Origin of the sequence: Rhodococcus sp. NPDC080181, from assembly GCF_040702225.1 — a bacterium.
Classification (GTDB): Bacteria; Actinomycetota; Actinomycetes; order Mycobacteriales; family Mycobacteriaceae; genus Rhodococcoides; species Rhodococcoides fascians.
On record NZ_JBFBKN010000023.1, the window covers coordinates 1 to 56258 of the forward strand.

Consider the following 56258-nt stretch of genomic DNA (forward strand, 5'->3'; position numbering starts at 1 on the left):
AGCGGATGGCTGATACATCGAATGCTTTCACCAAATAAAATTCGGCACTGACATTCATCGACACACTGTTGAGTTCTCAAAGAACACGCACACACTCGAAACCCACGAACACACAGTCCGTAAGCCTCCAGGGCAACTGTTCCAGTCTATCCCAGCTTGGTCTCGGACACAAGGCCCGACTCTTGGGGGATAAAACCTCGCCGAGCCACACGTCCAACCTCGTTCACCCAGTCCGTGAAGACCGGGTCGGTGTCCGTCGCTCTGACTCGACAAAAGTTACGCCACCAACCACACCAACGCAAATCGGCAGGTGGATCGACTTACCGCCGGCATCCGCGCAGGTCGGAGAACCTGTGCGCAAGAAGGCCTCGCATTCGGCCGGCACATCCCCGCATGTGACGCCAGCCATATCTTGCGAACAGTCGACAGAAACGGGTTTCATGAGCGGGACAACGCCAGAACGTGGTCGGGCACATCGAGGTTCGGTTTTACATCTTCCCCACGCTCTGCAGTGCCGACGTATTGACCGATCGGAATCACACCCGCCCACACTTCACCTGCTGCAATGTCGGCCTCGTCGTCGATCGGTCCGCCGGTCCGCGCTTTCACCGATGCTTCGTACAGCGGTAGCGCCAACACACTGGTCGCCGCCAGCTCTTTCCTCGTATGCGCCCGCAGATATGTGCTTCTACCCGGAACGACCTGATCGACTATGGCGTCCAATGCCCGTGCCCGTTCGTCCTCGTCCTCCACTCGACGTGGCCGTCCCACGATGACGGCGCTTCGATAGTTCATCGAGTGATGGAACTCGGACCGGGCCAGAACCAACCCGTCGACGACCGTGACCGTCACGCAGATGTCCTGATCAGGCGCCTCCACCAGGCTTCGAGAGGCGACCGAACCATGGAGGTACAGGGTTCCCGCCCTGTCCGGCCCGTCCGGATCCAGGCCGAACACGGTCGGGAGCACACGTGGCACGTTCCCCACCAGCACCCCCATATGACAGAGGCGAGCCGATCGGAGCACGTCGAGCAACGCCGTCCGCTCCGACTGCGCACGCTGCCGACCTCGGACCACGGTGGTCCTGGATGTTGGGGACAGAAGTGTTTCGTCGGCCGTCATGCCACCAGAGTGCCGCCCCGTTGGCTCACTGTCATGGTCCAATAGGGAGCAATGATGCTAGGCCACTTTCTGCCATGGACAGGTGACGCACGATGACCTTGCCGCCGAATGCCCTGTCGATCGCGATCGATCGAGCCGACCGCCGCACGTTGCCCGTTCAGGTGGCCGACGGTATCCGGGCGGCCATCGATCGCGGCGAGCTCGAGCCGGGCGTCCGATTGCCAAGCACCAGAGCACTTTCCGTCGAAATGGGTCTGGCTCGTGCGGTGGTGGAGAAGGCGTACGAGCAGCTCGTCGCCGAAGGATGGCTCGAGGCACGTCGCGGATCCGGCAACTACGTCCGAGATGTTCCGCATGCCGTTCGGTCGGACCACAGGCTGCACCGAGCACAGGAAGGCCCACCCACTACTCAGCGCATTTCGCTGCGCCCCGGAATACCGTGGACTCCGCCTCGCGCATCCGTTGCGTGGAAGCGGGCATGGCGAGACGTCGGTGGCTCTCCCCCACCGGGCGACTATCCCGATCCGGCCGGCTCACTCGACTTGCGCAAGCGCATTGCCGACTTGCTCGGCCGCGTACGCGGGCTGCACACCACCGCGGATTCGATCGTCGTCACCACGGGCAGCATTCACGGTCTGGACCTGGCACTGGGTGCCCTCTCAGCAAACGTCGGCGTCGAACATGTTCTCGCACTGGAGAATCCGGGATACCGAGCTGCTGCTGCCCTCGCTACACACCGCGGGTGGTCCGTTCACGACATCCCCGTCGACCGCGAGGGCCTCGTCGTCGACGAGCTCGAATCGGTTCCTCACGGCACCCCGGCCGTTTACGTCACTCCCTCACACCAGTACCCCACCGGCGGACTCATGCCCATCGGTCGTCGGCGCGCCCTGGCGGACTGGGCACGAAGTACCGGAACCACCATCTTCGAGGACGACTACGATTCCGAATTCCGTTACGGCATAGCACCTTTGACGACGGTCACCGAGCTCGTTCCGGACCGTGCCGTCTACCTGGGAACGGTATCGAAGACGCTGGGTGCCGGCGTACGCCTCGGATGGATGGTGGCTCCCCCGTCGATGGTCGAGCGCATCACCGACACACGTCGCGCCATCGGCGACTTCCCGTCGGTTCCCGTCCAGCAGGCCATGACCTCGCTGTTGCGCGACGGCGAATGGGACCGGTCCGTACGCACGGCACGTCGGATCTATCGGGCACGTGACCGCGTCGTCGCCGCTGCGCTGGCGCCATTCGGCGAACTTCGGGGCGTCGGTGCCGGGCTGCACACGGTGCTCGTACTCGACGCAGACGTTGCACGCGATATTGCAGCCGACTGCGCGGACAACGGAGTCGATTTGCCGACACTCGCACATTCGACGCGATCGCCGACCACCGATGGTGGCATCGTCGTCGGCTACGGGTCGGTGGCGGACGATCGATTCGAGCGCGCGCTCCGGGTGCTGGTCGACGCTCTCGAGAAGAGGTCGGTCAGCTGACCCGCTCGATGCTCCCGCCGAGAGCGGTCAGGTTTTCCACGAATCGCGGATAGCCCCTGTCGATGTGGAACACGTCGTGCACTTCGGTCGTACCGTCCGCCACCAGCCCGGCCAGGACCAGCCCGGCCCCAGCTCGAATGTCCGAAGACCACACCGGCGCGCTGGAGAGTTGGGGAACACCGCGAACCACAGCATGGTGGCCATCGGTACGCGCATCAGCGCCCAGTCGGATCATCTCCTCGACGAACCGGAAGCGTGCCTCGAACACGTTCTCGGTGATCATCGACGTCCCGTCGGCGACGGTCGCGAGCCCGATAGCCATCGGTTGCAGATCCGTCGGAAACCCGGGGTACGGCAACGTCGCAAAGTTCACTGCTCGCGGCCGTTCGTGCTGAACGACGCGGAAGCCGTCCGGTTCGCTGGTCACCTCGGCACCCGCAGACCGCAGCTTGTCCAGTACGAGCGAGAGATGCTTCGGGTTAACCCCCCGCACGCGAACGTCCCCGCGCGTCATCGCGGCCGCGATTCCCCATGTAGCAGCCACGATTCGGTCGCCGATGACGCGATGAGTCGTCGGCTTCAACGCGCTGACACCCCGGATGGTGAGGGTCGAGGTACCTGCACCTTGGACGTCGGCACCCATCTCGTTGAGCATGTTGCACACATCGACGATGTCCGGTTCGCGGGCCGCGTTGTCGATCACGGTCTCACCGGTGGCAAGCACTGCCGCCATCAGGATGTTTTCCGTCGCTCCCACAGAAGGGAAAGCCAACCTGATGTTCGCGCCGCGCAACTCGTCGGCTTCCGCCACGACGCATCCGTGTTGAATTTCGCTGCGCGCCCCCAGCAACTGCAGGCCGGACTGGTGCATGTCCAGGGGACGAGACCCGATGGCGTCCCCGCCCGGCAATGCCACCACCGCGCGCTTGCACCGCGCGACGAGAGGGCCGAGGACACAGACCGATGCCCTGAACTCGCGTACCGCCGCGAAATCGGCGTGGTATTTCGGCATGGCCGGGGTCGTGATGTGGACGACCGAGCCGTCGAGCTCCACCTCACACCCGAGCCCGCGCAACACCTCCGCCATCAGCGGGACGTCCAGGATGTCGGGACAGTTGGTGATCGTGCTGGTTCCCTCGGCGAGCAGGGCCGCGGCCATCAGCTTGAGGACGCTGTTCTTCGCACCACCGACCGCCACCTCACCCACGAGGCGATTACCACCGTTGACCAAAAAGCGTTCACTCACTTCGACAGCGTAGCCAGCGGTACCGACCGGCACCCGCGCGGTACCGTAGCCGCATGGCCGTTCACCTCACTCGCATCTACACCCGGACCGGCGACGACGGGACCACGGGATTGAGCGATTTCTCGAGGGTCTCCAAGAACGACGAGCGGCTGATCGCCTACGCAGATTGCGACGAGACCAATGCCAGCCTCGGAGTCGCACTGGCACTGGGAAATCCGAGCGAATCCGTGCGGACCGTCATCCGGACCGTTCAGAGCGATCTGTTCGACGCCGGTGCCGACCTGTCGACTCCTGTCGTCGAGAATCCGGAGTATCCACCGCTGAGGATCGATCAGAGTTACATCGACCGTCTCGAAGGCTGGTGCGACGAATTCAATGACGAGCTACCGGCGTTGACGTCGTTCATCCTGCCCGGCGGCACACCTCTGGGAGCGTTGCTGCACGTCGCGCGCACCGTCGCTCGGCGCGCGGAGCGGTCGGCCTGGGCAGCAGTTCATGCCGGCCCGGAAACGACGAGCGATCTGCCGGCCAAGTATCTCAACAGGCTCTCGGACCTGCTGTTCATCCTGAGCAGGTATGCAAACCCGGAGGGCGACGTGCAATGGGTACCGGGAGCGAGCCGCTCGACGGGTACCGATTCCGACTGATTTCCGGCGAGCGACTCGTCAGGCCGCCGGTCGACGGCGCCGCGAGCGCCCCGATGGGCGTGACTCCACCCAGGACAGGAAAGCGGTCAACGCACTTCTGTCCAATGCCATTTCGTAATTCTTGCCGTTGTCCGACAACTCCAGCACAGCGATGTCCGGAGTCATGATGTCGAACTCGGTGTCGCGTGGGGCCCGTCGGTCCCCCACCTGAACGTCCTGTCTGCCCAGCCGATGGTCGGGCCCGGGTCGCAAACTGGACAGTTTGAAGAACACCAGCGTGTTGTCGCCGTACCGAATGATGCCGTGCCGCCAACCGGCACCGCCCTCGGACGGGAGCACACGCATGATCGCCGCCGTACCGCCTCGTCGCAGCACCGCGAGACGATACGCAAAAGCCGCGACGAGCCCTGCGAGCAGCACAACCAGAATGATCAGAGCAATCAATCCGGAGTGCATCGCAGGTCTCGTCGCGGCTTCTCGTGAACCTAGGACCGCTCGACAGCGCGGATACGTCCCTTGGCCACCGCAATGGCCTCGAGGTCGTCGCCGTTCTCTGCCACTACAGCCCGTGCCGATTCGACATCGATGTCATCGGCGAAATCGGCGGACTCCGCCAGCACTGTGACGGTCTTACCCGTCACCGACAGGAAGCCACCGTGCACCGCAGCGATGATCTTCTCGCCGTCGGTCGTCGTGATCGACACCGTGCCCGCCTCGACCAGCTGGCCGAGGACAGGCTCGTGGCCGGCCATGATGCCGATCTCACCTTCGGTGGTCTGAGCACTGACGATGGTCGCAGTACCGGACCAAAGCTTCTGCTCCACAGCGACCAGGGAGACCTCCATGCCGCTCTTCTCGGAAGAAGTCACGTCGGTCTACTTTCCGGCCATCTTCTTCGCGGCTGCCTCGACGTCGTCGAGACCACCACAGCTGTTGAAGGCCTGCTCGGGAAGGTGGTCGTACTCACCCTTGGTGACCTTGTCGAACGCCTCGATGGTGTCCGAGAGGGACACGACCGAACCGGCCTCGCCGGTGAACTTCTCGGCAACGATGAAGTTCTGGCCGAGGAACTTCTGGAGACGGCGTGCGCGGCCGACCAGAACCTTGTCCTCTTCCTGAAGCTCGTCCATACCGAGGATGGCGATGATGTCCTGCAGCTCCTTGTACTTCTGCAGGATGCGCTTGACCTCGTTGGCGACGCGGAAGTGCTCGGCACCGACGATGCCGGGCTCGAGGATGCGCGAGGTCGAGCTCAGCGGGTCCACAGCGGGGTAGATACCCATCTGCGAAATCGGACGCGACAGTTCGGTCGTCGCATCGAGGTGCGCGAACGTCGTGGCCGGAGCCGGGTCGGTGTAGTCGTCGGCGGGGACGTAGATCGCCTGCAGCGAGGTGATCGAGCGGCCACGGGTCGAGGTGATGCGCTCCTGGAGCTCACCCATCTCGTCCGCCAGCGTGGGCTGGTAACCGACGGCAGACGGCATACGACCGAGAAGGGTCGACACCTCCGAACCTGCCTGCGTGAAGCGGAAGATGTTGTCGATGAACAGCAGCACGTCCTGGCCCTGCACATCGCGGAAGTACTCCGCCATGGTCAGTGCCGACAACGCCACGCGCATACGCGTGCCGGGCGGCTCGTCCATCTGTCCGAAGACGAGGGCGGTGTCCTGGAGGACGCCCATCTCTTCCATCTCGAGGTGAAGGTCGGTGCCCTCACGAGTACGCTCGCCGACTCCTGCGAACACCGAGGTGCCCGAGAACTCGCGTGCGATACGGGTGATCATTTCCTGGATCAGCACGGTCTTGCCGACACCGGCACCACCGAACAGACCGATCTTTCCGCCCTTGACGTACGGCGTCAGCAGGTCGATGACCTTGATGCCGGTCTCGAGGATCTCGGTCTTGCCCTCGAGCTGATCGAAGGCTGGTGGCTTGCGGTGGATGCCCCACTGCTCGCCGTCGCGGCCGAGTCCGGGGGTGTCCAGGCAGTCACCGAGGGCGTTGAACACGTGGCCCTTGACGACGTCACCGACGGGAACCGAGATCGGCTTGCCGGAGTCGACGACAGCCGTGCCACGGACGAGGCCGTCGGTGGGCTGCATCGAGATGGTGCGAACCAAGTTGTCACCGAGGTGCTGTGCAACCTCGAGCGTCAGGGTCTTGGCCACGGTCGGCAGAGTGATCTCTGCGTTGAGGGCGTTGAACAGTGCGGGAATCGAGCCGCGCGGGAACTCGACGTCCACAACGGGGCCGATGACCCGAACGACACGGCCGGACTGTGTGTCCGCTCCGCTCGCGTTCTCTTGGGCTACTGCTGCGGTCATTGCTTAGTCACTTCCTGCGCTGTCGGCCAACGCGTTGGCGCCACCGACGATTTCGCTGATTTCCTGGGTGATCTGGGCCTGCCGAGCCTGGTTGGCCTGACGGCTCAAGGTCTCGACCAATTCGTTCGCGTTGTCCGTCGCTGCCTTCATGGCGGTACGACGCGCCGCGGACTCCGACGCTGCTGCATCGAGCAACGACGCGTAGATCCTGGTGCTGATGTACTTGGGCAGCAGCGCCGAGAGCAGAGTGCCTGCCTCCGGCTCGAACTCGTACTGTGCCTGCACATCCGCGGTCGGTGAGTCGGTCAACGCGTCCGCACCCATCTCGAATTCCTCGTCGGTGTACGAGATTTCGAGTGGTGCCATCCGGCGGACTTCGGGCTTCTGCGTGAGCATCGACACGAAGCGGGTGTAGACGATGTGCAACTCGTCCACGCCCTCGACGGTGCCTTCACCGTTGGGAGCGTCGACCTCGGTGCCCGAACCCGCCATGAACAGCTCGACCAGATGCTTGCTGGCCTTCGCTGCATCGGCGTATCCGGGTTCCTGCGAGAAGCCCGTCCAGGCACCCTTCACGTCCCGCTCACGGAACGTGTAGTAGCCCAAGCCTTTTGCGCCCAGCACGTAGATGACCGGGTCCTTGCCCTCGGAACGAAGAAGCTGGAAGAGCTCCTCCGATTCCTTGAGGACGTTGGAGTTGTAGCCACCGCACATACCGCGGTCACTGGTCACGACCAGGACTGCGGCACGCTTGGGCTCGGGTCGCTCGTTGAGCAACGGGTGATCGAGCGAGCTCGATGCACTCGCCAGCGCGGAGAGCACCTTCGTGATCTCTTCCGCGTACGGCTTCGATGCGGCAACGCGGGCCTGCGCCTTGGTGATTCGCGAAGTTGCGATCAACTCTTGCGCTTTGGTGATCTTCTTCGTCGAGTTGACCGACTTGATACGGGAGCGAAGCTCGAGAATGCTTGCCATCTAGCTGTTCACGCTCCCTTCTGTGCTCGTCATGTCACCTGTCATCGCCGGCCTACTTGCTGACTGTCTTGCGGGTGACGTTGACCTGCTCCTGGCTGACCTCGTCGGCGTTCAGAGTGTCTGCCTCGGCCTCGTTGACGACGCGGTTGCCGTCCGAGTCCACGAAGCCGGCCTTGAACTTCTCGGTCGCTTCGGTCAGTGCCTTCTGGTTGTCGTCGTCGAGAGCCTTGCCACCGGCAATGCTGTCGTAGACGCCGCTGGCGTTGCGGTGCAGGTCTTCGAGCAGCTCGGTCTCGAAGCGGCGAACATCGCCGACCGGAACGGAGTCGTACGTGCCCTGGCCTGCGAGCCAGATCGAGACGATCTGGTCTTCCACGGCCACCGGTGCGTACTGATCCTGCTTGAGCAGCTCGACCAGGCGAGCGCCGCGCTCGAGCTGCGCCTTGGACGCCGCATCGAGGTCGGACGCGAACGCCGAGAAGGCTTCGAGCTCGCGGAACTGAGCAAGCTCGAGACGAAGGGATCCGGAGACCTTCTTCATGCCCTTGGTCTGCGCAGCGCCACCGACTCGAGAAACCGAGATGCCGACGTTGATGGCGGGACGGACGCCCTTGTTGAAGAGGTCCGACTCCAGGAAGACCTGACCGTCGGTGATGGAGATGACGTTGGTCGGGATGTATGCCGAGACGTCGTTGGCCTTGGTCTCGATGATCGGCAGTGCCGTCAACGATCCGCCACCGAGCTCGTCGGACAGCTTCGCCGAACGCTCCAGCAGACGGGAGTGCAAGTAGAAGACGTCACCGGGGTATGCCTCACGGCCCGGCGGGCGACGCAGCAGCAGCGAAATCGCGCGGTAGGCCTCGGCCTGCTTGGTCAGGTCGTCGAACACGATGAGGACGTGCTTGCCCTGGTACATCCAGTGCTGGCCGATGGCCGAGCCGGTGTACGGAGCGAGCCACTTGAAGCCGGCCGAGTCGGACGCGGGTGCGGCGACGATGGTGGTGTATTCGAGCGCGCCCTGCTCTTCGAGTGCAGCCTTGACGCCTGCGATCGTGGAGCCCTTCTGACCGATGGCGACGTAGATGCAGCGAACCTGCTTCTTGTCGTCGCCGCTCTCCCAGTTGGCCTTCTGGTTCAGGATCGCGTCGATGCAGACCGCAGTCTTGCCGGTCTTGCGGTCGCCGATGATGAGCTGACGCTGGCCGCGTCCGATCGGGGTCATCGCGTCGATCGCCTTGATGCCGGTCTGCAGCGGCTCCTCGACGGGCTGGCGCTCGAGTACCGAGGCAGCCTGCAGTTCGAGGGCGCGGGTCTCGGAGGACTCGATGTCGCCGAGGCCGTCGATGGGCTTGCCCAGCGGGTCCACGACGCGACCGAGGTAGCCGTCGCCCACGGGGACCGAGAGCACGTCTCCGGTGCGCTTGACTTCCTGGCCTTCTTCGATGTGCTCGTAGTCACCGAGGATGACGGCACCGATTTCGGTGGCATCCAGGTTCAACGCGACACCGAGGACTCCGCCCGGGAACTCCAGGAGTTCGTTGGACATCGCCGACGGCAATCCGGACACGTGAGCGATTCCGTCGCTCGTGTCCGTAACCGTGCCGACCTCCTCGCGGGAAGACTCCGGTGAGTAGCTCGCGGTGAAGTTATCGATCGCGCTACGGATCTCGTCGGAGGAGATCGTCAGCTCCGCCATAGTGTTTCCTGCTCTTCCTTCGAATGATCGCGGTATGAAAAGCCTCGAATGCCGAGGCGATTCTTCTCGTTACTGTGTCCGTGTCGGACTATTTGAGCGTCTTTCGCAATGCAGCGAGGCGGCCTGCCCCGCTACCGTCGATGACCTCGTCGCCGATACGAACGACAAGTCCGCTGAGCAGTTCGGTATCGACCTCTACGTGCACCGTGACCTGCTTGCCGTACGTGCGGGTCAAGGTTGCGGTCAGCTTTTCGAGCTGACTGTCGCTCAGTGGGGCTGCGCTGCGTACGTGTGCAACTGCGCGGTCGCGCTGTTCGGCGGCCAGATCTGCCAATCCGTTCAGCACGTCGGCGGGTGCCGCCTTCCGTGGACGCGTGACGGCCTGCACCGCGAGCGCCTCGGTGACCGCGGTGACCTTGCCGTAGAGCAGTCGACCCAGCAGTTCACGCTTGGCCTGTGCCGGCTTCGAGCGATCCGACAATGCCTGCTCGAGCTGCGGGTTGGCAGCCACGATGCGGCCGAGCCGGAACAACTCGTCCTCGACCGTGTCCAGCTGGTCCTGATCGGCTGCGGCGCGGAGCAGAGCTTCGCGTCCCAGCTCGACCAGCGAGTTCAGCAGGTCACGGGCTGTGGACCAGCTTTCGCCGGCCGCAGCCTTGACGATGGTCGCCGTTGCGCTCGACACCTGGCCGGAGAAGACCTCTCCGGCCAGAGCGCTTCGTCGATCGCCCTCGACCGAGGAGTCGGCGAGAGCGGTACGCAACGTGCGCTGCGCGTCGAGAGTCTCGACGACGGCGAACAACTCGGCACCGGTCTGAGCGGCGACGGCCGTTGCCTCGCCGCTCGACGCGGACCCCAGAGCTTCGTGGGCGACCGACCGTGTGCGGGCGAGCGCCTCACGAGAAGTTGCGTACATGGTTCGACTCACTTTCCTGATGCGGAGTCCGCGGTGACGGAATCCAGCTCGTTGAGGAAGCGATCGATCGAACTGGAACGCTTCGCGTCATCGGAGAGCTGCTCTCCGATGACCTTCTCGGCGAGTTCGACGGCCGTACGTCCGAGGTCGCCACGAAGTTCGGTGACGATCTGCTGACGCTGAGCAACGAGCTGACTGTGGCCTGCGGCCACGATCCGATCGCTCTCTTCCTGCGCCTTTTCCTTCATCTCGGCGAGAATCGCCTGTCCCTGGGTGCGCGCTTCCTCGCGGATCTGCGCAGCCTCGGAACGGGCGTCGGCGAGCTGAGCGTGGTACTGCTCGAGAGCAGCCTTCGCCTCTGCCTGTGCCTGCTCGGCCTTCTTGATTCCGCCTTCGATGAGCTCGGAACGCTCGGAGAGGACCGTCTGGAAACGCGGTACGACGTACTTCCAGAACAGGAAGCCGATGATCACGACACAGACGATCGACCAAACGATGTCGTATGTTGCGGGCAGCAGCGGGTTCTGGGATTCCTCCCCCTCCGCCCCGGCTGCGAGCAGCGTTATCGCGTTTGTCATCGCGCTCTCAGAGAATGAAGCCGGCGACGAGGCCGATCAGGGCGAGGGACTCGGTGAATGCAATGCCGAGGAACATGGTCGTACGGAGCTGACCGGCCAGCTCGGGCTGGCGAGCGGTTGCTTCCATGTTCTTGGCGACGACGAGGCCGAGGCCGATGCCACCACCGATCGCTGCGAGGCCGTAGCCGATGGCGCCGTATCCGCTGGCGGTGATTTCCTGCGCCTGGGCCAGAACTTCAAGGCTCATTCGGTTTTCCGTTCCCTTTCTTCGGTCCACATCCGGGTGTCGGAGGTGGCGGTGTAGCTAGTTCGGTCTGTTGGTCGGTCAGTGCGAGTCGGCGTGCAGCGACAGATCGATGTAGATCGCCGTCAGCAGCGCGAAGATGTATGCCTGCAGGAAGATCACGAGCATCTCGAACATCGTGAACAGGAAGCCCATGATGAGCGAGGGTGCGGCGAAGATCTTCAGGCCGGCGGAGGCCTCGAAGAGGAAGAACTGCGTGGCGCTGAAGAACAGCACGAGCATGATGTGGCCGGCGAGCATGTTGGCCAGCAGTCGCACCGTCAACGTGAACGGGCGAAGCACGAAGTTCGAGATGAACTCGAGCGGGATCAGCAGCACGTGCATGGCCTTCGGAATGCCCGGGATCACGATCGTGCCCTTGACGAACTTGGCTGCACCGAACTTCTTCACACCGGCGTAGACGAACGCGATGTACGCGACTGCGGCCAACACGATCGGCAGACCGATGCGGGCGTTGGCCGAGATGTTCAGGAACGGTATGACCGCGCTGAGATTCACCGCGAAGACCGTGAAGAAGATCGTCATGATGACGGGCAGGAAGCGGCGTCCCTGTTCCTTGCCGAGGACATCCTCGGCCACGTGGATCCGGACGAAGTCGAGAGCGATCTCGGCGACGTTCTGGATTCCGCGAGGAACGATCTTGGGGCTGCGCAGAGCGATCAGCATGAAGACGATCAGCAGAGCCGACATCAGGATGCGGATGAGCATCAGCCGGTCGAGCTCGAACGGGGTTCCCTCGAACAGCACCGCGGGAGGAAAGAAATCGGATAGTGACGGCGGATGGAACTCCGCAGCCAGAGTGGTGACGCTCAGCGGTCTCTCCCGTGTTCGGGCCGCAACCGAGTAACGGCTGCGGTTCGATCGGACAATGACGATCTATCAAGTCGACGAAAATCGGCTCGCAATCGTCAGAGGCTGAGGCCCGGTCTTCATCGGCCAAGCGTCTGTCGGGTGTCGGCGACTCACGTCGACTCGGCAACTCTCAGGGCGAAACCCTACGTTGCCGAAGTCTGTGACTCCGGGCCTACTGTAAGGAAGCTCACGCTGATGGTTACCTGCGGGGGTCCAGTCCGGGGAAAAAGTCTCTTTCGTCCCGGTCTTGCCCATCGCTTGATGCAAACTTTATCAACAGAACTACGACGTTGTGTAGGCGGCCCTCAGCTTAACCGATTACGACAGCTTGTCGTACTACGACTTGTCGGGGTTCCCGTCGGCAGGAACGCTGTCGACGTAGCCCACCTTCGTCTTGACGACACCGAACACCTCCGCGCCCAGGACCACCACCAGAGCCCCCAGAATGGTCAGCCCGAGCGAATACCGGTTGTAGAAGTCCGCATCCTTGAGTGCCACGAGCACGATCAGCGCGATGACCATCTTGACCAACCACCCACCGAGCAACAGCGCTCCGACCGCCGACGCGGGAAAACGCGTGGTCAGAGCCACTGACAGCGCGGTCGTGATGACGAATCCGCCCCCGATGGCCACTCCGATGATCGACCCCCACAATCCTGGAGTTTCCGCAGCAGCAACCGAAATCCCCACGCTCACCACCGTCAGTACCACCAGGCCGATGAGGCCGTAGCGGACCGCGGCACGAAGCGGTGCGAATTGGTCGGGCATGGGCTGCGGGGTGAAGGTCACAGTTGTCGAGAGTACCCAGTCGCACCCGGTGGCCGGCACCAGCCGGGACACGACCGAAGAACCACGGAGCACATCAGCGGCGTCGTAGACCCCGACGTTCGGATCCGGGTGATCGATCCACCCGCAGAGTGGGCACAGCCGTGACGACGAGCGCGAACACCAGACCGGCAGCGACGAGGAGCACCACGATGCGACGGTCGAGAAGCGAGGATCCGACCGCACCGAACGCCAGCACACCGACCCAGAGGTAGATCACCAGAACCACCCGTCGATGCGAGTGGCCGATCTGCAGGAGTCGGTGATGGAGATGCATCTTGTCGGGGCTGAACGGACTTCGCCCGGCCCGAGTGCGGCGAACGACGGCGAGCAACAGATCGAGTATCGGAATGAGCATCACGGCACCGACCAACAGGAGCGGCGACAACAGACCCAGCAGATCGCGTGGACCGTAGGCCGTCAACGGAATGCGCCCCGAGGCACTCGTCGAGATCGTGGCCAGCGTCAGCCCGATCAACATGGACCCCGAATCGCCCATGAAGATGCGCGCCGGTTGGAAATTGTGCGGCAGAAATCCCAGGCAGGCACCGGCCAGCGCCGCCGCGATCAAGGCAGGTGGGTAGACGCCGACGTCGCCCCCCTGTTCCTGCAGCAGGCCCACCGAAAAGATGCAGATCGCGACCGACGAAATGAGGCCGAGTCCGGCTGCGAGCCCGTCGAGGCCGTCGACGAAGTTCATCGCGTTGACGATGACGACGGTGATCAGAACGGTCACCAGTCCGGCCTGAAGCTGGTCGAGCACCAAGGTGCTGCCCGGTTGGCCGGGCTCGCCGCCCCAGGGCTGGTAGAGCACGACCCAGCTCACACCCATGATGACCAGGACGCCGGCCGCCGTCACCTGGCCGACGAACTTCGTCAGTGCGTCGAGACCCCAACGGTCGTCGATGACGCCGACCAGCACGATCACGAAGCCTGCGACCAGCGCAGCCGGAATGTCGCGGTTGTAGGCGACATCGAATCCGCGGGCCAACGCGGGCAGCTGCGAGGCGAACAGCAGCGCGGCGAGCATGCCGGCGTAGATGCCCACTCCCCCGAGTCGCGGGGTGGCCTGCACGTGGACGTCACGATCACGAGGAATGGCGACTGCGCCGAACTTGATCGCGGCCACTCGAACGCCACCGGTCGCGAAGAACGTGACGACAGCGGCCGTCAGGAAAACAAGCAGCAGCTCGCGGATCGGAACGCCTGCGCCCAGATTCGACTGGGCAAGCACCTCGACGCTCATGCGGAACGGACGGGCATGTCAGGACGCTCCTGGGACCAGGCTTTCGGCGGTGACACCGAGAACCTCGGCAATCTGCTCCGTGGGAATGGCACCGACCCGCAGGATTCGTGCGTGCTCACCGGTCAGGTCCACGATGGTGGAGGCCACCGCGTGGTCGGCCGGCCCCCCGTCGAGATAAACCGCTGCAGATCCACCGAGTTGTTCTCGCGCCTGCGTCACCGTGGTGGCGGGCGGACTTCCCGAAATATTTGCACTGGACACCGCCAGCGGACCTACTTCACGAAGGAGCTCGAGCGCGACCGGGTGCAGCGGCATCCGCAGCATGACGGTTCCCTGAGCATCACCCAGATCCCACGCCAGCGACGGTGCCTGCTGGACGACGATGCTCAATGCACCGGGCCAGAAGGCTCGAATCAGATCTCGGGTCCGCGGCCGGACGCTCTGCACCAGGCCGTCGATCGTGTTCCACGAACCGACGAGGACCGGGACCGGCATATCGCGTCCCCGCCCCTTGGCGCGCAGCAGGTCGGTGACCGCGCTGCCGTCGAACGCGTCGGCGGCGATCCCGTAGAGCGTGTCGGTGGGCATCACGACGAGTCGACCGGATTTGAGGGCACCGCGCGCTGCGGTCAATCCGGCAGCCCGCGCATCGGCTTCACGGCAGTCGTAGACGGTACTCACTCCGCCTATCCTTCCACCTTCGGTAACGAAGTGATGTCAGGTGCTGCTTTGCCGCTCAGACAGTGGGCGGCGTCGCCCGTGCCGCCACGACGAAGCGGGGTCGGCCGGCCAGGTCCGGATGCTCGGTGACCTGGGTGAAGACTCGTCGCCGAGACAACAGGGCAGCGACTCCCTCCCCGTTCGAGTCGTCGTGTTCGATGGCGACTCCGCCGCCGACACGTAGCCACCGCGCGATGTTGCCGATCATCGGCTCGATGACCGACAACCCGTCCTCGCCGCCGAACAGCGCGATGTGTGGGTCGTGGTCGAGTACTTCCGGATCGAGCTCCGCCCCGTCCGGAATGTACGGCGGGTTCGCGACGATCATGTCCACCGAGCCGTCGAGGTCGGTCAACAGCTCCCGAGAAGTGACGTCTCCGTGATGCAACGTGATTGGCGAATCACCCTGCTCGGCACGCAGATCCGCGTTGCGCCGGGCCCACGCCAACGCCGACGGATCGAGCTCGACGGCGTGCACGACGGCATCCGGGCGTGCGTTCGCGATGGCGAGCGCCAGCGCGCCCGACCCCGTGCACAGGTCCAGCACCACGGGCGGGTGATGGCCGACGTTCTCGAGAAAAGCGAGCGCCCACGCCAACAGCAATTCGGTTTCGGGACGCGGAACGAACACCCCGGGACCCACCTCGACATCGATGTTTCCCAATGACGTCGTTCCCGTGATGTATTGCAGAGGAATACGTTTCGCGCGCTGCTCGACTGTTCGGAAGTACGCCTCGACGAGCTCGGGCTCCACCAACGGCACCAACCCCAGCCGACCGCGATCGACTCCGACGAGGTGCGCGGCGAGTAGCTCCGCATCCACCCGAGGGCTCGGCACACCGGCGGCCTCGAGCATCGACGTCGCTTCGAGGATGGCTAGGCGTAACGGCTTGCGGCTCACTTCTACAGACTGCCACGGCGGTCCGACACCGGACTCACAGCCGCCCCAGCAACTCCGACTTCTTTGCGAAGAACTCGTCGTCGGTCAGAAATCCCTTCGCATGCAGACCGGCGAGCGCCTCGATCGCAGCGGTGATGTCCGAGATGTCGACACCGGTGTGAGCAGGTGAACCCGACTGCGCAGACGCGAAGTTCTGTGCGGCCGGCTGCGGCTGCTGCGAGGAGGGCATGTTCTGCGGTGGCGCGTCGGCGGACCGTTGGTCGACGCGCGGCAGACTTGCCGCGGTGAACGTGCCGTACTGGCTGGTGAACTCCACCGAACCCGGACCCCCACCCTGCTGCTGTTGCACTCCGCCGATGGAGTGATCGAGGGTGTCGTACACCGCCAATTCCCCTCCCACGAGGACAGCGAGGCGACGAGATCCTGGAAACACCGCGTACTGCGATCCGTTCTGGCCACCGCTCGAACTCGGCGAACCCAGATCCGACGGCCACCACGATCCCCCGCCGAACGAAGTGCCACCGAACGATCCCGTACCGGCATCTCTCGGTGGATAGACCTGATGCTGCGCCAACACGGCGGACAGATCGCGGCACAAACCGTCGACCCGACTCTTCAGGCCGTGATCGAACATGTTGCCCACCATCGTCATACCGCCGCGCATCCACTGCCCACTGCCGCCGAGCTCGGGAATGTTGAACTGCGCCATGGTGCCGCGGCCGTTGTTGACGGCGTCGAGCATGGTGCGGACGGCGTCGGTGGACACCCCGTAGCGGGAGGCGAGTTCGGTGACGGCGTTCTCGCCTGCGGGGGTCAAGGCCTGATTCATCTCGGGTGTGCCTTTCGTGGCGCGGGCGGGTCGAATCCGATCGCCAGGGTAGCTCGAGATTCGTTCGATCAGCAGCGTGAGAACCGAAAACGGTTGTCGCGCAATTACTCTGCTTGCATACGTGCGTCGCGGTCTGCCTTGGCGAGCGCGTCGAGCAGTGCGTCCATGTCACCGTCGAGCAGAGCGTCGAGGTTGTGCGCTTTGAATCCGATGCGGTGATCGGTGATGCGATTCTCGGGGTAGTTGTACGTCCTGATCCGCTCCGAGCGGTCGACGGTACGCACCTGGCTGGCCCGGCCGGCCGAGGCCTCTTCGTTGGCTGCTTCCTCAGCGGCCGCCTGCAGACGCGCCGCGAGCACCTGCATCGCACGCGCCTTGTTCTGCAACTGCGATCGCTCGTTCTGACAGGTGACGACGATGCCGGTGGGCAAATGGGTGATGCGGACAGCGGAGTCGGTGGTGTTGACACCCTGACCGCCCTTGCCGGACGAGCGATAGACGTCGATGCGGAGATCGGTTTCGTCGATCTGCACTTCCTCGACCTCGTCGGGCTCCGGATACACGAGAATGCCGGCCGCGGAGGTATGCACGCGTCCCTGCGATTCGGTGACCGGCACCCGCTGCACGCGATGGACGCCACCCTCGAACTTCAGCCGCGCCCAGACGCCGTCGAGCGGATCCTTGGTCTTGATCGACAACGTCGCGTCCTTGTAGCCACCCAGGTCCGACACGTTCGCGTCGAGAACCTCGACTCGCCAGCCCCGGCGTTCGGCGTAGCGGACGTACATCCGCGCCAGGTCGGCCGCGAAGAGCGCCGACTCCTCGCCGCCCTCACCCGACTTGACCTCCATCACGATGTCGTCGCCGTCGTGCGGGTCGCGCGGTGCCAGAAGATCGGTCAGCGTCTGTTCCAGGTGCAGAACTGTTGCCTCGAGCTCGGGAATCTCTGCGGCGAACGACGAATCGTCGGCGGCGAGTTCACGTGCGGCTTCGAGGTCGTCCTGAGCGGCGGTCAACTTGGTGTGCGCCGACATGATCGGTGCCAGCTCGGCGAACCTCTTGCCTGCCCTACGCGCCGCGGACGGGTCGTTGTGCAGGGCGGGGTCGGCCAGTTGCTGCTCGAGGCCGGAGTGTTCGGCGAGGATGTCGTCGATGGCCGAAGGCTTGTCTGTTCTCGCCATGGTGACGACTCACTCTCCGAACGGATGAAACCGGGTGTGGACACAAAAAAGCCGACGCCCGCCCTGTAGTTCACAGGACGGGCGTCGGCGAAACAGCTAGCTGTCTGCGTCGGCCTTCTTGCCGGCGCGCTTGCCGTAGCGAGCCTCGAAGCGAGCGACGCGACCGCCGGTGTCGAGAATCTTCTGCTTGCCGGTGTAGAAGGGGTGGCACTGCGAGCAGACCTCGACGCTGATGCGCTCTTTGTCGGTGGTGCTTCGGGTCTCGAAAGTATTGCCGCAACCACAGACGACTGTCGTCAGTGTGTAGTCGGGGTGAATTCCTGCCTTCATGGTGTCCTTACCGTTCTTTGTAATGGTCGCCGGGTCGCCTTCGCTGATCGAAGACGTGAACCGGAACCGGACTCGGCCGTTGATTATGCCAGAGCGTGTATCTGCCCTGCTAATCGTCGGTACTTCTGTGCCGACAGATGCTTACAACGCGGGCACCTGCCCTCTTGTTCCCCGGACCCTCGGACCCGGGGAACACGGGATCAATCGTTGATGCCGCCGGGAGCTGTCTTCGACACTTCCATCAGGAATTCGAGGTTGTTCTTGCTCTTCTTCAGGCGATCGACCAGCAGGTCGATGGCCTGATGCGAGTCGAGACCGGACAACACGCGACGCAGCTTGTGCACCACGGCCGCCTCGTCCGGAGCGAGAAGAAGCTCGTCGTGACGGGTGCTGGACGGGTTGATGTCCACCGCCGGGAACACCCGGCGCTCGGCGATCTTGCGATCGAGCTTGAGCTCGGCGTTACCGGTGCCCTTGAACTCCTCGAAGATCACGGTGTCGCCGGTGGATCCGGTCTCGACCATGGCCGTGGCGATGATCGTCAGCGAACCACCGTGCTCGATGTTTCGTGCCGCGCCGAGGAATCGCTTGGGCGGGTACAGCGCGGTCGAGTCGACACCACCGGAGAGGATGCGGCCCGAAGCAGGCGAGCTGTTGTTGTACGCGCGGCCCAGACGGGTGATCGAGTCGAGCAGGACAACCACGTCCTGGCCGGCCTCGACCAGACGCTTGGCACGCTCGATCGCCAGCTCGGCGACCGCCGTGTGGTCACCCGGCGGACGGTCGAACGTCGAGGCGATGACCTCGCCCTTGACCGAGCGCTGCATGTCGGTCACTTCCTCGGGACGCTCGTCGACGAGGATGACCATCAGGTAGCACTCGGGGTTGTTGATGGCGATCGCGTTGGCGATGGCCTGCAGAACGCTCGTCTTACCGGCCTTCGGGGGGCTGACGATCAACGCGCGCTGACCCTTACCGATGGGCATCACCAGGTCGATGATGCGCGTGGTCAGGATGTTCTGCTGGGTCTCGAGGCGCAGCCGCTGGTTGGGGTACAGCGGGGTGAGCTTGCCGAACTCCGGACGCTTGCGCGCGGCCTCGACCTCTCCCCCGTTGACGGTATCCAGACGCACCAGCGGGTTGAACTTCTGACGCTGACCCGACTGCTCACCTTCACGCGCCACCCGAACGGCACCGGTGACGGCGTCGCCGCGGCGAAGGCCGTTCTTGCGCACCAGGTTCATCGACACGTAGACGTCGTTCGGTCCGGCCAGGTAACCCGAGGTCCGAACGAACGCGTAGTTGTCGAGAACGTCGAGAATGCCGGCTACCGGCTGGAGAACATCGTCCTCGCGGATCTCGGTGTCGCGCTCGCGACCGCCGCCGCCCTCGTTGCCCTCGCCGCGGTCGCGTCCACGACGACGCTCACGGAACCGTCGACCCCTGCGACCGCGGCCTTCGCCGTCGTCGTCCTGGTTGTTGTCACGGTTGTCGCGCGGGCCGTTGTTGCGGTCCTCGTTGCGATTGTCGTTTCGGTTTTCGTTGCGGCCGTCGCCTTGATTGCGATTGCGTCCGCCGCGGTCGTTCTGATTGCGGTTGCCGTTCTCACGGTTGGAGTCGCGGTTCGAGTTGTCCCGGTCGCCCTGGTTGCGACCCGCATTGTCGCGATTGCCGCCGTCCCGGTCCCCCTGGTTGCGATCGCCCTGGTTGCGGTCGCCCTGGTTGCGGTCGCCCTGGTTGCGGTCGTTCTGGTTGCGGTCGTTCTGGTTGCGGTTGCCGTTGTCGGTGTCACGCGGTTCGCGCTCGGCACCGTCCTGGCGGTTGCGCTCGCCGCGGCTACGACGTGGGCGCTCCGCTGCGGCGTTCTCGCCGGAATCGTCCTGCTTGTCGGTGGTCTCCGCTGCAGCGGTCGACTCCGCGGTAGCGGGGGCCGATGCGGCCGTGTCGCCGCTGCCGTCCAGTGGCAACTGGTCGGGCGCACCTGCGCGGCGACCCGCGGCGCGGCGGCCCCGGGTGCGACGTCCGGCCTCGGGTGCTGCGTCCGACGTGTCGGCAGCCGTCGCAGGCTCGGGAGCAGTGTCGATTGCGGGTCGTTCGTCGGCAACCGGTGCCGACGCAGCAGCGCGTCGAGCCTTGGGAGCGTCGGCCTTCGGTGCATCGCTCTTCGGCGCATCGGACTTCGGCGCAGCGGACTTGGCCGGCGCGGTGCCCGATTGACGCTCGGTGATGGCCGCGATCAGATCGCCCTTGCGCATGCCGGAGATGCTCTTGATGCCGAGTTCGCCAGCGAGGCTGCGTAGCTCGGTGAGAACCATTCCGGACAGGCCGGCGCGACGGCGTGACGTTTCGGGCGCAGAGATGAGTTCCGTATCGGTCACGGAGGTCCTTTCCTTCCCTCGCTCGCTCGATGCGCAGCCGAGGGTTCGTTCCGCAGCTCGGCTTTCTGCCGAACTCGGATATTGCCGTTCATGTTCGACGCACTCCGCCGACGACACCATCGGTCCGGGACCGCAGCGAACTACGGGAAGGACCGAGCCAGGAGCGTCACATCACTCGGACGTTCTGAACTCCCCCGAATACAGTGACCTGATTGCCCTGACGAAACCGGCGTCTGAAGCGCACGATGTACGGACAGGGTTCACCATAGCGTCGTTGTCCTCGCTCGGCAAGAACCCTATTCGGTGTCGGTCATGCGACCGTGACTCCGTCGGCCACCTCGAGGTCGAGAACTCGCCATCCCTCGGCCAGCGCAGCGTCGCGCAGATCGGCCGGGAATTCTTCGGTGCACAGGGCCATGACGGTAGGGCCTGCTCCCGACACCACCGCGGCGATCGAGCGGGCGCGCAACGTCGCGATCCACCGGGTGGTGTCGGGCAGCGCCTGTGCCCGCTGGCCCTGATGCAGTAGATCCTCGGTGGCAGCCATCAGCAGATCCGGACGCTCGGTCAATGCGACGACGGCGAGCGCACTGCGACTGACGTTGAAGGCGGCGTCGCGGTGCGGCACCAACTCCGGCAGCAATCCCCGTGTGTGCGAGGTCGAGGAGCGCTCGGAGGGCACGAGCACGACGACCTTGATGCTGGGATGTACGTCCAGGCGCACGGCGGCGTACTTGCGTGCCGTCACACTGGCATTGGGCGGTTCGCTCCACGACACGACGGCACCGCCGAGGCAACTCGCCGACGCGTTGTCGGGGTGCCCCTCGAACTCGGACGACAACTGCACCAACTGACTGTCCGACAACGACAGCGCGGGGTCCACCTTCGACGCGAGTGCATTGGCCGCGGCGAGCCCGCCGACCACGGCCGAGGCCGAGGATCCGAGACCTCTCGAATGCGGAATGACGTTGCGGCAGTGGACATTCAATCCATCCGCCCACACTCCGGCCGCTTCCAGACCCCGCTCGATGGCCCGCACGACGAGGTGCGTCGGTCCCCACGGAACGTCCGCCGACCCCTCACCGTCGACGTGGATCGACAGGCCCGACGCCGTGGTCGTGACCTCGATCTCGTCGTACAGGCCCAAAGCCATTCCGAGACTGTCGAATCCGGGGCCGATGTTGGCACTGGAGGCCGGCACACGCGCGGTCACCGTGAGCCCGATGGGAAGCGTCTTCGTCATTGCCGGAGATTCCGTCAACTCAGGCCAGCTCGAGCGCAGCCGCAACAGCGACGGGATCGACCGAAATCGGTTCCACGACAGGCATTCCCGACAGTGCAGTGTCGGGATCCTTGAGACCGTTGCCGGTCACCGTGCAGACAACGGTCAGGCCCGGCTCCAGCCACCCTTCCTTTCGAGCCGCCAACAGTCCGGCGACGCTGGCCGCGGAGGCCGGTTCGACGAACACGCCCTCGGTCTTCGCAATCAACCGGTACGCCTCGAGGATCTCCTCGTCGGTCGCGGCCCGGAATGCTCCGTTCGATTCTTCCTTGGCATTGACGGCACCGTTCCAGGATGCGGGTGAGCCGATCCGGATTGCGGTCGCGATCGTTTCCGGGTCCTTCACGGGCGCACCGTGAACCAGAGGAGCGGCACCCGCGGCCTGCACGCCGAGCATCCGCGGCTTGCGGGTGGTGAGGCCGTCGCGGAAGTACTCGGAGTACCCGCGCCAGTACGCGGTGATGTTGCCCGCGTTGCCGACCGGTAGAGCATGGATGTCGGGTGCATCGCCGAGGGCGTCGCAGATCTCGAACGCCGCGGTCTTCTGCCCCTCGATACGCACGGGGTTGACGGAGTTGACCAGACCGATCGTCGGGAACTCGGCCGTGGTCTTGCGCGCCAGTTCGAGGCAGTCGTCGAAGTTGCCCTGGACCTGAATGATCTTCGCGCCGTGCATGACTGCCTGAGCCAGCTTGCCCATCGCGATCTTGCCCTGCGGAACCAGTACGGCACAGGACATGCCGGCCTTGGCCGCGTAGGCCGCAGCGGACGCCGAGGTGTTGCCGGTGGACGCGCACAGCACTGCTTCTTGCCCACGGGCGAGCGCGTCGGTGACGGCCATGGTCATGCCGCGGTCCTTGAACGAGCCGGTGGGGTTGAGTCCCTCGACCTTCAGGTGCACTGTGCAGCCGGTCAATTCGGACAGGTGCCCGGCGGGCAGCAGCGGGGTGCCGCCCTCGCGCAGGGTGACGGTCTTCCAGTCGGGACCGATCGCCAGACGCGAGCGGTACGCCTCGATCAGACCGGGCCAGGGGGTGTGGACGCTCATACTGTGGTGCCTTCCAATCTGAGAACGCTGGCGACGTGGACGACCACGTCCAACTGCTCGAGGGATGCAACGGTGTCGGACAGTGCGGAATCGGCCGCGAGGTGCGTGACCACGACGAGCCTGGCCCCGTCACCCGCGCCGTGCTGGCGCACGGTGGAGATGCTGACGTCGCGCTTGGAGAATTCGGCGGCCACGGTAGCGAGAACGCCGGGCTTGTCGGCCACCTGCATGCTGACGTAGTACCGGGTGAGGATGTCACCCATCGGGGCCACCTTGAGCTTGGCGTACTTGGACTCGAGTGGGCCGCGGCCTCCGTAGAACTTGTTGCGCGCGGCCATCACCAGGTCGCCGAGCACAGCGGACGCCGTCGGCGCGCCGCCCGCACCCTGGCCGTAGAACATCAACCGGCCTGCGGCCTCGGCCTCGACGACGACGGCGTTGAACGCGCCGTTCACCGACGCCAACGGGTGATCGAGCGGAACGAGTGCCGGGTAGACCCGGGCCGAGATGCGCTCCTTGCCCTTGGGCGTGGTGATGCGCTCGCAGATGGCCAGCAATTTGATGGTGCAGTCGAGAGACTTCGCGGTCTCGAGGTCGTCTGCAGTGATCTTGCTGATGCCCTCGCGGTAGACGTCGCCGGCCGTGACCCGAGTGTGGAACGCGATCGAGGCGAGGATGGCCGCCTTGGACGCGGCGTCGTAGCCCTCGACATCGGCGGTCGGATCGGCCTCGGCGTATCCCAGTCGCCCTGCCTCGGCGAGGGTTTCGGCGTAGTCCGCACCGGTCTCGTCCATGGCCGACAGGATGAAGTTGGTGGTGCCGTTGACGATGCCCGCGACCTTGTTCACGCGGTCGCCTGCCAAGGACTGCATCAACGGCCGCACCACCGGAATGGCTCCGGCGACAGCTGCCTCGAAATACAGGTCGGCGCGCGATTTCTCGGCCGCGTCGGCCAACTCTCCGGTGTATTCGGCGAGCAGGGCCTTGTTCGCAGTGATGACGGACTTGCCGTTCTCGAGCGCCGACAACACCAGCTTGCGTGGGATGTCGATACCGCCGAGCACCTCGACGACGATGTCGACGTCGTCGCGACCGACCAATTCGGCCGGGTCGTCGGTGAGCAGTTCGGCCGGTACTCCGCGATCGCCGTCGATCCGACGTACCGCGATTCCCCGAATCTCCAGTGGCGCACCGATTCTGGCCTCGAAGTCCGCTGCATTCTCGGTGATGATCCGGACGACCTCGCTACCGACGTTTCCGAGTCCGAGTACGGCGACGCCTATCGGCTTCGATGTCATGGCTGAACCTCCAAGCTGAGCAGATCTTCGATGGTTTCCCGCCGCAGGATCAGGCGCGCACGCCCGTCCTTGACCGCGACCACAGCGGGCCGCGTCAGCAGGTTGTAGCGGCTGGACATGGAGTAGCAGTAAGCACCGGTGGCTGCGACGGCGAGCAGATCACCGGGCCCGACGTCGGCCGGCATCCACGTGTTCTTGATGACGATATCGCCACTCTCACAGTGCTTTCCGACCACGCGAGCCATCACGGCGTCGGCGTCGCTGGTACGCGAGACCAAGCGGCAGTCGTACTCGGCCTGATACAGCGACGTACGAATGTTGTCGCTCATACCGCCGTCGACACTGATGTACCGCCTGCGGGTGGCGTTGTCGACGGTGACGTCCTTGACGGTGCCCACCTCGTAGACCGTCACGGTGCCCGGCCCGGCGATGGCTCGACCCGGCTCGACGGCAATGGTCGGAACCGGCAAACCGGCCGCGGCCGACTCCGTCTCGACGATGCTCGCCAGCTTGGCCGCCAATTGGTCGACGGGCGGCGGATCGTCACTCGGTACGTACGAAATACCCATGCCGCCACCGAGATCGAGCGTCGAGATCTGCGAGGTCTTGTCCACGCCGAACTCGGCAACGATGTCGCGCAGCAGCCCGATGACCTTGTGCGCAGCCAGCTCGAAACCGTCGACCTCGAAGATCTGCGAGCCGATGTGACTGTGCAGCCCCACGAGACGAAGGTTGTCTGCGGCGAACACCCGACGGACGGCTTCGATCGCCGAGCCGTCGGCGAGCGAGAAGCCGAACTTCTGATCCTCGTGGGCGGTCGCGATGAACTCGTGCGTGTGTGCCTCGACGCCGACGGTGATACGAATCAGCACGTCCTGCACCACACCGGCCGAACCGGCCACGGCGTCGAGACGGTCGATCTCGATATTGGAGTCGAGAACGACGTGCTCGACTCCGGCACTCACTCCGGCCTCGAGCTCGGCCACGGATTTGTTGTTGCCGTGCATCGCAATTCGATCCGCCGGGAATCCGGCAGCCAGGGCGATGGCCAGCTCACCGCCCGAGCAGATGTCGAGCGAGAGACCCTCGTCGGCCACCCAACGAGCGATCTCGCCACACAGAAATGCCTTGGAGGCGTAGTGAACTCGTTCGGGTGCCCCGAACGCAGCGGCCATCTCGCGGCAGCGTGCGCGGAAGTCGTCCTCGTCCACGACGAACAGTGGGGTGCCGTACTGCGCCGCGAGGTCGGTGACCGACACCCCCGCGAGCCGAACCGTGCCGTCGTCGCCGCGTGCCGCGTTGCGTGGCCACACCTGTTCGGGAAGCGTCGTCATGTCCGACGCGGCGCTCGGACGCTCGGACATCGACTGCTTGGCTGGGGCATCGGCGTGCTTGGGCCCTGCCGGATGTGCGCTCACATGCGCTCCGGTGCGCTGACACCGAGCAGTTCGAGGCCGTTGGCCAGAACCTGTCGGGTTGCGTTGCCCAATGCCAGTCGTGCGGTGTTCACAGGTCCGGGCTCCTCGTCTCCTTGGGGAAGTACTCGACACGCGCCGTAGAACCGGTGGTAGGCCCCCGCCAGTTCTTCGAGGTAGCGGGCGATCCGATGTGGTTCGCGTAGTTCGGCGGCACTGGCCACCACCCGCGGGTACTCGCCGATCGTCCTGATCAACTCGCCCTCCTGCTCGTGCGTCAGCAGGCTCAGATCGGGATCGTCGCCCGAGATCCCCAGTTCGGCGGCATTGCGCGCGAGCGATGCCAACCGGGCGTGGGCGTACTGGACGTAGTACACCGGGTTCTCGTTGCTGGCGCTGGCCCACAGGGCGAGGTCGATGTCGATGCTCGAGTCGACGGACGACCGGATCATGACGTAGCGCGACGCGTCGACGCCGATGGCTTCGACCAGATCGTCGAGCGTGATGACGGTGCCTGCCCGCTTGCTCATCTTCACCGCGACGCCGTCGCGAACGAGGTTGACCATCTGCCCGATCAGCACCTCGACGGTCTCGGGGTCGTCGCCGAATGCAGCGGCGGCGGCCTTGAGTCGACCGATGTAACCGTGGTGGTCTGCTCCGAGCATGTAGATGCACAGGTCGAATCCGCGCTGACGCTTGTTCTGGAAGTACGCGATGTCGCCTGCAATGTAGGCAGCATTACCGTCGCTCTTGATGACGACGCGATCCTTGTCGTCGCCGTACTCGGTGGACCGAAGCCACCATGCACCGTCTTCCTCGTACAGGCTCCCCGAGCTCTTGAGGTAGTCGACCGATTTTTCGACGGCACCGGACTCGAAGAGTGAGTTCTCGTGGAAGTAGACGTCGAAATCGACACCGAATTCGTGCAGGTTGGCCTTGATGCGGTCGAACATCAGCTGGGTACCGATCGACCGGAAGGTCTCGTCCTGCGCCTCGGGTGCCAGCGCCAGCGCTTCTGGCTCCTTCGCCAGCACCTGCTGTGCGATCTCGGCGATGTACTCGCCCGCATACCCGTTCTCCGGTGCCGGCTCTCCCTTGGCCGCGGCGATGAGCGACCGGCTGAAGCGATCGATCTGAGCGCCGTGATCGTTGAAGTAGTACTCGCGAGTGACCTCGGCTCCGTGCGCGGTCAGGATGCGTCCGAGGGCATCGCCGACCGCAGCCCATCGGGTTCCACCGAGGTGCACCGGTCCGGTGGGGTTGGCCGAGACGAACTCGAGGTTGACCTTCTTGCCTGCCATCGAGGATCCGTTGCCGAACTCGGCACCGGCGGCCAGCACGCGGGCAACGATCTCGCCCTGCGCTGCGGCAGCCAGCCTGATGTTCAGAAAGCCGGGGCCTGCGACGTCGGCACTGGCGATCGCGGCGTCGGCCGCGAGCGCCTCGGCGAGCCAGCCGGCGAAATCACGGGGATTGGCTCCGGCCTTCTTCGCCACCTGCAGCGCCACATTGGTGGCATAGTCACCGTGCTCGGGATTGCGGGGACGCTCGACCGTGAGCTTCGCAGGGAGAACGGATGCGTCCAGGCCGCGGTCGGCAAGCACCTTGGCGGCGGTCGCGTGAAGCAATTCGGCAAGATCGGCGGGAGTCACAGGTAGCCATCCTATTGGCTGGTGTGCGGCATACTCGCATCCACTGCCCGTCCGAGCGCGGGGCCACCTGGCCGATGCGGTCCACACGGGCTCTGAGCACGCTCTCAGACAGAGAACGTACAGTAGGGGCGCTCTGCGCGGACGACCGTCGAGTACGGCCGTCACCAGCAGATACGTACCACCAGCGCTACCGACCACCCACTTTTCCTCGACTGAGAGAGCAACCACAGCGATGCCAACGGGTCCCGACAAAGGCAGTCAGAACAAGTCGGCTGCGAAGGCAGACAAAGCCATCAGTGCAGCCAACAAGAAGTCAGCTCGCAAGAAGCAGGGCGGTGTCCCCGCCGCCAAGGGCAGACAGATTCCCTGGCTGACGGTTGCCGGTGTCGTTGTGGTCGTCGGACTCGTCGTGGGCCTCGGGGTCAACCTCTACCCCAAGTACCAGGACCGCGCCGAGGCGCAGAAATTCGCGCCCAGCGAGAGCAATCAGGATCCGTCGACGGGAATCGACGGCGTCACCATCAAGGAATACCCGGCAGCCCTGCACGTCGGGCGCGCGCAACGCGTCGCCTACGACCAGACGCCGCCGTTCGGTGGACCGCACGATGCGGTGTGGGCCACCTGCACCGGCATCGTCTACCCCGAGGCCATCCGCACCGAGAACGCTGTGCACTCCCTCGAACACGGAGCGGTCTGGGTGACGTACAACCCCGACGACCTCAACGAGGACCAGATTCAGTCCCTCGCCGACCGCGTCGACGGGGAAACGCAGATGATGATGTCGCCGTACCCGGGCCTCGACACTCCCGTCTCGCTGCAGTCCTGGGGTCACCAGCTCAAGCTCGACAGCGTCGACGACGAGCGCATCGGTCAGTTCATCTCGGCTCTGCGCCTCAACCGATTCGCCTACCCGGAGGTCGGTGCAAGCTGCGCATCCGTGCCCGGAGTCGGTGACAACGCGTTCGATCCCGACAACCCGCCGCTGTTCGACGCTTCGGCCCCGGGTGCGGACGCCGTTCCGATGGACGGCGCAGGCATCACTCCCGACGCCAGCGAGACCAGCGGCGCAGGCGGAATGCCGAGCGGCCTGCCCGGCGGAGCACAGTTGCCCGGCGGAGCACAGCTGCCCAGCGATCTCCAGGTGCCCGCGAGCTGATGACCGAATCGACAGTCGACTCGGTCGACGGCGTCCCCGAGACCAAGCGGAGCCAGCGCACTGCGCTGGTCGCCTTGGCCGTGATCGCCGTACTGGCGATCGGATTCGCGCTGGGCTTCCTGGCGCAGAATCCGTTCCGCAGCGGTGACAACTCCCCCGCAGCAGATTCGGTCGACGTCGGATTTGCCCAGGACATGACGGTGCACCACAACCAGGCCATCGAAATGGCCGCGGTCGCGTTGACCAACGCGCCCGATCAGGCCGTCAAGAGCCTGGCGTTCGACATGCTCACCTCGCAACAGAATCAGGTGGGCCAGATGCAGGGCTGGCTCGCATTGTGGGACCGCGCGCCGATCTCGACCGACGGCTACATGACCTGGATGACGGCCGACGACTCTCACGGCCATTCGATGGGCGGCATGTCGATGGAACCGGGATCCTCCGATCCCACCAGAGCCATGCCCGGCATGGCCAGCTCCACCGAGCTCGCCGCACTACGCCAAGCGACCGGAACCGACGTCGACGTCATGTTCTTGCAGCTGATGCTGCGTCACCACGAGGGCGGCCTGGCGATGATGGAGTACGCCCAGACACACGCGCAGTCTCCTGCGGTGATCAACCTGGCAAAGTCCATGGTGGCAACGCAGACGAGTGAGTCGACTCTGATGAAGCAGATGCTCGCGGCGAAGGGTGCGCAGCCGCTGCCCGAGGGGTGATTTCGGCTCGCGTTGCACATGCGCTAGTCTTTCGTACAGCCCAACAGGCACGCCGGCTGAAGCCGGTGCGCCCCCGTAGCTCAGGGGATAGAGCGTTCGCCTCCGGAGCGAAAGGCCGCAGGTTCGAATCCTGCCGGGGGCACACATCTTTCACGCATGTCACTTCTCCGAGGTGACTGCTCGAACGAGACGGACTGTTCACATGTCCGAGGATCTCCCCGATATCGACACCGTCATCGACGAGCTGTATTCACTGGCACCCGCCGACTTCGTGTCGCACCGATCGGCGTATGTGACCCGGTTCAAGAAGGCCGGAGACAAGTCCGGTGCCACTCGTATCGGCGGACTCCGTAAACCCACTGTCGTGGCCTGGTTGGTGAACACACTCGCTCGTCAGGACGAATCCGCGGTCGCCGAGTTGTTCGACCTCGGTGCCGAACTCGAACGGGCTCAGCAACGCGGCGACGGTCATCGACTGCGTGAGTTGTCCACCGCTCGAAGCGCTTCGATACGCGCGCTCACCGATCGAGCCGTGGTATTGGGTCGCGAACGTGGCGTGACCGTCGGCGACAACGCGGCGCGCGAGGTTTCCAACACCCTCAATGCCGCAATGGCCGATCCGGAGATCCGCGACCGGGTTCGTGCGGGCCGAACGGTGGTGGCCGAGACATACAGCGGCTTCGGCCCCGCGCTGCTCTCGCTCGTTCCGGATCCTCCTGAGACCGAGACCGAGACCGAGGACGACGGCGAACCGGACATTGCCGATGACGCGCCCGAGTCCGCAGCGGAATCCGATGCCGAGAACGAAGCCGAGTTGCTGCGCCAGGCGGAACACGATCGCCTGGTTGCCGAACTCGACTCTGCCGAAACCGCATTCGATGCCGCACGTGATGCGGCCGACGCTGCCGACCAGGGCACGGAGCGCGCTGCGTCCGAACGACGCAGCGCGACAGCAGAAGTCGAGAGACTCGAAGCCGAGCTGGAGGCCGCGAGAGCCACAGCGAAGGCAGCGCGGGCCGCGGAGAGAAAAAGCGTCGAACAGGCAGAGTCGACGGCGGAGGCGCTCGAGGCGGCCCGGGCACGCGTGGCCGAAGCCCGGTCGGCCCTCGACGAACCGAGCTGACCTACCCTGGCGGTATGACCACGCGCTGGCAAGCCGAGAACTCCGCCGACGACTCCGCCCGGTACATCGAGCGATTCGATCGTCTGGCCGAACGCGGCGTGGATCTGCACGGTGAAGCCCGCATGGTCGACGCGGTGGTCTCCCCCGCGTCGGACATTCTCGACGCCGGCTGCGGTACGGGCAGACTCGGTGCCGAACTGGCGCGACGTGGCCACCACGTCACCGCCGTGGATCTCGATCCGATTCTGGTCGAGAAGGCGCGTAGTCACCCCGAACTCGACGTGCATCTCGCGGATCTGACCACGCTCGAGTTGAATCGCACGTTCGACGCGGTCGTCGCGGCCGGCAACGTGTTGGTTTTTCTGGAGCCCGGCACCGAACGTGCTGCGCTCGAACGCATCTGGGCACATCTGAACGACGGCGGAGTGTTCGTCACCGGCTTCGCCACCGACCGGGCATACACGGCCGACGAACTCCACGAGGATCTCACTGCCGTCGGATTTTTCGTCGAACATCGATTCTCCACCTGGAACCTGCGACCCTGGCGCGCCGACGCGGACTGGGCCGTCACCGTGGCACGAAAGCCTGCTCTGCTCGCTTGAGACGAATCGAGGCCGGCCTGTGCCGGCAAGCCTCGTTCGAACGAAGCGAGCGCCGCGATTCCAAATGCGGGTGTCGATTCGTTCCTGGGCGGGAAGACTGTCGCTCATGAAGGAACACATAGCGCGGTTGCGGGAGTCGTTCTGGTTTATTCCCGCCGTCCTCGGAGTTCTCGCACTCCTACTGGCGCAGGCGCTCGTCAGCCTCGATCGCTACCTACTCGACACCCGCGTGGACCTGACGGGTTCGTTGCTCTATCACGTCGGGGCGAGTGGCAGCCGGGACATCCTCGGGGCGATCGGTGGCTCGATGCTGGGGGTGGCTGCCACGTCGTTCTCCATCACCATCTCCGTCCTCGCCACGGCCAGCTCCTCGTACGGCCCCCGCCTGGTGCGAAACTTCATGGCCGATCGCGGAAATCAAGTAGTACTGGGTATCTTCGGGGCGACGTTCCTGTACTCGCTGATGGTGCTGCGGTCGATTCGTTCGATCGAATCCGATGGTTCGGTGTTCGTCCCGGACATCGCCGTCAACGTGGCAGTCGCGCTCGCCGTCGTCGACGTGGGCGTGCTCGTCTACTTCATCCACCACATCGCGCAGTCGATTCAGGTGGCCACCCTGTCCGCGAGAGTCCGCGACGAGTTGTCGGAATCCGTCGACTCCCTCTACCCGACCGATCGTCCCGACGACGCCGCTTCGATCGACGGCATCTCGAAACCACCTGTCTACGTGACGGTCCTGGCCGAGACATCCGGGGTGATCATCGACATCGACGAGGACGCACTGCTGGGCATCGCGAGCGACAACGGCACGCTGATCGAGATTCATCGGGTCCCGGGCGAGCACATCGTCTCCGGCGAGCCGCTCGTCGACATTCTCGCCGATCGCTCGGCCGACATCTCCGACGCATCGATCGACCGAGTCCGCTCTTCTTTCGACATCGGTACCAGTAGGACGCCGCGCCACGACATCGCGTTCGCCGTCGAGCAGATGACGGAAATGGCGGTCCGGGCGCTGTCCACCGGGGTCAACGATCCCTACACGGCGCGTAACGCCATCGACGATCTCTCCGTCGGACTCGTTGCACTGGTCCAACGGCCGGCACCGTCACGCGGACGGCGTGGAACCGACGGAGAGGTGCGACTGATCGTGCGGCGGGTGCCCGTCTCGATCTTGATCGACCATGCGCTCGATGCGGTGCGCATCTACGGGACCGGCAGTCCTATGGTGGTCCAGGCCGGAATTCGTCTCGCCGAGAGGGTCGGCCGCGCTGCGCGCTCCACCGACGATGTCGACGCCGTGCTGGCGCAATTGAGCCTGTTGGACGCCGCCCTGACCGTCGACGAGACAGACAGCGCGCGCACAGTCGATGCCCGCGAGCAGATTTCGCGGACTCGAGCCGCGATCACCGATCGGGTACCACTCGCGGTACTTCGCACCGTCATTCGGTAGACGCTCGAACCGGGCATCGTGGGAGGATGGTGTGTATGCCAGCACCGTCGCCGCTTCCCCTCGACCCCATTGCAGAGGCCCACCGTCAGTGGACCAAGCACGGGTGGTCCGATGCCGCCGACGGTATGGCCGCGGTCACCTCGCTGATGCGCGCGCAGCAGATCATGCTGGCCCGAGTCGAGGAAGCGCTCAAGCCGACGGGACTGACGTTTTCGCGCTACGAGTTGCTGACGTTGTTGACGTTCACCAAGAACGGCGCGCTACCGATGGCGAAGGCCAGTGCCCGACTGCAAGTGCACCCCACCAGTGTGACCAACGCGGTGGACCGCCTCGAATCGGTCGGCTACGTGCGCCGCATTCCCCATCCCAGCGATCGACGGACAACCCTGGTCGAAATCACCGAGCAGGGGCGCACGTTGGCGGTCGAAGCCACCGAGCGCCTGAACACGCTGGTGTTCGCCAGGCCCGGGCTCGCGCGCGACAAGCTGATGGCGCTGGTGCGCATCCTCGCGGAACTGCGTTCGGATGCAGGCGATTTCGACAGTGATGACATCACCACATCGTTCTGAGTTCGATGGTGACTCGTCACAAGACAATGGCACAGCCGTACCGTTCGTGGTCCAATTGCTCCGGGAACAGGTCGGAGTCGGTCTGCTGAAGGGCGGGGCGGGGTGCTGGTGTTGGGGGTCGGAGCGGGTGCGCACGGTGCACGCGCAATTCTGACGTATCTGGACAGCCCCCACCGCACACCCATCGTGTCGCGGACGGTGCGCCGCGCTCCCGGGCAGTCGCTGGCCACCACGATCGCCACCGGCGTCGACGCCATCCATTCCATCGCCGCGACGATGTCGCTCCCGGTCCAGTTCTCCGCCATTGCCTACCGGGTGGCCACCGATCCCGGCACGGTCGCCACCCGAGGTACCGCTCGCACGGCCTCACTCGTTCCGGAAACCGCTGCGCAAGTGAGGTTTCTACGATTCATCGGGCTGGTCCCCAATCACGGCGTCACCGTGCTGTGCGACATCGGTAGTACCGGGACCACGGTCACCGTCATCGATCTCGCGTCCACACGCACCCTCATGACGCGGCGCACCGCGACGTTCTGCGGCGACGATCTCGATCACTCGGTGCGCCGGCTGCTCTCGTCCAACGGCGTTCGCGTCGGAATCGACGCCAGCCGGTCCATCAAGGAGCAACTGAGCATCGATTCCGTCGTCAGCACCACGGACCCAGCCGGCACTGCACGGCATGTGCTGACACGGCGCGACTTCGACGATCTGATCGCGGGACCCGTCCGTTACGCAGGCATGCTGGTGGAGCAGACCATCGAATTGTCCGGTGCCAGGCCGCAGTCCATCGTCGTGGTCGGCGGCGGCGCTAACATCACCTCGATAGCGCGGTCTCTCGAACTGCGGACCGGTCTGACGACCCTGGTGCCGACGATGCCCGAGCTGGTCTCGGCCCGCGGGGCCGCCCTCCTGTCCCCCGACAGGTAGGACAGCCCCGGAAGTGGAGCCCGCGGAACGACCGGTCGGGGTGGGAGTGGAGCCCGCGGAACGACCCGAAAGCACGCGAGTGGAACCCGCGGAACGACCCGAAAGCACGCGAGTGGAACCCGCGGAACGACCCGAAAGAGCGGCCAGCACTACCGGTGCTGGAAGTTGGGCGTGCGCTTCTCGATGAAAGCCGACATGCCTTCCTTCTGATCCTCCGTGGCGAACGTCGAATGAAACACGCGGCGCTCGAACAGAACTCCCTCACGAAGGCTCGACTCGAACGATCGGTTCACTGCTTCCTTCGCCATCATGGCAACCGGTAGCGACATCTCGGCGATCGTGGTCGCGGTTGCGATGGCGTCGTCGAGGAGATCCGCGACCGGCACGATGCGCGAGACCAATCCTGCTCGCTCGGCTTCCTCGACCTTCATGTTCCGGCCGGTCAGGCACATCTCCATGGCCTTGGCCTTGCCTACCGCACGCGTCAGGCGCTGCGAGCCACCGATTCCCGGAATGACGCCGAGCTTGATCTCGGGTTGTCCGAATACCGCGGTGTCCGAGGCGATCAGAACGTCGCACAGCATCGCGAGTTCACACCCGCCACCGAGTGCATAACCGGAGACCGCCGCGATGAGGGGCGTCCGCGCCGCGGCCAGTCGATCCCACGCCGCGAAGAAGTCGTCGAGGTACACGTCCATGTACGACTTGGGCTGCATTTCCTTGATGTCGGCCCCGGCTGCGAAAGCCCGTTCGGATCCGGTGATCAGAATGGCACCGATCTCGGAATCTGCATCGAGTTCCTCGACCACCGACACGACCTCACGCATCAACTGAGAGTTCAGCGCGTTCAATGCTTTCGGACGGTTCAGCGTGATGATGCCGACGCGTCCCCGGCGTTCGAGCAGGATGGTTTCGTAGTCGGTCACTGAGCAGCTCCGTTCGAGCGTTCGCGGATGTCGTTGATGATGCCGGAGAAGTCCACGTCGGTTCCGCCACCGGACGTTTCCTTGAACCGAGCGTAGAGCTCGGCTGCGCGAAGTCCGAGTACTCCCTCGACCCCGTTGTCGCGCAGTGCATTCGCAGCCAGACCCAGATCCTTGTCCATGAGGGCCGCCGCGAATCCGGGCTTGTACTCGTTGTTCGCCGGGCTCGTCGGAACCGGACCGGGCACCGGGCAATTGGTCGTCAACGCCCAGCATTGGCCGGACGCGGTCGATGCCACGTCGAAGAGCGCCTGATTGCTCAGACCGAGCTTCTCGCCCAACACGAAGGCCTCGCTGATGGCGATCATCGATACGCCGAGAATCATGTTGTTGCAGATCTTGGCGGCCTGGCCGTTGCCCGCCGGTCCGCAGTGCACGACCTTGCGGCCCATGACATCGAGAACGGCAGCGGCGGAGGCGAAATCGTCCTCCGAACCACCGACCATGAACGTGAGCGTGCCTGCGGCCGCTCCCCCGACACCGCCCGAGACCGGAGCGTCGAGGCTACGGTGTCCGGCCTCGTGCACCAGCCGGTGCGCGGCATGCGCGTCGGCGACGTCGATGGTCGACGAATCGATGAACAACGTCCCCGGTGCCGCGGCCGGAAGCAGGTCCCCGTACAGCCCGAGCACCAGTTTCCCGTTCGGCAACATCGTGATCACGATGTCGGCTCCGGCGACGGCCGCAACCGCGGACTCCACCACAGTGACGCCGTCCTTCGTGGCCTGCTCCAGCGCCGCGGGAACAAGATCGAAGCCCTGCACCGTGTACCCGGCCGCAGCCAGGTTGGCGGCCATCGGTCCACCCATGTGCCCGAGGCCGATGAATCCGATCGTCTTCTCGCTCATGACTGCTCACCTTCTGTAAGTGCTTTCGACAGACCGAGTTCGGCGTCGCCCAGGGGCGCGAAGTATCGGTCGACGTCCTCTGCAGTGACATCCGCCGACGTGGCCGGCTGCCACTGGGGGTTGCGATCCTTGTCGACGACCTGCGCCCGAATTCCCTCGACCAGATCGTGACTGCTCAGCGACGCGACCGACACGCGGTACTCCTCGTCGAGCACGGCCTCGAGGGAGGGCAGCGTCGCCGCCCGTCGCAGCGACCGCAGCGTCACCGCAAGAGACACCGGCGATTTGGACGCGATGTCCTTTGCGGCCTGCTGCGCCTCCGGCACCGGCGATGCAGCCAGAGCGTCGACGATGCCCTGGATGTCGTCACCTGCGTAGCACTCGTCGATCCATTCCTGCTGAGCCGCGACGGTGGATTCCGGAGCCGACTCGCTGAACGCGTCGACGGCCTCCCCGACGCTGACCGTCTCGAGGGCGGTGTAGAACTCCTCGAGCTTGTCCGACGGAATGTAGTGATCGGCGAATCCGACCGCGATGGCGTCGGCCGCATTCATCCGCGCCGTGGTGAGCGCGAAGTGGGTACCGGTTTCGCCGGGCGCACGCGAAAGAAGGTAGGTGCCACCGACATCGGGAATGAATCCGATGCCGACCTCGGGCATCGCGATCTTCGAACGTTCGGTCACGATGCGGGTGTTCGCGTGGGCCGAGAGCCCGACGCCACCGCCCATGACGATGCCGTCCATGATCGCGACGAAGGGCTTCGGGAAGCGGGCGATCGCGGCGTTGAGCACGTACTCGTCGCGCCAGAAGTCCTTGCTCCCGCTGCCGCCGTCCTTGGCGTCGTGGTAGATCGAGACTATGTCGCCGCCCGCGCACAATCCGCGCTCGCCGGCTCCGGTCAACAGGACGACGTCGACGCTGTCGTCGGATGCCCACTGCGCCAACGCCGGAGCTATCTGCTGCACCATCGCATGCGAGAGTGCGTTGATCGCTTTGGGGCGGTTCAGAGTGATGCGACCGATCCCGCCCGAAACCTCCAGTAGGACATCGCTCATGCTGCACCCACGATGGAGCGAGCTACGACCACGCGCATGATCTCGTTGGTACCTTCCAGAATCTGGTGGACCCGAAGGTCGCGAACGATTTTCTCGACACCGTACTCGGCGAGATAACCGTATCCGCCGAGCAACTGCAGCGCCCCGTTGGCGACCTCGAAGCCGGTATCGGTACCGAAACGCTTGGCCATCGCGCACATCTCGACCTTGTCGGCTGCATTGTTCTGCAACCCGTCCGCTGCTCGCCACAGCAGAGTTCGCGCAGCTTCGAGCTCGGTCTTGAAATCCGCCAGTCGAAACTGCAGGGCCTGCGAGTCGAGCAACCTGGCGCCGAATGCGTTGCGGTCGGCGAGGTAGGACACGGCCTTGTCGAGAGCGGACTGTGCGCCGCCGATCGAGCACGCGGCGATGTTGATGCGTCCGCCGTTGAGCCCGTTCATCGCGATCCGAAATCCGTCGCCCTCGCCGCCGAGCAGGTTGGCAGCCGGAACGCGGGCACCTTCGAAGATCACCTGGCGGGTGGGTTGAGCGTTCCATCCCATCTTTTTCTCGTTCGCTCCGAACGACAGTCCCGCCGTGTCCTTCGGCACGATGAACGCCGAGATGCCGCGGGGACCCGGCGCTCCGGTGCGGGCCATAACGACGTACACCTCGGAAGTGCCTGCGCCGGAGATGAACTGCTTGACGCCGTCCAGCACGTACTCGTCACCGTCGCGGACGGCCTTGGTACCGAGCTTTGCCGCATCGGATCCAGCGCCGGGTTCGGTGAGGCAGTAGCTACCGAGCTGGTCCATCGAGCACAGCCCTGGAAGCCAGCGCTGCCGTTGCTCGTCGTCGCCGTACGTGTCGATCATCCAGGCGACCATGTTGTGGATGGAAATGTAGGCCGCGATGGACGGGTCACCGGTGGCGAGTTGCTCGAAAATGCGCACCGCGTCGACGCGGGTCAGGCCCGATCCGCCCACGTCTTCACGAATGTAGATGCCACCCATCCCGAGAGCAGCAGCCTTGCGCAGCACGTCCACCGGAAAGTGCTTCTGCTGATCCCATTCGACGGCGTTCGGTGCGAGGAACTCGTCCGCGAAATCACGAGCTGTGTCGTTGATGGCACGCTCGTCCTCGTTCAACGTGAACATCGTCGATCAGTCCATGTTCGGAATGACGAAGTGATTCTGCGCAGCTGCTTCCTTGGTGCCCGACGGCCAACGCTGGGTGACGGTCTTGGTCTTGGTGTAGAAGCGGATGGAATCCGGTCCGTGCTGGTTGAGATCGCCGAATCCCGAACGCTTCCAGCCACCGAACGTGTGGTACGCGATCGGCACCGGAATCGGCACGTTGACTCCCACCATGCCCACCTGGACGCGGGAGCAGAAGTCGCGAGCGGTGTCGCCGTCGCGGGTGAAGATCGAGACGCCGTTGCCGTACTCGTGTTCGGACGGCAGACGCAGCGCGTCCTCGTAGTCCTTCGCGCGCACGACGATCAGGACCGGTCCGAAGATCTCTTCCTTGTAGATGCGCATGTCGGTGGTCACCTTGTCGAACAGCGTTGCGCCGGCGAAGAATCCGCCCTCGTGGCCCTCGAGACTGAATCCGCGTCCATCGACGACCAACTCGGCACCCTCGTCCACACCGATCTGGGTGTAGTCGTTGACGCGCTTCAACGCATCGCTACCGACGAGCGGGCCGAAGTCCGCGGTCTCGTCGTCGCTGCGGCCGATCTTCAGTTTCGCCACTCGCTCGGTCAGTTTGGCGACCAACGCGTCGGCGGTCTCCTCACCGACGGGAACCGCGACGGAAATCGCCATGCATCGCTCGCCGGCCGAACCGTATGCGGCTCCGAGCAGAGCGTCGGCGACCTCGTCGAGATCGGCATCGGGCATCACCAATGCGTGGTTCTTCGCTCCACCGAAGCACTGTGCGCGCTTGCCGTGCTGCGCCGCCGTCTCGTAGATGTACTGCGCGATGGGCGTCGATCCGACGAAGCCGATCGCCTTGACGCGATCGTCGGTGAGCAGCACGTCGACGGCATCCTTGCCGCCGTTGACGACGTTGAACACGCCCGGCGGCAGACCTGCCTCGAGGAACAGCTCGGCGAGCTTGAGGGGCACGGACGGATCCCGCTCGGACGGCTTGAGAATGAAGGCGTTACCGCAGGCGATGGCCGGGCCGGCCTTCCACAGCGGAATCATCGCCGGGAAGTTGAACGGGGTGATACCGGCAACGACACCGAGCGGCTGACGCATCGAGTAGACGTCGATACCGCCACCCGCACCCTCGGTGTACTCACCCTTGAGCAGGTGCGGAACACCGACGGCGAACTCGACGACCTCGACGCCACGCTGGATGTCGCCCTTGGCGTCGGCGATGGTCTTGCCGTGCTCCGACGAGAGCAGCCGCGCGAGTTCTTCGGTGTCGCGGGTGACGAGCGCGAGGAACTTCATCAGCACCCGAGCGCGCCGCTGCGGGTTCCACTTCGCCCACTCACGCTGCGCCTGCTCGGCGTCGGCGATGGCGGCCTCGACCTCGGATACGTCGGCCAGGGGCACCCGGGCCTGCACCTCACCGGTATTGGGATCGAACACATCCCCGAACTGTCCGGAGGTGCCGGCGACATGCTTGCCGCCGATGAAGTGCGTGAGTTCGCGAGCCATGGGTGTCCGTCCTCGAGCGTGGAATTAAGTACGCTCATCCTATAGTCGGATGTCCATGTAAGTCCAGGAGCGGTCACATCCGGTCGTAGAACGCGCGCAGATCAGCGCAGGCCCGGCTGACTTCCGCCTCCGTCGAACCGTCGGCGCGAAAGATTCTGCGCAGGATCAGCGGATCGAGATCGTCCGTCGCCGGAGCGAACGACACCTTGGGGAGTTCGGGGAACGCCGCACGATCGCCGAACCAGTCGTCCGGGTCGAACTCCTCGTCGCTGTCGCCGACCCCCTCGATCAACTGATCCAGATCGACACCGCGCAGTGTCAGGATCGTCCCCGCGGACGCGTCGATGTGCTCGGCGGCGATGTACATCAGCGCTGCCGCGTGTTTGCACGGCCACCCGTCGTCGGGGCACGAACAGTCGAAATCCAGTTGCCCCTTGTCGTGGGGAAGCAGCACCGACGCCAGCGCCTGAGGAATCGCGTTGGACGCGAGTTCCGCCAGCATGCCGGGGTTGGATCGCACTCGGCCGACGAGCGCGGCCACCTCGCCTTCGGTGAGCGGCTCCACGCTGACCGACGCCGAGAACGGCTCGAGCTGACTGCCCTGCACCTCACCGTAGATCTGCCCGCGTTCGACGCCGAGAGTGAGCACCTGCCCCTGGCGGGCATAGGTCCGGCCCCGTGCGATCCGGCCCGGATCGGCCAGATCTTCCATCGCGGCGACGAAGTGCCTGCCCCACCACGTCTGCCCGAAGGCACCCCGCTTGTTACGAGACTCGATGCCGCCCTTGGCTTGTCGACGCTTGCCGTACTGCGAGAAGTCGGCCATCACTCCCCCACCGCGTCTTCGCTGAGACGAAACAGTTCCTGCAGTTCCGCAGTGTCCATCTCGGTCACCCAGCTCTCACCGGTGCCCACCGCCAGATCCGCCAGATCCTGCTTCGACACCAGCATCGAATCGATGCGTTCCTCCACGGTGCCCACACACAGCAGCTTGCGCACCATCACATTCTTGCGCTGGCCGATACGGAAAGCGCGGTCGGTCGCCTGGTTCTCCACCGCCGGATTCCACCAACGATCTAGGTGCACAACATGATTGGCGGCAGTGAGATTGAGCCCGGTACCACCGGCCTTGAGCGAGAGCATCATGATCGGCGGACCGTCGTCGCTCTGGAACTTCTCGACCATCTCATCGCGCTTGCCCTTGCTCACGCCGCCGTGCAGGAACGGCACCTGAACTCCGAAACGCTCGGCGAAATACGGTGCCACGAGCTCACCGAACTCTCGAAACTGCGTGAACAACAACGCCTTCTCGTTGTCACCGAGAACGGAATCGAGCATGTCCTCCACCAATCCGATCTTTCCGGAACGGTGCTGACCTCGCTTGAGTACCGCCGAACCGTCGGACAGGAAATGCGCGGGGTGATTGCACACCTGTTTGAGGCGAGTGAGGGCCGAGAGCACCGCACCCTTGCGCTTCATGCCCTTCGCGTCCGCGATCTGGGCCATCATCTCGTCGACGACGGCCTTGTACAACGCCGCCTGCTCGGCAGTGAGGTTGGCGCGCACGGTCATTTCGTTCTTCTCCGGCAGATCAGAGATGACCGTGGGATCGGTCTTGACGCGACGCAGAATGAACGGAGACGTGATGGCACGCAGCCGCGAGACCGCGTTCTCGTCGTTCTCCCGCTCGATCGGGACCGAGAACCGCTTCCGGAAGTCCGACGGCCGCCCCAGCATGCCCGGGTTCGCGAAATCCAGAATGGACCTCAGCTCGTCCAGCCGGTTCTCCACCGGCGTCCCGGTGAGCGCCAGTTTGTGATCGGCCGGAATGGCCAGCGCCGCCTTCGCCTGCACGGTGCCTGCATTCTTGATGTGCTGCGCCTCGTCGAGAACCACGCGACGCCACGTCTGTGCGGCCAACTGCGCGCGGTCCTTGGCCATCAATGCGTACGTGGTGACGATCAGGTCGTGCTCCGCGATCGCTCGATCGAGCGCCTCGTCGCGTAACCGCGTCGGACCGTGGTGCACCAGAACACGCAGTGCAGGAGTGAATTTCGCGGCCTCACGTTGCCAGTTACCGACCACCGACATCGGGGCCACCAACAGCGTCGGAGTCGCACTGTTCTCGTGAGCGAGCAGCGTGAGCACCTGCAGTGTCTTGCCCAGGCCCATGTCGTCGGCGAGCACGGCACCGAGACCGAGCCGGCTCATGAACGCGAGCCAGTCGAGACCGCGTTGCTGATAGGGCCGCAGAGTCGCCCGGACACCGTCGGGCACCGGGATGGTTTCCGGAACCGCCCCGGGTTCGAGCAACGTTGCCGCCCAGCCGGTGGCGCGGATGTCCTGGACCGGAGCCGGAGGCGGATCGGCCAACGTCATCTCACGCATCAACGTGCTGAGCGCAGTCCCGTCACCGTGATGCTCGGCGACGTACTTCGCGGCCCGCGCCAGCTGTCCCCCGTCGGCGAGCACCCATTGCCCGCGCAGCCGGACGAGGTCGCCCTTCGAGACGGCAAGCCGGTTCATCTCCGCCTCGGTGAGCACCATGTCGCCCAGCTGCAGTTGCCAGTCGTACGACACCAGCTCGTCCATACCGACGGCACGATCGGCCGCAGCTTTGGTCACCGCGGGTGACTCGACCCGCAATCGCATCGACGGATCCAACCTGGTCCAGGCCCTCGGCAGCAGGACCGTCGTGCCGGTGGCCTGCAATGCAGTGGCACCGTGTTCGACGAGATCGATGACCACCGACGTCGGCAACAACAGGTCGAGGGTGCCCTCCTGGGTGGGCAGATCACGCAGCCTCGGGTAGGCAGCGACGGCCTCGCCGAGTTTGCGCACTGCCGTCGACAGCAAGGTCGCGTCGACCTTGCGGCTCATCGGGACCGGACGCGGCGCCTCCCCGTCCGCGCGCAGGCACACCTGAAGAATCCAGAACGACTCGACGGCATCGTCCGGGGCACCGTCGGCATCACCCGTCTCGCCGTCCTGGTCGTCCGGTTCGAGCAGGCGCAGCACCAGCGCCGGTTCGTCGACGGTGAGGCTGGCGCGCCAATTGTCGAACAGCGTCGAGATCTTTTGCGTCCCATCGAGATACGGATCATCACGCACGAGGGCCGACAGCAACGGGTGCTCGGAGTCGGGCTTGCCGAGCACCGATCTGACGATCGGGTCGGTGAGCTCCTCGACCATGTCGTCCAGAAGCTTCTTCGGTCGTTCGTTCGCTCGCTGCACCGACGGCATCGCAACAGCGAGCTCGCTGAGCCAGGCGCGTTGACGCTCGCCGCCGACCAGCCGCCAACGCGGCCACCACTGGCCGTCCATCAATTTCAGTGCCGGCACCACTCGTCCGGCCCGGACCCACCGTTCGATGCCCTGGGCGACGTGACCCAGGAACCGGAGGTCGCCGGAGATCAGCGGGTGGGTCGACGGGGTGCGGAGCAACAGGTCGGCCGCATCGTGCGGAGCCAGCGCGATCGCCGGCAGTTCGACCGGATCCCGAGGGGTGGCGCGTCCAGTGGAGTCGGGAAACGTCACTCGGGCGCGATGCCGGAACGTGCGGGTGAGCACGTGCGAGTGTGTCGCCGGTAGGTCGGGTTCGTCTCCGGTGCTGATCTCGTCGTCCCAGAGCAGCAATCCGGCACCGGGAGACCAGAGACCGTGCAGCATCGGTCCATCCAACCAGCACGCACCGACATACCCGGCGCCGATGTGTCTTCGATGAGGCACCGATGAGGCACAGTGGTCCCATGATCGCGTACGGCTTCGACGAATACGGCGGCCCCGACACCGAGACATTTCTGGACCTCCCCGTGGCGGAACCGGGATCGGGGCAGCTTCTCGTGGCGGTACATGCCGCGGGGGTGAATCCCGCAGATTGGAAGGTGCGGGCGGGTAATCGCAAGGACACCGTGCAGATCACTTTGCCTGCGGTGCTGGGGCGGGAGGTGTCGGGCACTGTCGTGGGCGTCGGCTCGGGAGTGGACGGGTTCTCGGTCGGTGACGAGGTCTTCGGGGCGACGGCGTCGGGTCACGGCGGCTATGCGCAGTACACGCTGCTCAACGCGGCCGGTACGGCACACAAGCCCGAGGCCGTGTCCTGGTCGGTCGCGGCGACACTGCCGGTGGCGGCCGGGACCGCCTTCGACGCACTGCGAGGGTTGGCGCTGACTGCAGGCAACACGGTTCTCGTTCTCGGCGCAGGCGGCGGTGTGGGTTCTTCGGTTCTGCAGCTGGCGCGTGCCGACGGTATCGACGTTCTCGGGGTGGCGAGCTCGGGCAAGCGGGAGTGGATCGAGAGCCTCGGTGCGGAGTTCGTCGAGTCCGGACCCGAGTACGTCGGGTCGATATCGCGGCCGGTGCACGGCATCGTCGATCTGGTCGGCGGGGACACTCTTCGCGCGGCCGCTGTGAAGACCGGCGCTCCGATCGTCAGCGTGGCCGACCCGGTGCTCGCCGCCCAGTGGGGTGGGTCTGGAGCAGTGCGCGAGCGCACCACTGCGGCGTTCACCCGATTGGCCGATCTGGTCGTGACGGGCGTCCTTCGTCCACGCATCGATCACACGTTTCCACTCGACCGCGCAGGCGAGGCTCTTGCGCTCGTGGAGAACGGGCACGCACTCGGCAAGGTCGTCATCGAGGTCCGCTGACACCCCGACCGTGTCGGGCGGTGTCGGTACCGTCCGGCACACTGCTGTCGCGAGGTACGAGAGTCGGCAAGATCGAAGTTTCACGATGGGGCGTGTGTGAAGAAGCTGTGGGTAGCGGCGGCGTTGGTGATCGCCGCGATCGTCATGGCGACGTTCGAATCCTGTGACCGGTCCGACATACCGGGATTGGCTCCCCCACCCCCGGCTCCGGGCAGCCCCACCCGCGCCCAGATCGAAACGCTGTTGGATCGGGTGGCCGTCGTCGCCGCACGACCCGATCCTCGTGGGTACGAGCGCGGATGCAAGAGCGGTGAAGGGTGCGTGTTCGGACCGGCGTGGACGGACGACTACGACGGACCGGGCGGGCACGACGGGTGTGGAACCCGCGACAACGTGCTGGCACTGTCGATGACCGAAGTCGAGTTCAAGGCCGGCACCCGAGACTGCGTGGTGCTCTCGGGCTCCCTGGACGACCCCTACTCCGGTGAACGGTTGCAGTTCACCAAGTCCGACGCCGGCAAGATCCAGATCGATCACGTCTATCCGTTGTCTGCCGCCTGGGACATGGGTGCCGACAGCTGGGCAGCGGACAAGCGCATTCGATTCGCGAACGACATCGCGTTCAATCTGCTGGCGGTCAACGGGCCGGACAACCAGAGCAAGAGCGACAAGACGCCGTCGCAGTGGATGCCGCCGAACGCGGCGTACCACTGTTTCTACGCGGGCAAATATCTGTCGGTGGCGGCCCAGTACGAGCTGCCGATCACCGAGGCCGACCGCCGCGCCCTCGCTTCGGTGGCCCCCAGCTGCTGATCCAGCGATGCGAACGCGGGCGGTAAAGTCGGGCCAATGGCAACGACGTCGTCGCGCAGCTTTCTCGACCGTGACACCCAGCTCTGTATGTCTCTGTCGGGAAGGCCGAGCAATATCGGAACCCGCTTCCACAACTACCTGTACGACGAACTGGGATTGAACTTCGTCTACAAGGCGTTCACCACCACCGATCTCGCGGCCGCGGTCGGTGGAGTCCGTGCACTCGGTATCAGGGGATGCGCGGTCTCCATGCCGTTCAAGGAAGACGTGATCGAGCTGGTCGACGTCATGCACGAATCTGCGAGCGCGATCGCATCGGTCAACACCATCGTCAACGAGGCGGGCGTGCTGCACGCCTACAACACCGATTACCAGGCTGTGGCCGATCTGCTCGCGTCCAGCGGTATCTCGACCGATTGTTCGGTGGCCGTGACCGGCAGCGGCGGTATGGCCAAGGCAGTCGTTGCCGCACTGCGGGATTCGGGTTTCACCCGCGGCACCGTGGTTGCTCGCAACACGTCGACCGGTCCGGCTCTCGCCGAGGCGTACGGATACGACTGGTCGGCCGAGTCCGTCGGAGCCGACTTGCTGGTGAACGTCACCCCGGTGGGAATGGCGGGCGGCCCCGCTGCCGATTCGACTCCCTTCAGCGAGTCGCAGATCCATGCGGCACAGGCAGTGTTCGACGTGGTCGCGATGCCGTCGGAGACGCCGCTGATCACCGCGGCGCGTGCGGCGAACAAACCGGTGATCACCGGTGCACAGGTCATTGCCCTGCAGGCAGCAGAACAGTTCGTTCTCTACACCGGAGTTCGCCCGTCCGACGATCAGATCCAGCGGGCGTCGGAATTCTCCCGTCGCTGACTCACAGGCGCTGCCACGCGGGCTTGTTCGCGTAGGCGTGGCGGTAGTAGTCCGTGAGAGCGAGGGACGCAGCAGCTGCCTCGTCCACCAGTACCGTCACGTGTGGATGCCACTGAATCGCGGACGCAGGACAGCGTGCCGACAACGGCCCCTCGACGGCCGCGGCCACCGCGTCTGCCTTGGATTCTCCGGTAGCGATGAGCACGAGATGACCCGCCTCGTCGATGGTGCCGAGGCCTTGCGTCAGCACGTGGTGCGGCACCTCCTCCGGCGAGGGGAAGAAGCGCGCATTGTCGACCCGAGTCTGTTCGGTGAGCGTCTTGACCCGGGTTCTCGACCGAAGTGACGATCCGGGCTCGTTGAAGCCGATGTGTCCGTCGGTGCCGATGCCGAGAATCTGCACATCGATACCACCGGCCTCCCCGATCGCGGCGTCGTATCGTCGCGCTTCGGCAGCGATGTCGACGGCTTCACCGTCCGGCGAGAACACCGCGGAATCGTCCAGGTCGACGAGGTCCACGAAGTTCTCGCGAATGAACGAAAAATACGACTGCTCAGCAGCTCTGGGTAGCCCTATGTATTCGTCGAGCAGAAACGCTCGACACCCAGCGAAGGACAGCCCTTCCTCGCGATGTCGGCGGGCCAGCTCGCGATACGTGCCGACGGGACTCGACCCGGTCGCCAACCCGAGGACGGGGCCCGATCCCGGGACCGAGTCGGTTCGCACGACGTGCTCGACGATGTCGGCCGCGGTTCGGTCCACGTCGGTAGCTGTGGGGAGTACGACGATCTCCATCTAACTTTCCTCCTCGATCGCGCGTCCGCCGCGAATGATCTGCACCGGCTCGAAGGATGCGTCGACCACCAACACGTCCGCTCTCGATCCGGCTACGAGAGAACCGGTTTCGGCCCCGATCCCGATCAATGCTGCCGGGGTGGTTGCCCCGGCACGCACTGCGTCGAGCAATGGCACGCCGGCGTCGAGCACTGCGCGGCGTACCAGGTCGAGCACACTCGACGTGCCGCCCGCGATCGGGGCCGACTCGGGATCGTTCTCCCGCGACAGGCGGGCGACCGAATCGTGCACGGTGACATCCAGCGGCCCGAGCCGGTAGCGGCCGTCGGCCATTCCCGCCGCGGCCATCGCGTCGGACACCAACGCGATGTTCCCGCCGCCGACGAGATCGAACACCGCTCGCACGGTCTCGTCGGCGAGATGTACTCCGTCGCCGATCAATTCGAGCACCATCGACCCTCGCGCCGCGGCGGCCAAGCACTCGCTGACCGGTCCCGGCGACCGATGATGCCAGGTGGGCATCCCGTTGAACAGGTGGGTGGCACCGATGGCACCCTCTCCGAGGGCTTCGATTGCGCTGCGAGTGGTGCGTGCGTCGGCGTCGGTGTGCCCGATGCTGGGGACGATGCCGTTCTCTCGCAACATGTGTCCGACGGCCGTGAAGCCGTCGACTTCGGGAGCAAGTGTCATCGACCGTACCGATCCACGCCCGGCGTCGATGATGTCTGCCAGCAGACCGGTGTCGCCGCCACGGAGTGACGCGGGGTCCTGCGCTCCGCAGCGGGCAACAGACAGGAACGGCCCTTCGAGGTGGACCCCGGCGATGTCCCCCGACTCGTACAGATCGGCGAGCATCGACGTCTGCTCGACCAGTCGCCCAGGGGATGCCGACACCAGCGATGCGAGCATCGTGGTGGTGCCGCGGCCACGGTGGTGCCGTACCGCGGTCATCAGATCGGCACGGGCAGAATCCGGGAACGACGCCCCGCCGCCGCCGTGGCAGTGCACGTCGACCAGCCCCGGCAGGATGGTCGAGTTCGATTGCGGTGGGGCCTCGTCGGGCCACGCCGACACCGGACCCACCCAGGAGATTCGATCGCCGGACAACGCCACGACGGCATCCTCGATGACCGCGTCGGGTGTGACGACCCGCCCCCGGAGCGTCGTCGTGATGGATTCGCTCATGCCCGGTCGGGTTCGAGCACCGCGTCGTCCTCGCGGCCGGGGGTGCGCAGGTTCCACTTCTTGATGACGAAGCTGAACAGGAAGTAGTAGATCACCGCATACACCAGGCCGATAGGAATGAGAAGCCATGCCTTCGTAGCGATTCCGTAGTTCAACAGATAGTCGATACCGCCGGCAGAGAAGAAGAAGCCGTCATGGATTCCCAGGGCATTGGTCAGTGCCATGGAGGTTCCGGTCAGCACGGCGTGGATGATGTAGAGCGGCCAGGCGACGAACATGAACGAGTACTCGAGCGGTTCGGTGATGCCGGTGACGAACGCAGTCAGACCGGTGGACAACATGATTCCGCCGACGATCTTCTTCTGCGACGGCTTGGCGTTGCGATAGATCGCGAATGCAGCGGCAGGCAGAGCGAACATCATGATGGGGAAGAAGCCGGTCATGAAGACTCCCGCGGACGGATCTCCCGCGAAGAATCGGTTGAGATCGCCACGCACCAATTGACCACTCGCGTCCTGATAATCACCGACGAGGAACCAGACGACCGAATTGAGAATGTGGTGCAGTCCCGTCGGAATCAGCATGCGATTGGCGAAACCGTAGATCCCGCTACCCACCACACTGTGATCGGCAACGGTGTTTCCGACCCAGTTCAGTGCGCTGTAGAAGAGCGGATAGACGAACGACATGACGACGGCGACGACGAGGCCGGTGACAGCGGTCAGGATGGGAACCAGACGTCGTCCGCTGAAGAAGCCGAGGTAATCCGGCAGTTTCTGGCGGTAGAACCGCTGCCACAGAATGGCGGAGAGCAAGCCGATGACGATGCCGGCCAACACGCCGTAGTCGATCACGGCCGGATCGCCGTTCGCGTCGACTTTGCCTTCCAGTACCACCGGTGACATCGCGGTGAAGACACCGTTCATCACCATGTAGCCGACGACGGCGGCGAGGGCGGTCGAGCCGTCCGATTTCTTGGCCCAGCCGATGGCGATGCCCACGGCAAATATCAAGGGCAACCAGGTGAACACCGCCTGTCCTGCAGCGGAGATGACGGCCGCCGCGGTGCCCAGAGCACTGAATCTGCCGAGGAGGTCGTCCTGGCCCAGCCGCAACAGGATTCCCGCCGCAGGAAGAACCGCGATGGGCAGCATGAGACTGCGCCCGAATCGCTGCAACCCGGCGAGAGATCTGGATTCCTTCTTCGGTTCGGCTTCGGCCGAGTCCGTCTTCTTCAGGGTCATGGCGACCTTCTCTTCGAGGCTGGTCCGGCAAGGGAGTTCTACTGTTGTGACCGGATGACATCAGGGGTACTGTCCGGTCATTACCAGTTGTAGTTTGGCCAGGTGACGACCACATGTCAACCCGGAGATGTGACCTCGCCGACACCACTGCACACGAGAAGGAAGCGGGAACAGAACATGGCCAAGGCGGACGCGATCGTGAAGGGCCTCGGCGGTGCCGACAACATCGTAGAGATCGAAGCGTGCATCACCCGGCTCCGTACCGAGGTCAAGGACGGGTCGCTGGTGGACGAGGCTGCGCTCAAGGCAGCCGGTGCGCACGGAGTGTTCCACAAAGGGACAGCCGTGCAGGTCATCGTCGGCCCGGAGGCCGACACCCTCGCCGAGGACATCGGCGACATTCTGTGAGCGGGACCTCGACGATCTTCAGTCCTGTTGCCGGTCAGGTCATCTCGCTCGCCGACGTCCCCGACCCGGTCTTCTCTTCGCAGATGGTGGGCTCCGGGGTCGCCGTGCGCCCAGCGGCCGGTAGCGGGCCCGTCGAGGTGCGGTCTCCGATAGCCGGCAAGATCCTCAAACTCCACCCACATGCGTTCGTCGTGTTCACCGACGACAAGGCGGGAGTGCTGGTGCACATCGGCATCGACACCGTGAAGATGAAGGGCCAGGGTTTCGAACTCGTTGCAGCAGAGGGCGATCGGGTTCAATCCGGCGATCTCGTGATCACCTACGACCCTGCGGCGATCGCGGAGGCCGGATACTCCGACGTGATTCCCGTGGTCCTGATGGACTCCGAGCCCGATGCCGTCACGAGCGCGGCCGTCGGAACGTCGGTGGCACAGGGTGACTCGCTGTTCGTGTTGCCCTGAGCCTAGCGGCGCTGCGTGGTGCGCCGCTCCCCCTGCACCTCCATCGAGAGTTGGTACCGGTCGCACCGGTACCAACTCTCCGTGTGCTCGATCGGCTCGTCGCCGCTGAACGACACTCGGTCGAAGTACAGCACCGGTGCGCCGCGTTTGGTCCCCAGCAGCGTGGAGGTGTCACTGTCGGCGGCTGTCGCTTTGACGGTCTGCTCGGCTCGATCGATGGTCAGGCCGTAGTGGTTGCGCACGGCCTCGTACACCGACTGACTCAGATCGTGGTCGATCAGCCCCGGAAGGAGTTCGGCCCGGTACCACCCGTCGTCGACACTGACCGGCTCGGCATCGGCCAGCCGTAGCCGTTTGATGTGGTACGTCCGATCACCGTCGACCAGGCCCAGAGCACGAATCGTTGCTGCCGAGGGCTTTTCGAGTCGCGCGAACAGGACCACCGTCGTCGGCGTCAGCCCCTGGGCACGCATCTCCTCGGAGAACGACGCCAGGTGCAACCGCGACTGCACGGTACGAGAAGCAACGAACGTCCCTTTCCCACGTACCCGAACCAGATGTCCGTCGTTGACGAGCTGTCCTATCGCCTCGCGTACCGTGATGCGACTGACGCCGTAGTCCTCCATCAACCGACGCTCGCTCGGCATCAGATCCCCCGGCGAAAGCTCCTTGGTGCAGCGGTGCAACAGTATTGCGCGTAGCTGTTCGTGCTTCGGGATCTGACTGTCCCTCAGGTGTACGGGCATCACCACTGCGCCGGCCTTTCGATCACTCGCAGAACCAGCGGTACGGACTGGTCCGGTCCAACCAAAGACTACGTCACAACGGCGATACCGAGGAAGCATTCGCCCGGACTCAGCCTCTCCGATGCCTCGAATCCGGTCGCGTTTGTTGCCGACGTGGCGACGGGTTAGCGTCGTGCCATGACGGAGTCGCCGAAGGACAGCGTGGAATTGTCGAATGCGTCGGATTTCCCGGCGCTGTGGCCGGTGTCGACCCGATGGGACGACAACGACCACTACGGCCACGTCAATAACGTGACGTATTACGCATACTTCGACACCGCAGTGAACGGGTGGCTCATGGAAACGACGGGTGTGGACATCAGGACTCTGCCCGCGATCGGCGTCGTGGCCGAAACCTCGTGCCGCTACCTGTCCGAGCTCAGTTTTCCCGATCGCCTTCAGGTCGGTCTTGCGGTGGAGAAGCTGGGCACCCGCAGCATCGTCTACTCGCTGGCCTTGTTCCGAGAAGCCGAGGACGACGCACTGACATTGGCCGCTCGGGGACGGTTCGTTCACGTCTACGTCGACGCGAACTCCCGTCGCCCCGTCCCCATTCCCTCCGAAATCGAAACTGCGGCACGCACTTTGGTGATCGGAACGTCAGTAGACGCCTGAATCTAGAGCCCGATTTCGTCGGCGCGCTGCAGCGCTCGGGTGACGATGTCGTCGATCAGCGTGGTGGTCGGCGCGCCGCCCACGGCGCGGTTGCGTGAATCGGCTTCCATCCGGCGCATGACGCCTTCGGCGATGATCGACAACTTCCACAGCGCCAGCACTTCCCAGAATCCGGCATCGGTCACATCGCGGCCCGTGTTGTGCGCGTAGGACTCGACCAGCTCCGCCCGGGTAGGGAAACCGGGCAGAGTCGATGCCATGAAAGGACCGGCAACCCCGTCGTCCGCCTGAGGCCAGTAGGCGAGCAGACCACCCAGATCCGCCAACGGGTCTCCGAGCGTGCACAACTCCCAGTCGACGACGGCAACCACGCGGCCGTCGTTTCGAGCGGTGATGACGTTGCTCAGATGGAAGTCGCCGTGAACCAGCGTCACCTCGTGCTGCTCGGGGATCTTGGCCGTCAATCGTGCTGCGAGCGAGTCGATTCCAGGAACCTCCCGGGTTCGGGAGGAGTCCCACTGCGTGGTCCACCGCGCGATCTGACGCGCAGCGTAGGGCTTGCGGCCGGCGAGGTCGGCAAGACCCGACGACTCGAGGTCGACACGGTGTATGTCGGACAACGCCGCGGTCAGACCGAGTCCGACACGTCGACGCTGATCGGGGTCCAACTGTTCGGCAGCCGACACCGAGTCGACGACGACCCCGTCGACGAAACTCATCAGGACCAACGGGACCTCGGAAACGGCTGGATCCTGCGTGATCGCAATCATTTTCGGCACAGGGACCGGCGAATTCTGCAGACCGGAGAGAATCCGGTGCTCGCGCACGACGTCGTGAGCCGACGCCAACAATTTGCCCAACGGCGGCCGGCGAAGGACCCACGCACTGCCGCCGGCGTCGCGAACCGCATACGTGAGGTTGGACTGGCCGTTACCGATGCGCTGAAACGAGAGCGGCGATGTTGCGCCTATCCCCAGCTCCGCGATCCACGTCGACACTGCATCTTCGTCCAAGCCCACCACGCCCATACAAAACCCTCACTTCGTTGTGCGGCACCGTTGCCGACGGACATCACCGGTTCGGGTGATCGTAACGAAGCGGTGCCAACGGATGCCGGTGGCACGAGCACAGACGGTCAGCTGGCGCGACCGAACGCGGAGATCAGCGCCGGAGTAGCAACGGCAGCGGCCGGGACTGCGGCCTCGTGCCGCTTGACAGCGATTTCGTCGATTTCGCCGACGAGCAGTGCGGTCATCGACTCGGGCTCGGCACACCAGACGGACGAGATGTTGTGCACCTCCGCGGGTGCGAACAGTCCACTGGTGGACAGCGCATCGATCCATTCGGCAACGGCATCGGCCGTGGGCTCCGGCATCACCGTACGGTCCAGCGAGTCCGCTTGGAACTCGTTGCAAAAGAACGCGCGGACCATATCGAGCTGCCCCTGCGACATTGTGGTCATGTTCTTCTCCTTCGAGTTTCCGACTTCTGTTGGTGCCGAATGCCCGTTCACGAGTTGCGATGAGCCGACCAGACCGTGTTCAGATCGTTACCAACTTGGCCGTAACGGGGGAATACGGTTTTCCGATGCGGCTGAAACTACGCCCTTTTCGACGGTCTCGCCCAGGGTGAACTGGACTATGTGACCATAGTCACATAGATCGGCCCATCCGATCAACGACTTGCAACGAATTCATAGTTCGCATTTCAAAATACTGTGACAGGAGACAAACTCCGCACAAAAGTCCAGGTAGGCGAGGTGCGACACTCGAGAGCAACTACTCGGAGCCGCAGTCGAGTAGCCTCCTCTACACCGCACTGGACCACACACTCCGACCGATCGGTTGGTTGTAGGGTCAAATTCTACTTCTGGTTCGGCTTTTCGGCTGTTTGCAGACTCCAGGAATTTGACAGATCGCCTTTACTAGGTTGCGGCTACAACAAGGAATCGACGCGTCTTCGTCGTGATCCGACCGTTACCGCAGATGCTCAGCCAGCTCCCACGATGCTCACACCTCACGCTCAGCCGACTGCGGCAGTCTGGCGTCCATGCGATCACCGAGTCTCGACAGCGGACCGATCCGGTCACCCCGTGGAGCCGGCAACGAGAGCCGTTCGGCGAACACGAGCGAGCGAGCGCACCGACGGGCGATCCGCACCCGGCTGACGGTGTCGGGCCTCTGCGCGGCGCTCTTGTCGGTACTACTGATGTGGGTGCCGAACATGGCACCGGTGTGGCCCGTCTCCACGAGCCCGGCTGCCGCCCTGGCCTCGCGAGCACTGAGCACGATCGACGTCACCGCCGTGCTGACCGTCCTCGCCGCCCTCACCGTTGTCGCCCTGGTCCGAAAATTGCCTTACGGCATCGGGGTGGTGATTGCCTGCGTCGTCGGCGCGGAAGTGACCACAGCTCTGGTGCGTCACCTCGCGGCGTCGTCGACAACGGCCACCGACCTTCCGAGCGGGCAGCTCGTCGCTGTCACAGCGCTGTTGGGGGCCGCGTCGATGGTGGCATCGGCCACGTGGCGGCCGATGATCCTCGGGCTCGGAACCGTCGCCGCCCTCGCTGTCGGAGCGGCACAACTGGTCGTCGGGTCCGTCTCCCCCGTCGGGATTGTCAGCGCACTGCTGATCACGGGCGTGTGGTGGCCGGCGTGCTCGGTGGTGATGCTCTTCTCACCCGCAGCCGCTGCCCGCGAGGCTCGAAACCCGTTCGATACCGCTGCCCTCGTAGCCCAACGCAGAATGGGACGCTTCCGTTGACACGGAAGCGTCCCATCCGGGCCGAGAAGGCGACCGACTAGAGGGCCTTGAGCTCCTCGGTCACCTCGGACACCGACTTCTTTGCGTCGCCGAACAGCATCGACGTGCCTTCCGCGAAGAACAGTGGGTTCTCGATTCCGGCGAAGCCGGACGACATCGACCGCTTGAGGACGATGACCGACTTCGACTGATCGACGTTGAGAATCGGCATCCCGTGAATCGGGCTCGACGGATCGTTGCGCGCCGCCGGGTTGGTCACGTCGTTCGCTCCGATGACCAACGTGACGTCGGTGCGAGAGAACTCGTCGTTGATGTCGTCCATTTCCTTCATCGCGTCGTACGCGACGTCGGCCTCGGCGAGCAGCACGTTCATATGTCCCGGCATGCGACCGGCGACCGGGTGAATGGCGTACTTGACCTCGACACCCTTGGACTCCAGCAACTTGGCCATGTCCTTGACGGCATGCTGTGCCTGAGCGACGGCAAGGCCGTAGCCGGGCACGACGATGACCTGGTTGGCGTAGGCCATCTGGATCGCTGCGTCTGCCGCCGAGGTCGCCTTGGCGGTTCCCCCGCCTGCACCGGTCGGGCCTGCAGCCGCGTCGCCGCCGCCGAATCCACCTGCGACGATCGCCGGAATGGACCTGTTCATGGCCTTGGCCATGAGGTTGGTCAAGATCGTGCCGGACGCGCCGACGATCATGCCCGCCACGATCATCGCGGTGTTGTTGAGCGCCAGACCCGCAGCCGCAGCAGACAGACCGGTCAGAGCATTGAGCAGCGAAATGACGACCGGCATGTCCGCGCCGCCGATGGGCAGTACCACCGTGAGACCGAGGATGCCTGCCAGTACGAGAACCGCGACGATCCACCACTGCGACACGCCGCCGCCCGGAGTGGCGTTGATGCCGATGACCACTGCAGCGGCCACAGCGCCGATCAGCAGCAGAGCGTTGAGCGGCTGCTGCAACTTACCGATGGTGATCGGCGAGCCGGGCAGAGTTTCCTGCAGCTTCAAGAAGGCGATGAGAGAGCCCCAGAACGAGATGGAACCGATGATCGCCGCGAAGAGTGAGCCGATGACGATATGCACCGTCGGCGACTCTCCGTGGTTGAAGTTCGAGAATCCGGACGTGTCGAGGAACTCGGCCCACGCGATCAGTGCGACCGTGCCACCGCCGACGCCGTTGAACAGAGCCACCAGCTGCGGCATCGCCGTCATCTTCACCCGTCGCGCAGGCGGGATTCCCAGCGCCACGCCGACGACGAGTCCGACGATGATCAGGATCCAGTTACCGGTGTCGCGAATGGATATCAGCGTGGCCACCACGGCGATGAACATGCCGACCGCGGCGATCTGGTTGCCCCGCACGGCGGTCTTAGGTCCGGTCAGACCCATCAGACCGTAGATGAACATGCCGAAGGCGACGATGTAGAGAATGTTGACGAGATTGTCCATCAGGAGTCAGCACCCTTCGAGGTCTTGGCGGGCACCGGCTTGGACTTGAACATGCCGAGCATGCGGTCGGTGACCACGAAGCCACCGATGACGTTGACGGTTCCGAACACCAGCGCGACGAACAGGATGACCTGCAGTCCGATGGACGGGTCGTGCACCTTTCCAAGGACGACCAACGCGCCCAACACTACGATGCCGTGGATGGCGTTGGTTCCCGACATCAGCGGGGTGTGCAAGGTGTTCGGCACCTTGGAGATCACCGCGAAACCGACGAACCCGGACAACACCAGGATCGCGATGTTCGCGAGAAGCGGGGTGTACATCAGTTCTCCTTCTCACGTGTCACGCAGGCACCGGCGAGCACTTCGTCGGAGAAATCCGGAGCGAGTGCGCCGTCGACCAGCATGAGCTCGAGCAAAGCCGAAATGTTCTTCGAGTACAGCTCGCTGGCGTGCTCGGGCATCGTGGCAGGCAGGTTCAACGGCGAGCAGATGGTGACGTCGTGCTTGACGACGGTCTGGCCGGGCTCGGTGAGTTCGCAGTTTCCGCCGGTCTCACCGGCCAGGTCGATTACAACGCTGCCGGGCTTCATACCCTCGACTGCGGCGGCCGTCACCAGACGCGGTGCGGGACGGCCGGGCACCAACGCCGTGGTGATCACGACGTCGAATCCCTTGATCGCCTCTTCCAGGGCACGCTGCTGCTGGACGCGTTCGTCCTCGGTCAGCTCACGCGCGTAGCCGCCTTCGCCGGCAGCATCGATCCCCAGATCGAGCCACTGCGCGCCGACGGAACGGACCTGGTCGGCTACCTCCGGTCGCACGTCGTAGCCGGTGGGTCGACCACCGAGACGCTTCGCGGTGGCCAGGGCTTGC

Annotated in this window: 56 protein-coding genes and 1 tRNA gene (1 of these 57 running past the window's edge); 17 read left to right on the forward strand and 40 right to left on the reverse strand. The window is 64.7% G+C overall.

The genetic code is table 11. The features are described from left to right. Positions 1-438: 438 nt before the first annotated feature. Complete coding sequence (locus tag AB0O58_RS21560) at positions 439-1122, reverse strand: pyridoxamine 5'-phosphate oxidase family protein (RefSeq protein ID WP_366238763.1); 684 nt, start codon at positions 1120-1122, stop codon at positions 439-441. 92 nt (positions 1123-1214) lie between these two features. Here AB0O58_RS21560 and AB0O58_RS21565 point away from each other — a divergent pair, with 92 nt between their 5' ends. Further along, positions 1215-2618 carry a PLP-dependent aminotransferase family protein gene (locus tag AB0O58_RS21565; RefSeq protein WP_366238764.1) on the forward strand — a complete coding sequence of 468 codons (1404 nt, stop codon included), beginning with the start codon at positions 1215-1217 and terminating at the stop codon, positions 2616-2618. On the opposite strand, the gene murA is transcribed toward AB0O58_RS21565, so the two are convergent. Next, positions 2611-3864, reverse strand: coding sequence for a UDP-N-acetylglucosamine 1-carboxyvinyltransferase (murA, locus tag AB0O58_RS21570; RefSeq protein ID WP_366238765.1), 1254 nt, complete (start codon positions 3862-3864; stop codon positions 2611-2613). The two genes, AB0O58_RS21565 and murA, sit on opposite strands and share 8 nt — an antisense overlap. A gap of 53 nt (positions 3865-3917) precedes the next feature. Here murA and AB0O58_RS21575 point away from each other — a divergent pair, with 53 nt between their 5' ends. Continuing rightward, the gene (locus AB0O58_RS21575; RefSeq protein WP_032373968.1) at positions 3918-4511 is read left to right on the forward strand and encodes a cob(I)yrinic acid a,c-diamide adenosyltransferase; all 594 of its coding nucleotides are present in this window, start codon (positions 3918-3920) and stop codon (positions 4509-4511) included. An 18-nt stretch (positions 4512-4529) separates the two neighbouring features. On the opposite strand, the gene AB0O58_RS21580 is transcribed toward AB0O58_RS21575, so the two are convergent. The 22 genes from AB0O58_RS21580 to argS all read right to left on the reverse strand — a co-directional run bounded on the left by AB0O58_RS21580 (position 4530) and on the right by argS (position 27261). After that, the gene (locus tag AB0O58_RS21580) at positions 4530-4967 is read right to left on the reverse strand and encodes a DUF2550 domain-containing protein (RefSeq protein ID WP_032373969.1); all 438 of its coding nucleotides are present in this window, start codon (positions 4965-4967) and stop codon (positions 4530-4532) included. A 29-nt stretch (positions 4968-4996) separates the two neighbouring features. Then, the gene (locus AB0O58_RS21585; RefSeq protein WP_027497898.1) at positions 4997-5356 is read right to left on the reverse strand and encodes a F0F1 ATP synthase subunit epsilon; all 360 of its coding nucleotides are present in this window, start codon (positions 5354-5356) and stop codon (positions 4997-4999) included. Positions 5357-5386: 30 nt separating this feature from the next. Further along, entirely contained in the window at positions 5387-6835 is a 1449-nt protein-coding gene (gene atpD, locus AB0O58_RS21590) for a F0F1 ATP synthase subunit beta (RefSeq protein ID WP_027497899.1), read from the reverse strand. Positions 6836-6838: 3 nt separating this feature from the next. Continuing rightward, positions 6839-7810 carry a F0F1 ATP synthase subunit gamma gene (locus tag AB0O58_RS21595; RefSeq protein WP_032373970.1) on the reverse strand — a complete coding sequence of 324 codons (972 nt, stop codon included), beginning with the start codon at positions 7808-7810 and terminating at the stop codon, positions 6839-6841. 52 nt (positions 7811-7862) lie between these two features. Beyond that, positions 7863-9506, reverse strand: a complete 1644-nt coding sequence (gene atpA / locus AB0O58_RS21600) for a F0F1 ATP synthase subunit alpha (protein ID WP_032365581.1) — start codon at positions 9504-9506, stop codon at positions 7863-7865. An 88-nt stretch (positions 9507-9594) separates the two neighbouring features. Then, complete coding sequence (locus AB0O58_RS21605) at positions 9595-10422, reverse strand: F0F1 ATP synthase subunit delta (RefSeq protein ID WP_032373971.1); 828 nt, start codon at positions 10420-10422, stop codon at positions 9595-9597. Positions 10423-10430: 8 nt separating this feature from the next. Continuing rightward, positions 10431-11000 (reverse strand): F0F1 ATP synthase subunit B, encoded by a 570-nt coding sequence (locus AB0O58_RS21610; protein ID WP_027497903.1) that lies wholly within the window; start codon positions 10998-11000, stop codon positions 10431-10433. A 7-nt stretch (positions 11001-11007) separates the two neighbouring features. After that, positions 11008-11247 carry an ATP synthase F0 subunit C gene (locus AB0O58_RS21615; RefSeq protein WP_008715092.1) on the reverse strand — a complete coding sequence of 80 codons (240 nt, stop codon included), beginning with the start codon at positions 11245-11247 and terminating at the stop codon, positions 11008-11010. 78 nt (positions 11248-11325) lie between these two features. Beyond that, positions 11326-12102, reverse strand: coding sequence for a F0F1 ATP synthase subunit A (gene atpB / locus AB0O58_RS21620; RefSeq protein WP_141214497.1), 777 nt, complete (start codon positions 12100-12102; stop codon positions 11326-11328). Between the two features lie 390 nt (positions 12103-12492). Further along, positions 12493-12924 carry a hypothetical protein gene (locus tag AB0O58_RS21625; RefSeq protein ID WP_366238776.1) on the reverse strand — a complete coding sequence of 144 codons (432 nt, stop codon included), beginning with the start codon at positions 12922-12924 and terminating at the stop codon, positions 12493-12495. Positions 12925-13018: 94 nt separating this feature from the next. Beyond that, positions 13019-14227 carry an MraY family glycosyltransferase gene (locus AB0O58_RS21630; RefSeq protein WP_366238766.1) on the reverse strand — a complete coding sequence of 403 codons (1209 nt, stop codon included), beginning with the start codon at positions 14225-14227 and terminating at the stop codon, positions 13019-13021. A gap of 18 nt (positions 14228-14245) precedes the next feature. Then, on the reverse strand, positions 14246-14908 hold the full coding sequence (locus AB0O58_RS21635) for an L-threonylcarbamoyladenylate synthase (protein ID WP_027497908.1): 663 nt from the start codon (positions 14906-14908) through the stop codon (positions 14246-14248). A 55-nt stretch (positions 14909-14963) separates the two neighbouring features. Beyond that, positions 14964-15848 carry a peptide chain release factor N(5)-glutamine methyltransferase gene (gene prmC, locus AB0O58_RS21640; RefSeq protein WP_032401278.1) on the reverse strand — a complete coding sequence of 295 codons (885 nt, stop codon included), beginning with the start codon at positions 15846-15848 and terminating at the stop codon, positions 14964-14966. Positions 15849-15882: 34 nt separating this feature from the next. Further along, the gene (locus AB0O58_RS21645; protein WP_167329839.1) at positions 15883-16677 is read right to left on the reverse strand and encodes an SHOCT domain-containing protein; all 795 of its coding nucleotides are present in this window, start codon (positions 16675-16677) and stop codon (positions 15883-15885) included. Positions 16678-16781: 104 nt separating this feature from the next. Beyond that, complete coding sequence (prfA, locus tag AB0O58_RS21650) at positions 16782-17858, reverse strand: peptide chain release factor 1 (protein WP_027497911.1); 1077 nt, start codon at positions 17856-17858, stop codon at positions 16782-16784. 96 nt (positions 17859-17954) lie between these two features. Then, complete coding sequence (gene rpmE / locus AB0O58_RS21655; RefSeq protein WP_008715081.1) at positions 17955-18188, reverse strand: 50S ribosomal protein L31; 234 nt, start codon at positions 18186-18188, stop codon at positions 17955-17957. Positions 18189-18388: 200 nt separating this feature from the next. Beyond that, the gene (rho, locus tag AB0O58_RS21660) at positions 18389-20566 is read right to left on the reverse strand and encodes a transcription termination factor Rho (RefSeq protein WP_230593565.1); all 2178 of its coding nucleotides are present in this window, start codon (positions 20564-20566) and stop codon (positions 18389-18391) included. Between the two features lie 310 nt (positions 20567-20876). Beyond that, complete coding sequence (gene thrB / locus AB0O58_RS21665; RefSeq protein ID WP_032365577.1) at positions 20877-21809, reverse strand: homoserine kinase; 933 nt, start codon at positions 21807-21809, stop codon at positions 20877-20879. Between the two features lie 19 nt (positions 21810-21828). Beyond that, positions 21829-22896 carry a threonine synthase gene (gene thrC / locus AB0O58_RS21670; protein ID WP_027497914.1) on the reverse strand — a complete coding sequence of 356 codons (1068 nt, stop codon included), beginning with the start codon at positions 22894-22896 and terminating at the stop codon, positions 21829-21831. Continuing rightward, entirely contained in the window at positions 22893-24194 is a 1302-nt protein-coding gene (locus AB0O58_RS21675) for a homoserine dehydrogenase (protein ID WP_027497915.1), read from the reverse strand. Before AB0O58_RS21675 ends, thrC begins: the two co-directional genes overlap by 4 nt. Continuing rightward, positions 24191-25612, reverse strand: a complete 1422-nt coding sequence (gene lysA, locus AB0O58_RS21680; protein ID WP_032365576.1) for a diaminopimelate decarboxylase — start codon at positions 25610-25612, stop codon at positions 24191-24193. The genes AB0O58_RS21675 and lysA overlap by 4 nt, the downstream gene beginning before the upstream one ends. Next, the gene (gene argS, locus AB0O58_RS21685) at positions 25609-27261 is read right to left on the reverse strand and encodes an arginine--tRNA ligase (RefSeq protein ID WP_027497917.1); all 1653 of its coding nucleotides are present in this window, start codon (positions 27259-27261) and stop codon (positions 25609-25611) included. Before argS ends, lysA begins: the two co-directional genes overlap by 4 nt. 232 nt (positions 27262-27493) lie before the next feature. On the opposite strand from argS, the gene AB0O58_RS21690 reads away from it, so the two are divergent. The 8 genes from AB0O58_RS21690 (at position 27494) to AB0O58_RS21725 (ending at position 33804) form a co-directional block, all read left to right on the forward strand. Continuing rightward, positions 27494-28417 carry a DUF3105 domain-containing protein gene (locus AB0O58_RS21690; RefSeq protein ID WP_027497918.1) on the forward strand — a complete coding sequence of 308 codons (924 nt, stop codon included), beginning with the start codon at positions 27494-27496 and terminating at the stop codon, positions 28415-28417. Then, positions 28417-29133 carry a DUF305 domain-containing protein gene (locus AB0O58_RS21695; RefSeq protein WP_027497919.1) on the forward strand — a complete coding sequence of 239 codons (717 nt, stop codon included), beginning with the start codon at positions 28417-28419 and terminating at the stop codon, positions 29131-29133. The genes AB0O58_RS21690 and AB0O58_RS21695 overlap by 1 nt, the downstream gene beginning before the upstream one ends. A gap of 69 nt (positions 29134-29202) precedes the next feature. Then, positions 29203-29275 (forward strand) — tRNA-Arg (locus AB0O58_RS21700). A gap of 60 nt (positions 29276-29335) precedes the next feature. After that, positions 29336-30256, forward strand: coding sequence for a hypothetical protein (locus tag AB0O58_RS21705; RefSeq protein ID WP_027497920.1), 921 nt, complete (start codon positions 29336-29338; stop codon positions 30254-30256). 14 nt (positions 30257-30270) lie between these two features. Beyond that, entirely contained in the window at positions 30271-30858 is a 588-nt protein-coding gene (locus tag AB0O58_RS21710; protein ID WP_363798817.1) for a class I SAM-dependent methyltransferase, read from the forward strand. Between the two features lie 106 nt (positions 30859-30964). Continuing rightward, positions 30965-32308 carry a DUF2254 domain-containing protein gene (locus AB0O58_RS21715; RefSeq protein ID WP_052060463.1) on the forward strand — a complete coding sequence of 448 codons (1344 nt, stop codon included), beginning with the start codon at positions 30965-30967 and terminating at the stop codon, positions 32306-32308. 35 nt (positions 32309-32343) lie between these two features. After that, on the forward strand, positions 32344-32877 hold the full coding sequence (locus AB0O58_RS21720) for a MarR family transcriptional regulator (RefSeq protein ID WP_048320672.1): 534 nt from the start codon (positions 32344-32346) through the stop codon (positions 32875-32877). A gap of 102 nt (positions 32878-32979) precedes the next feature. Further along, complete coding sequence (locus AB0O58_RS21725) at positions 32980-33804, forward strand: hypothetical protein (protein ID WP_032365572.1); 825 nt, start codon at positions 32980-32982, stop codon at positions 33802-33804. A 149-nt stretch (positions 33805-33953) separates the two neighbouring features. Here the strand turns inward: AB0O58_RS21725 and AB0O58_RS21730 are convergent, their stop codons facing one another. From AB0O58_RS21730 to AB0O58_RS21760, 7 genes are all read right to left on the reverse strand, one after another. After that, the gene (locus AB0O58_RS21730) at positions 33954-34730 is read right to left on the reverse strand and encodes an enoyl-CoA hydratase (protein ID WP_027497924.1); all 777 of its coding nucleotides are present in this window, start codon (positions 34728-34730) and stop codon (positions 33954-33956) included. Beyond that, positions 34727-35635, reverse strand: a complete 909-nt coding sequence (gene mmsB, locus AB0O58_RS21735) for a 3-hydroxyisobutyrate dehydrogenase (RefSeq protein WP_027497925.1) — start codon at positions 35633-35635, stop codon at positions 34727-34729. Before mmsB ends, AB0O58_RS21730 begins: the two co-directional genes overlap by 4 nt. Next, complete coding sequence (locus tag AB0O58_RS21740; RefSeq protein WP_048320670.1) at positions 35632-36690, reverse strand: enoyl-CoA hydratase/isomerase family protein; 1059 nt, start codon at positions 36688-36690, stop codon at positions 35632-35634. Before AB0O58_RS21740 ends, mmsB begins: the two co-directional genes overlap by 4 nt. Then, positions 36687-37826, reverse strand: coding sequence for an isobutyryl-CoA dehydrogenase (locus tag AB0O58_RS21745; RefSeq protein ID WP_032383699.1), 1140 nt, complete (start codon positions 37824-37826; stop codon positions 36687-36689). Before AB0O58_RS21745 ends, AB0O58_RS21740 begins: the two co-directional genes overlap by 4 nt. A 6-nt stretch (positions 37827-37832) precedes the next feature. Then, entirely contained in the window at positions 37833-39341 is a 1509-nt protein-coding gene (locus AB0O58_RS21750; protein ID WP_032406296.1) for a CoA-acylating methylmalonate-semialdehyde dehydrogenase, read from the reverse strand. Positions 39342-39414: 73 nt separating this feature from the next. Next, entirely contained in the window at positions 39415-40167 is a 753-nt protein-coding gene (locus tag AB0O58_RS21755; protein WP_032368786.1) for an SWIM zinc finger family protein, read from the reverse strand. Then, the gene (locus AB0O58_RS21760; protein WP_366238767.1) at positions 40167-43010 is read right to left on the reverse strand and encodes a DEAD/DEAH box helicase; all 2844 of its coding nucleotides are present in this window, start codon (positions 43008-43010) and stop codon (positions 40167-40169) included. Before AB0O58_RS21760 ends, AB0O58_RS21755 begins: the two co-directional genes overlap by 1 nt. 80 nt (positions 43011-43090) lie before the next feature. Here AB0O58_RS21760 and AB0O58_RS21765 point away from each other — a divergent pair, with 80 nt between their 5' ends. The 3 genes from AB0O58_RS21765 (at position 43091) to AB0O58_RS21775 (ending at position 45667) form a co-directional block, all read left to right on the forward strand. Beyond that, a complete protein-coding gene (locus AB0O58_RS21765; RefSeq protein WP_094643559.1) occupies positions 43091-43990 on the forward strand; it encodes an NADP-dependent oxidoreductase in 900 nt (299 codons plus the stop codon). Between the two features lie 144 nt (positions 43991-44134). Continuing rightward, positions 44135-44803: an HNH endonuclease family protein gene (locus AB0O58_RS21770; RefSeq protein WP_080736591.1), complete on the forward strand. Its 669-nt coding sequence runs from the start codon at positions 44135-44137 to the stop codon at positions 44801-44803. A gap of 36 nt (positions 44804-44839) precedes the next feature. After that, positions 44840-45667: a shikimate 5-dehydrogenase gene (locus AB0O58_RS21775; protein ID WP_094695834.1), complete on the forward strand. Its 828-nt coding sequence runs from the start codon at positions 44840-44842 to the stop codon at positions 45665-45667. Between the two features lies 1 nt (position 45668). On the opposite strand, the gene nagB is transcribed toward AB0O58_RS21775, so the two are convergent. From nagB to AB0O58_RS21790, 3 genes are read right to left on the reverse strand one after another with little or no spacing between them, the layout of a single operon-like run. After that, a complete protein-coding gene (gene nagB, locus AB0O58_RS21780; protein ID WP_032401267.1) occupies positions 45669-46463 on the reverse strand; it encodes a glucosamine-6-phosphate deaminase in 795 nt (264 codons plus the stop codon). Beyond that, positions 46464-47648 carry an amidohydrolase family protein gene (locus tag AB0O58_RS21785; protein WP_366238768.1) on the reverse strand — a complete coding sequence of 395 codons (1185 nt, stop codon included), beginning with the start codon at positions 47646-47648 and terminating at the stop codon, positions 46464-46466. Continuing rightward, positions 47645-48892 (reverse strand): PTS transporter subunit EIIC, encoded by a 1248-nt coding sequence (locus AB0O58_RS21790; RefSeq protein ID WP_032365561.1) that lies wholly within the window; start codon positions 48890-48892, stop codon positions 47645-47647. Before AB0O58_RS21790 ends, AB0O58_RS21785 begins: the two co-directional genes overlap by 4 nt. Before the next feature lie 177 nt (positions 48893-49069). Here AB0O58_RS21790 and AB0O58_RS21795 point away from each other — a divergent pair, with 177 nt between their 5' ends. After that, entirely contained in the window at positions 49070-49300 is a 231-nt protein-coding gene (locus AB0O58_RS21795; protein ID WP_027497937.1) for a glucose PTS transporter subunit EIIB, read from the forward strand. Beyond that, positions 49297-49761 carry a PTS glucose transporter subunit IIA gene (locus tag AB0O58_RS21800; protein WP_032365560.1) on the forward strand — a complete coding sequence of 155 codons (465 nt, stop codon included), beginning with the start codon at positions 49297-49299 and terminating at the stop codon, positions 49759-49761. The genes AB0O58_RS21795 and AB0O58_RS21800 overlap by 4 nt, the downstream gene beginning before the upstream one ends. Positions 49762-49763: 2 nt before the next feature. Here the strand turns inward: AB0O58_RS21800 and AB0O58_RS21805 are convergent, their stop codons facing one another. Next, positions 49764-50507, reverse strand: a complete 744-nt coding sequence (locus AB0O58_RS21805) for a GntR family transcriptional regulator (protein WP_094732969.1) — start codon at positions 50505-50507, stop codon at positions 49764-49766. A gap of 177 nt (positions 50508-50684) precedes the next feature. On the opposite strand from AB0O58_RS21805, the gene AB0O58_RS21810 reads away from it, so the two are divergent. Continuing rightward, positions 50685-51161 (forward strand): thioesterase family protein, encoded by a 477-nt coding sequence (locus AB0O58_RS21810; protein ID WP_027497940.1) that lies wholly within the window; start codon positions 50685-50687, stop codon positions 51159-51161. A gap of 2 nt (positions 51162-51163) precedes the next feature. Here AB0O58_RS21810 and AB0O58_RS21815 read toward each other — a convergent pair whose 3' ends face one another. Further along, positions 51164-52189 (reverse strand): phosphotransferase family protein, encoded by a 1026-nt coding sequence (locus AB0O58_RS21815; RefSeq protein WP_032365558.1) that lies wholly within the window; start codon positions 52187-52189, stop codon positions 51164-51166. 107 nt (positions 52190-52296) lie between these two features. Then, positions 52297-52623, reverse strand: a complete 327-nt coding sequence (locus tag AB0O58_RS21820) for a hypothetical protein (protein WP_143547154.1) — start codon at positions 52621-52623, stop codon at positions 52297-52299. 587 nt (positions 52624-53210) lie between these two features. On the opposite strand from AB0O58_RS21820, the gene AB0O58_RS21825 reads away from it, so the two are divergent. After that, positions 53211-53924, forward strand: a complete 714-nt coding sequence (locus tag AB0O58_RS21825) for a hypothetical protein (protein ID WP_366238769.1) — start codon at positions 53211-53213, stop codon at positions 53922-53924. Positions 53925-53961: 37 nt separating this feature from the next. On the opposite strand, the gene AB0O58_RS21830 is transcribed toward AB0O58_RS21825, so the two are convergent. The 3 genes in view from AB0O58_RS21830 to AB0O58_RS21840 are tightly spaced (each overlapping or abutting the next) and all read right to left on the reverse strand, a layout consistent with a single transcriptional unit that may run on beyond the window. Next, positions 53962-55383, reverse strand: coding sequence for an NAD(P)(+) transhydrogenase (Re/Si-specific) subunit beta (locus tag AB0O58_RS21830; RefSeq protein ID WP_167327483.1), 1422 nt, complete (start codon positions 55381-55383; stop codon positions 53962-53964). Then, a complete protein-coding gene (locus AB0O58_RS21835) occupies positions 55383-55706 on the reverse strand; it encodes an NAD(P) transhydrogenase subunit alpha (protein WP_027497943.1) in 324 nt (107 codons plus the stop codon). The genes AB0O58_RS21830 and AB0O58_RS21835 overlap by 1 nt, the downstream gene beginning before the upstream one ends. Beyond that, positions 55706-56258, reverse strand: the final stretch of a protein-coding gene (locus AB0O58_RS21840; protein ID WP_032391964.1) for a Re/Si-specific NAD(P)(+) transhydrogenase subunit alpha. The gene runs 566 nt beyond the window's last position; 553 of the gene's 1119 nt are visible here — the last part of the coding sequence; the start codon falls outside the window, past its right edge — the gene reads right to left on this strand; its stop codon occupies positions 55706-55708. Before AB0O58_RS21840 ends, AB0O58_RS21835 begins: the two co-directional genes overlap by 1 nt.

Bases quoted from the DNA above. Each gene is read 5' to 3' on its own strand.
- AB0O58_RS21560 (WP_366238763.1), bottom strand. From the start codon at position 1,122: ATGACGGCCGACGAAACACTTCTGTCCCCAACATCCAGGACCACCGTG.
- AB0O58_RS21565 (WP_366238764.1), top strand. From the start codon at position 1,215: ATGACCTTGCCGCCGAATGCCCTGTCGATCGCGATCGATCGAGCCGAC.
- AB0O58_RS21575 (WP_032373968.1), top strand. From the start codon at position 3,918: ATGGCCGTTCACCTCACTCGCATCTACACCCGGACCGGCGACGACGGG.
- AB0O58_RS21580 (WP_032373969.1), bottom strand. From the start codon at position 4,967: ATGCACTCCGGATTGATTGCTCTGATCATTCTGGTTGTGCTGCTCGCA.
- AB0O58_RS21585 (WP_027497898.1), bottom strand. From the start codon at position 5,356: ATGGAGGTCTCCCTGGTCGCTGTGGAGCAGAAGCTTTGGTCCGGTACT.
- atpD (WP_027497899.1), bottom strand. From the start codon at position 6,835: ATGACCGCAGCAGTAGCCCAAGAGAACGCGAGCGGAGCGGACACACAG.
- AB0O58_RS21595 (WP_032373970.1), bottom strand. From the start codon at position 7,810: ATGGCAAGCATTCTCGAGCTTCGCTCCCGTATCAAGTCGGTCAACTCG.
- atpA (WP_032365581.1), bottom strand. From the start codon at position 9,506: ATGGCGGAGCTGACGATCTCCTCCGACGAGATCCGTAGCGCGATCGAT.
- AB0O58_RS21605 (WP_032373971.1), bottom strand. From the start codon at position 10,422: ATGTACGCAACTTCTCGTGAGGCGCTCGCCCGCACACGGTCGGTCGCC.
- AB0O58_RS21610 (WP_027497903.1), bottom strand. From the start codon at position 11,000: ATGACAAACGCGATAACGCTGCTCGCAGCCGGGGCGGAGGGGGAGGAA.
- AB0O58_RS21615 (WP_008715092.1), bottom strand. From the start codon at position 11,247: ATGAGCCTTGAAGTTCTGGCCCAGGCGCAGGAAATCACCGCCAGCGGA.
- AB0O58_RS21625 (WP_366238776.1), bottom strand. From the start codon at position 12,924: ATGCCCGACCAATTCGCACCGCTTCGTGCCGCGGTCCGCTACGGCCTC.
- AB0O58_RS21630 (WP_366238766.1), bottom strand. From the start codon at position 14,227: ATGAGCGTCGAGGTGCTTGCCCAGTCGAATCTGGGCGCAGGCGTTCCG.
- AB0O58_RS21645 (WP_167329839.1), bottom strand. From the start codon at position 16,677: ATGAATCAGGCCTTGACCCCCGCAGGCGAGAACGCCGTCACCGAACTC.
- prfA (WP_027497911.1), bottom strand. From the start codon at position 17,858: ATGGCGAGAACAGACAAGCCTTCGGCCATCGACGACATCCTCGCCGAA.
- rpmE (WP_008715081.1), bottom strand. From the start codon at position 18,188: ATGAAGGCAGGAATTCACCCCGACTACACACTGACGACAGTCGTCTGT.
- thrB (WP_032365577.1), bottom strand. From the start codon at position 21,809: ATGACGAAGACGCTTCCCATCGGGCTCACGGTGACCGCGCGTGTGCCG.
- thrC (WP_027497914.1), bottom strand. From the start codon at position 22,896: ATGAGCGTCCACACCCCCTGGCCCGGTCTGATCGAGGCGTACCGCTCG.
- AB0O58_RS21675 (WP_027497915.1), bottom strand. From the start codon at position 24,194: ATGACATCGAAGCCGATAGGCGTCGCCGTACTCGGACTCGGAAACGTC.
- AB0O58_RS21690 (WP_027497918.1), top strand. From the start codon at position 27,494: ATGCCAACGGGTCCCGACAAAGGCAGTCAGAACAAGTCGGCTGCGAAG.
- AB0O58_RS21695 (WP_027497919.1), top strand. From the start codon at position 28,417: ATGACCGAATCGACAGTCGACTCGGTCGACGGCGTCCCCGAGACCAAG.
- AB0O58_RS21705 (WP_027497920.1), top strand. From the start codon at position 29,336: ATGTCCGAGGATCTCCCCGATATCGACACCGTCATCGACGAGCTGTAT.
- AB0O58_RS21710 (WP_363798817.1), top strand. From the start codon at position 30,271: ATGACCACGCGCTGGCAAGCCGAGAACTCCGCCGACGACTCCGCCCGG.
- AB0O58_RS21715 (WP_052060463.1), top strand. From the start codon at position 30,965: ATGAAGGAACACATAGCGCGGTTGCGGGAGTCGTTCTGGTTTATTCCC.
- AB0O58_RS21720 (WP_048320672.1), top strand. From the start codon at position 32,344: ATGCCAGCACCGTCGCCGCTTCCCCTCGACCCCATTGCAGAGGCCCAC.
- mmsB (WP_027497925.1), bottom strand. From the start codon at position 35,635: ATGAGCGAGAAGACGATCGGATTCATCGGCCTCGGGCACATGGGTGGA.
- AB0O58_RS21740 (WP_048320670.1), bottom strand. From the start codon at position 36,690: ATGAGCGATGTCCTACTGGAGGTTTCGGGCGGGATCGGTCGCATCACT.
- AB0O58_RS21745 (WP_032383699.1), bottom strand. From the start codon at position 37,826: ATGTTCACGTTGAACGAGGACGAGCGTGCCATCAACGACACAGCTCGT.
- AB0O58_RS21750 (WP_032406296.1), bottom strand. From the start codon at position 39,341: ATGGCTCGCGAACTCACGCACTTCATCGGCGGCAAGCATGTCGCCGGC.
- AB0O58_RS21755 (WP_032368786.1), bottom strand. From the start codon at position 40,167: ATGGCCGACTTCTCGCAGTACGGCAAGCGTCGACAAGCCAAGGGCGGC.
- AB0O58_RS21760 (WP_366238767.1), bottom strand. From the start codon at position 43,010: ATGCTGCACGGTCTCTGGTCTCCCGGTGCCGGATTGCTGCTCTGGGAC.
- AB0O58_RS21765 (WP_094643559.1), top strand. From the start codon at position 43,091: ATGATCGCGTACGGCTTCGACGAATACGGCGGCCCCGACACCGAGACA.
- AB0O58_RS21770 (WP_080736591.1), top strand. From the start codon at position 44,135: ATGGCGACGTTCGAATCCTGTGACCGGTCCGACATACCGGGATTGGCT.
- AB0O58_RS21775 (WP_094695834.1), top strand. From the start codon at position 44,840: ATGGCAACGACGTCGTCGCGCAGCTTTCTCGACCGTGACACCCAGCTC.
- nagB (WP_032401267.1), bottom strand. From the start codon at position 46,463: ATGGAGATCGTCGTACTCCCCACAGCTACCGACGTGGACCGAACCGCG.
- AB0O58_RS21785 (WP_366238768.1), bottom strand. From the start codon at position 47,648: ATGAGCGAATCCATCACGACGACGCTCCGGGGGCGGGTCGTCACACCC.
- AB0O58_RS21790 (WP_032365561.1), bottom strand. From the start codon at position 48,892: ATGACCCTGAAGAAGACGGACTCGGCCGAAGCCGAACCGAAGAAGGAA.
- AB0O58_RS21795 (WP_027497937.1), top strand. From the start codon at position 49,070: ATGGCCAAGGCGGACGCGATCGTGAAGGGCCTCGGCGGTGCCGACAAC.
- AB0O58_RS21805 (WP_094732969.1), bottom strand. From the start codon at position 50,507: ATGCCCGTACACCTGAGGGACAGTCAGATCCCGAAGCACGAACAGCTA.
- AB0O58_RS21810 (WP_027497940.1), top strand. From the start codon at position 50,685: ATGACGGAGTCGCCGAAGGACAGCGTGGAATTGTCGAATGCGTCGGAT.
- AB0O58_RS21815 (WP_032365558.1), bottom strand. From the start codon at position 52,189: ATGGGCGTGGTGGGCTTGGACGAAGATGCAGTGTCGACGTGGATCGCG.
- AB0O58_RS21820 (WP_143547154.1), bottom strand. From the start codon at position 52,623: ATGACCACAATGTCGCAGGGGCAGCTCGATATGGTCCGCGCGTTCTTT.
- AB0O58_RS21825 (WP_366238769.1), top strand. From the start codon at position 53,211: ATGCGATCACCGAGTCTCGACAGCGGACCGATCCGGTCACCCCGTGGA.
- AB0O58_RS21830 (WP_167327483.1), bottom strand. From the start codon at position 55,383: ATGGACAATCTCGTCAACATTCTCTACATCGTCGCCTTCGGCATGTTC.
- AB0O58_RS21835 (WP_027497943.1), bottom strand. From the start codon at position 55,706: ATGTACACCCCGCTTCTCGCGAACATCGCGATCCTGGTGTTGTCCGGG.